This is a genomic window from Pseudoalteromonas fenneropenaei (assembly GCF_042643375.1).
GTDB lineage: Bacteria > Pseudomonadota > Gammaproteobacteria > Enterobacterales > Alteromonadaceae > Pseudoalteromonas > Pseudoalteromonas fenneropenaei.
In genome coordinates, this window is the sequence record NZ_JBHRSD010000015.1 from 1 (window position 1) to 57671 (window position 57671).

A 57671-nucleotide genomic window follows, 5' to 3' on the forward strand; every position below is an offset into this window, starting at 1 on the left:
TCGTTCATCTTTCGCTCTAAGAAGATTTTAGACATAAACACGTTAGAGACTAAGGATAGCTTTGTGCCAAACGCAGACATAGATGAAAAATGCCTTTGCATGTCCGCATTTAGTCTGAATCAGAAGTTCCTCACGATTTGTTACTTGTTCAGTAAAATACTACCCACTCTAGTCTATCCATTATGGGGGATACCGAATCTCCCAGACTCCATTACAATTAGCGTACTTACCGTACATAGGAGCAAGCAATGAATATTTCACAAAGCACTGTTTCAGAGCTCGTGGCCAAAATCCCTGGAGCGAGTGAACTATTCGATGCATATCAGATAGATTATCATTTAGCACCCGCTCTCACCTTAAAAGACCTTACTGGTGAAGGAAAAAGTCGATTGACCGAAATTATCGGTAAATTAAACACCCTTGCTAAAGAGGCGGAATTACAACAACCAAATCCATGGTTGAATGCCTCGACCTACGAGCTGATAGCCCACATTCTTGAGCACTATCACGACAAACATAAAGAGCAGTTCCCTGAATTAATTCGCCTCTGCCATAAAGTCCAGTTGTTTCACCATGATCACCCTAAGTTTCCTTCGCGTTTGGAAGCTCATCTATCTGCGATGTTTTTTGAACTACAAGAGCATATGGCAAAAGAGGAACAAATTTTATTTCCGCTCATGCTTGAAGGTCTTTTCCCTTATGGGCCCATTTCAGTCATGGAAGAAGAGCACATTGACCATGCTCGCGCGCTAGAGCAGCTTGCTGATATGACCAATAACTTTACTGCACCTTCGGATGCCTGTCAGACGTGGACCGAACTTTATGCGAAGGCCAAAATACTCCATCAAGACCTTTTTGAACATATACATCTGGAAAACAACATTCTCTTTCGGCGCAGTCAGTAAGTCTGGGTATTCACCATCTAGACACTTGATGTTTGTCTAACCGGCGACACTCTAGGCAAGTGTCGCTCTTGCGCATACTGCGTTAATCACTGCAAATCAGCGACCTTTTTATAAATACGTTCCGCTTTCTCACAAATCTTCTACTCTCAATAATGACATCATCATTTAAGTGTTTATGTGAAGCTAACGTTAAAACCCTTGTTATTGTTATGCTCACTGGTCAGTTTTCCAGTGTTCGCCAGTTGCTATTCCGTCATGGTTTACCATGGCGCAAATCCACCTTATAGCTATGAACAACAAGGTGTCTACAAAGGTATTTTCCCGGATATTTTTAATGAAATAAGTAAACGAACTGGACTGTGCTTTACATACGTGTCCGTTTCGGTGGCGCGGGGAAAAAAGCTATTTGAGCAAGGTCTAATTGATATAGAACCGGGTATGCCCCCAAGTTGGAGAGCTGACTCGGTTAGTCCAGGCTTGTACACCATTGATTTTGCGTTCTCTCGGGAAATCATTTTATCCAATCAAGCAAAGCAGCTTGACTCTGTGCGGCAACTCTATGGGCGAGTCGTAGGACGAGTAAGAGGCTATATCTATCAAGGGCTAGAAGCACATTTTAATCAGTCACCCAACGATGACAAAATCATCGTTTACGACAATACTTCTGAGCGTGAATTATTAGCCCAACTGTACCATCAACGATTCGAATACATACTTATCGGAAACACGACTTCTAACTACTATCGTTTGCTCAATCCAGAATACAAAAAATTTCACGAAGTCTATGAAGTATCAAATCTACCTGTAGGCATGCGTTTGCAAGCCTCATTCGCCAAACTCAAGGTGCAACTAGATGAAGTGCTCACTACAATGATCGCGGATGGCTCAATTGAACGAATTTACGCAAACTATGACCTTCCGCCGACCGAAAACTAATACGTCCATTGACGATTCTCGGCAAATACAAACGATACTTTTATATCTAGCCTGTTCCCTTCTAAAGTAGATTGGACGTTGAAAAAGCGCCCATATCAATACCTAAACTCAGCATTAAGTTAACCCATCACCAGTGTTTTTTTGGTTTTTTGGGTTGTGGCTGACACGCCTTCTTTTTGTAAAAAACGCGCATACTTACTGTCGCTGTGTTCGATGTGTTTTAACAACCAATCGTTGAGCTTAATGACAACTTCATCTATCTGACGTTTGTTACTAATTTCCACAGAGTCGCGGTAACCTCTTAACTCCGCAAGCAGTTTCTCGTGTTCTTTTCTATGAGCCGCTAAATCAGGGTAGCGATGACTTTCTAGATATTGCTCTTCCCATCTAAAGTGAACGGCTGTGAATTCGATTAGGTTACTTAGACGATTAGTGATCGTGCTAACACCGCGGTTTCCATGCACCACTCGGTGCACCTCATTCATAAGCTCCACCATCTTTTTATGTTGACGATCCGCTTCGTCTATTCCCAGAGCACTGCTTTCGTTCCATTTAACCAAGTTACTTGGTTCGTCGAGCCTGTGCTGTTGCTGCACGTCTAAATGGTAACTCGTAACAACTAGGTCCATTTCTTTGGACATAGCCGCCAATTACGAACCAACATCCGCAAGTTCACTGGCACTTTGAGCTGCATTGGTTGCGACATCCGAAATCAACACCACGCTTTGTGCAACCTCTTCAGCCACCACGAATTGCTGCTCCGCTGCTGTGGCGATTTGAACACTCATATCGGTGATCTGTTCAACCGACTTCATAATGCCAACCAGCGCGTTACCAGCTTCTTGCGATTTTTGCACTGCTGACTGTCCCGCATCGAGACAGCCACCGTCCCTATCCCGATTGGATAAGCTCTATCACTTCGCTAATTTCGTGGGTAGAGTGCTGGGTACGCTGAGCCAGTGTGCGGACTTCATCCGCAACCACGGCAAACCCTCTACCTTGCTCACCCGCCCTGGCGGCCTCAATGGCCGCATTCAATGCAAGTAAGTTAGTTTGCTCGGCAACACCTCGGATCACATCCAATATGCTCGAAATACTATTGCTGTTTTGTTCCAGCTTTTGCATTTGTTGTGCTGCTTTTTCGATATTCGATGCCAGTACTTCAATTGCAGCGACGGTTTGCGACACAACGTCTTGCCCGATGATTGCATTGTCTCTTGCCATTTGTGCGGCTTCCGCACCTAGTTCAGCATTTTGAGCGACCTCAGCAACGGAGGCATTCATTTGCGTGATGGCCGCAGAGGTTAACACTAATTGTTCGGATTGTTGTTCCATACCCACCGCCGAAAGCTTACTTTCATTGGCTATTTGACTGGCCGTTGCGGCGATATTCTGACTGGAATTGGAGACCTCCACCATCGAATGCGAAAGCCCGTTGATGATTTCGTTAAGCGCCACACCAATCCCTTGAAGCTCATCTTTACAATTAAGGTGACTACGCACACTCAAATCACCATCGCATACTTTAGATGATACATCTTTGATGTGCTTAAGATTGACAACAATAGCTTTATACATACCAATATAGGCATACACAAGCAGCAAAATATTGCCCACGATAAACAGTAAATACAATACCATGCGGCTATTTGCAGCTTGCGCTTCTGTATCTAACCTAAGCACTAACTCACCGCTCAGCTTAGTGTACAAGCCAAACAATTTACTGATGGTATCGGTGCCTTGCTGAAAAAAAGCATCCGAGCGAAAACTGGATGTATCGTTTTCGACCAGCTCCGCTTTAGCCAGTTGTAAATAGTGATTTAAGTCGCGCTGAACTTGTTCAAATTCCAGTTCAACTCGTGACTTCACTGCCTCATCATCGGCAAACAAATAGCGCACATCTTTTACAAAAGCGCGCAGATATTTGTCAGTGACAAGATTGCTGACCACCAACTTATTGGTCGTCGTAAATTGTTGAGCAGCTAAAATTCCCGCCCCTTTACCACGCAATTGACCCAGCGCTTCGACTTGATTTGGTAATGTATCGACCAAAATATTCACCAAATAGTCGGTTGAGGCTTGCGTGTTTTGGTTTAAACCACCTTGGCGCGCAAGTGTATCAAAGGTTTCGATTACCTCAGCAATAAGTGTCGTGTATTGCTTAAATACGAGGTCTTTTTGGCTTTCAAATGCTGTGTTATTAATCGTTTGCCAGTTTTGATTCAGCCCATTGATTGTCTGACTAAGGCCAAGCCCTTGCCCATACTCAGCATCGATGGCTTGCAACGATTTAAAACTCTCTGATGCCTTGCTACGCATCGCAAGTACCTTGTCTTTAAATCCCTCGTTGCCACTTAAATAGCCATGTGTTGTGCCTCGTGTCACTGCAATATATTCAACAAGCTCTCGCAATGGCTGAATGTAGTTCACCACATTACGTTGAGCTTCTACCCCCTGCGATACCTGATATTGTTTCGTAAATAAAATCGAGAAGAAAAACAACAGTGACAGCAAACTAAGCACAGCCAACACCGTGAATTTGATTTTAAAAGAAAAATAATTGGCGAATTGAATCGCAGGCCTGAAAAAATGCATGACGGCTTTCTCCTTAAAGACTTTTTAAGCACGAATGGGTTAGGGTCTGTGCAGTGTAGTCGAGCGGTGTCATGGTTTTAGTGCTATCTTCACTTCATTTGATGCGCATCAAAAACTCGCCATCATTTGGTAAGCGAATGGGGTAAACCTAACCACGGCCCCCCTTTTGTTCCTGTTTTATTAATAATTTGATATTCGTGATAGGCTACGTTGACTACGGTGGTAATGCCTAAGTGCATGCTCTTGTCGGCGACCTTGGCTAAACGCAGTAACTCGTTTAAGATACCCTATCACCCGCGTGGCATGGTCAATATCCTGCGAACCACAGACTTGGCAATGCAGCTGAGTCCGTTTGTCTATGTGCTCGCACTGATTACAAACCGTTAATTTGACGTTGATACAAAAGTAATTGCAGCCCGTTTTTGCCGCCACGTTAAACAAGTGCAGATATTGCTGGGCGTCCAAATGTTCATCGAGATTTAAATGCAGCGCCGAACCGCCATCTAGATATTGTGTGATGGCTTTGCCGTGCAAAATAAATTTATCTAAGTGGTTTAACGCTTCATCCTCAACTCGGTAAAAGTAACTGTTGTAGCAATCCCTTGGCACTTCGTAGCCTGCTTTGCTATCCCACTTGGCATTTTTGACCCCCAAGTTCTCGGCCGGAACAAATTCGGTATTAAACAAATACCCAGTTTCTTGCGAAGCCTTACGGTTTTCTGCATATATAACCTGTAACTGCGCTTGCACCCAATTTGTGTAATCGGAATTTACTGAAATATCCAACCCCAAAAATTCTGCTGCTTCTACTAAGCCATTAATACCAATCGTTAAAAACTGCTTTTTGAATGAGATAAACCCAGCATCATAAACCGGTAACATGCCTGCACATTGATATTCTTCCATCAGTTGTCGATAGGCGATTTGATACTTGTGCAGCTTTTGCACTTCACTCGCCAAATCTCGTCCATCCTGCACTAGCCTATTCATATTGAGCGTAATCACATTAATCGACCCAGTCGATACCCCGCCCGCCCCGAGGCTGTAAGAGAAGCTATGATCGCTAATTTCATTTCTGAGTCGGCAACACGACGCCAAAGAGTCAGGGTTTTCGGATTGATACACAAAAAACTGCCCACCCTCACTTAAGTTCTGCGCGCAAAGGTTGGCAAACCGTTTATCGACAGGCGCCCCCTCATTCACCAACATGGCAGCGGTAACCACCGGGAAGGTCAAAATTGCTTTGGTGCGCTCGTGATTAAACCAGTTTAGGAAAAAGTGTTGCAACGCGCTGACCGTTGCCCAATTAGGCGAAGTCATATCAGGAAAAACAAAGTGCCCAAACATCGCCTCAAAATATGGCTCGTCATACAAAGAAATATTCCAAAACACACTTTGATAACCGCGTGCGGCCGCCGGTTGGTTGAGCGCATACACCACATGCTGAAGATGGTTTTCTATCTGCGTTTTGCTCGTGACAAGATAGTCATCACCGTAGTCCTGACGCGCAAAATAATCGAAATACAGTAAAAACTCGACCGTGGCGACGGCTCCCGCAAATTGTGCGCTAATTGCAAAAACTAAATTAACAAAGCTACCACAAAACGACTCTAAATGTTTTGGCGCTTTAGACTCGCCACCGAGTTTGGTCAGTCCGTCCAATAAAAACGGATACATAGTAATCGAAGTACAATAGGGTTTGAGGCTGGTTTCATCGTGAACATAAATCTCATGCGCTTCAATTTGCCGAATGTACTCTTGTGCGAGCGCGTCACCAAATAACGCCTTAATCTTCTGACTGACTAAGGCGCGATTAACCTGAATAAAGTAGTCTTTCATTAATTCAGATTCGAGCGTGGCTATATTCTTACTGGTCACATTGGCATTGGCATCCATCGTCGACCCATCAGCCGGGTTAACTGCATGACAATAGTTGTTTATAAAGCTTATTTTTTGTTCAAGTTGTTGTTGTGATAGCGCAGGCATGATGTTCACCCTTTTATAAAGTAAGAATTGAGTAGTTGACCCGAAGCAACATCAATAAACTTTTGATTGGTTGAATGTTGCCCAAGGCCGCCAAGTGATTGGATATAACGGCCCGTTTTGAGATACGTCAGCTCGTTTTTAAGTTGCTCTGACACGTAGTCTAAGCCGGTGTACAAACAGGTTTTTAAACCTTGGCTTTGCGCGTAACGCAGTAGTGGTAACAGCCGATGCTCTTGCCATTCTCCCCCAAAAAACACCACGCAGGTAATTAACCCCTCATATCGGCGCAACCAACCTGCAAATACAGTTTGGGTTAAAGGCGTGCCTAAATTTGCATTCCAGCTTTGTGGGCTATGACACCCTTTGCACCCAAGTTGGCAGCCAGTACAGACAAACCCAAGCGCGATTTCGTTAGGCACTTCTTGAAAACAAACTTGGGGTTCCAATACATTAAACATAACTATATTTAGTGTTACAAAGCTCAGTAAGCACAATATATAGTATCTGTCGTTTTTTAAGCCAGTGACCAACTTGATCTAGATCAAACAATACAGCTAGCAACCAAGGTGAAAATGTGGGTAGTTATAAAGGATGAATTATCAATAAAAAGCACGACGAGTGGCCTACCAAAAGCAACTACCACTCACTACCTACTTAGAGGGAGTTTTTCCACCATGGATGTTTGTTAGACTGCCCTTTTAGCAAGCATAAAGGACAGGTATGACGACCAAAATTGGTATTTTGACGGTGAGCGATAGAGCAAGTCGCGGTCAATACGACGACCTTTCGGGCCCAGCGATTGAAGATACTTTAAAGGCTTACCTCACCTCAGACTGGCAACCCGTATATCGATTGGTTGAAGATGAGCAACCCCTTATCGAGCAAGCCTTGTGTGAACTGGCCGACAACGAGCAATGCAGCCTTATCATCACCACAGGCGGCACGGGACCTGCCAAGCGGGATGTCACCCCAGAAGCCACTGAAGCGGTGTGTGATAAAATGATGCCGGGTTTTGGGGAGCTAATGCGACAAGAGAGTTTAAAATACGTTCCAACGGCCATTCTTTCTCGGCAAACCGCAGGGCTTCGCAATAAGTCACTCATCATCAATCTGCCGGGTAAACCCAAAGCGATCCGCCAATGTCTAGATGCGGTATTCCCTGCAGTTCCCTATTGCATTGATTTATTAGAAGGGCCGTTTATTACCTGCGATGAGTCCGTGATTAAGGTATTTCGCCCAAAATCATAGTTAAGGGGCTTGAGCATTTCTTTTAAGCGAGAGTTCACTCCTCGCTTTTTAAAGAAGTACTTTGTGCCAAAAGCTGGCCTTCAGCGTAACTCGTTTCTGCCCCAAAATGAGTTAGGGTCTCAATCGAGCGAATAGCAATCTTCGCTTTGTCTATTTTTGGCTTCTTTGTTACAAGTTTCTCATATAGTCAGGAAAACGAGCGATTTGGTCGTTTTTATCCCAAAGCAATTTTAGCTTTGAAGGCATAAAGCTACTTGTAGCAATAAGTTATCCAATATGATAAAAAATCGGTAAGTAGAAACTAGAGGCGGTTAGCGGCAGAAAAACGACCGACTCGCTCGTAGATTAAGATTGTTAGCTGCTTCGCCAAGGTTGGGTTTTGCGTCTATAGTTAACATTTAAACATCAATAAAAGGGAATATTATATGAAATTGTTTACAGTAGTGACATCAGCGATAGTCTTAGTTAGTTTTTCAATGTGTACTTACGCAAAACCAAATCAGATAAATGAAATCAGCTTCTTCCAAGAAAATTTTAATTTATCTGACTTTAAGAATACAAACGAGACCACACTTTCTCAATTAATTCGTAAAGTCAATTCTGGAGAATTAGATTCTTCATCTGGTGACGATATTAAGAATTTTATAGAGTTAGGTTTTTCTGACGACTTGGATAAATCAGAATATTTTTGCACTTCATCTGGCTGTATATTGTTTTTGTCATTGAATCATGGAATAGATCGAGCATCGAAGTATCGTTCAGATAGTTATATATCAAACATCAACAACAATGACTGGTATCGCTTCAAGTCTAAGGATGTATTTGAGTCTGATAATAAATACTATCTAGTCTTACTGAGATAAGGCAGCCAACAAGCGCATTAACGCTCACTGGCGTTCGCAGGGGACAAAACTACGTAGGCTCCCTGCGCTACGCTTGGTATTTTAGCCTACGTAGTTTTGCCCGTTATGCGGGCGTTGAGGATCCGCTTTTGGCACTGAGCCGTCGGTCGGCTCTAGCTCATTAATTAGATGGTACGCCCCATCCCTTAGCTAAACTTACTAAGTTGGCTATTACAGGAGGAGACCATCATGTCACAAGTAAAAGTAATTGGTATAGATTTAGGTAAATCGACTTTTCATTTAATCGGCCACGATTTCTCTGGCCGTGAAATGTTTCGACACAAATATTCTAGATCAATGTTAATTGACTTCTTATCTATTCAAGATAAAACCATTATAGCGATGGAAGCTTGTTGCGGCGCTCATTGGCTTGCAAGGAAATGCAAAAGCTTTGGTCACGAAGTAAAACTAATACCGGCTCAATATGTTAAACCTTATGTAAAATCTCATAAGAATGATTACATTGATGCTGATGCAATCGCTGAGGCAGCAACAAGACCAAACATGCGTTTTGTGTCCGTGAAATCAGAAGAAGCTCAATTAGGTATCGTTATTCGTCGTATTCGCTCAGGCTACATCAAAGAGCGAACAGCTTGTATGAATCGAATTGGTTCTATATTGCTAGAGTTCGGCTTGAGCTTTCCTCGCGGCCATCATCAAATGAAAAACCTCTTTCAATGGATAGCTGATCAAAAAGAATTGCCACCACTTTTGCTAGGTGAATTAACCGCACAGTTTGAGTATTACAATCAGCTAAATACTTGGATAAAAGAGCAAGAAAACAAACTACTAGCTTTAAATAAAGAAAACGAAGTTGCTAAGTTATTACAGACTATCCCAGGAGTTGGGCCAATGACAGCTTCCTGTTGTATATCAGCGGTTGGTAGTCCTCAGGATTTTGATAACGGTAGAAACTTTGCGGCATGGTTAGGGTTAGTTCCTTTTCAATACTCGACTGGAGGAAAACCTAGAATGTTAGGTATATCGAAGCGAGGTAATAAGGAATTGAGAGAGCTATTTATTCATGCAGCTAGAGCCGTTATGTGGCGTGACAATACGGCAGAAAAGTTCTTTGGTACATGGCTACTAGACTTAAAATGTCGTAAGCCATTTAATGTTGCTCTTGTAGCACTCGCTAATAAGTTAGCACGAATAGCGTGGTCAGTAATGACGACAAAGAAAGCATTTGAAGTTAGAGTTTAAACCAGTTTGCATATGATAATTAATGATGACAAAACGGTTAGCCACCAGATTGAAGACCTTGTGGACAGTTCAGCAATAATAATGCTTTCTCGTTTTTGAGGACAATCTGGCGCGGATCTCATCGTAGAGCTGGGACTAATGAAAGTCTCTTTTAGACTCTGAATACATTAGCGCAAACCATCTCCGTTATTTTTGATTATTAACTTGCAAAACGGGGCGTACCATACATTCTGTCCAAAAACGAGTTCATCTGACCGACCACTTATCGCTCTTTCTTGACATGAAGATACTGCCAAAATTTAAAAGCGAGGGGTGAACTCTCGCCTACACACTAGAAGAGTAAGGGGCCAAGCCGCTTACTGCACGAGATAAGAAAACCGCTTTTTCTAACGCTTAAACGTAAAAAAGCCAGTGCATGCACTGGCTTTAGGCCTTAAGAGATTCGCTAGGCCTTGCGATGAGAAACGTCAATTAACTCTACAGTACCGTCTTCGCGTACCTCTGCTATTTGTCCGCGTGGTTCGTCCATAAAGAACAAAGTAACAAAACCAACCATAGCAGTACCTGCAATAACGTAGAAGAAAGTTGCGTAGTCAACAAACGACAACACGGTTAAGAACGTCACGGCCCCTACGTTGCCATAAGCCCCCGTCATACCTGCAATTTGGCCTGTTAAGCGGCGTTTAATCAATGGCACTACCGCAAACACCGCACCTTCACCTGATTGCACAAAGAACGAACAAGCCATCGCGGTTGCAACCGCTAACCAAAGCGGCCATTGACTATTCACCATACCCATTAAGAAATAACCACCAGCCAAACCCGCGGTCAAAATGAGCAATGTTGTTTTACGACCAAATTTGTCTGAAATCCAGCCACCCATTGGGCGCGACATGAGGTTCATAAACGCATAAGCACCCGCTACCATACCTGCCATGACAGGATCGAGCGAGAAGGTTTCGGCAAAGAACAAGGGTAACATCGACACTACAGCAAGCTCAGAGCCAAAGTTTGTGAAATAAAGGATATCGAGTACCGCCACTTGTTTAAAACTATAGCGGTGAAGCTCTGGCACTTCTTTTTCGAATACGCCTTTATTGACCGACCATACTTTTTTCACTTCAAACAAGTAAAGCAAAACAAGTGCAACGTAAATAAGATTGACCACGGTACCATCGAGCATCTTTACACCGTTTGGCGACAGTTTCCACGCCAACAATGCCAGTGCTGCGTACATTGGGATTTTCATAATCAGCAGTAAGAAGAAATCGCCTTTTGAGGTAACTTCCATCGCGCCTAAGTTTTTAGGACGAAAATACGTTGAGCCTTTCGGTGTATTGGTCACGCTAGTGTAGTAAATAAAGCCAAACACTAAGCTCATTACGCCTGTGATACCAATTGCGTAACGCCAACCTTCATCACCGCCAAACAACAGAGCGATGGTAGGAAGCGTAAACGCCGCCGCTGCTGAGCCAAAGTTACCCCAGCCGCCATAGATGCCTTCGGCTGTACCCAGCTCATGGTGCGGGAACCATTCCGACACCATACGGATCCCGATAACAAAACCAGCACCGATAAAGCCAAGTAAGAATCGTGCAATCGCAGCCTGCAGGAAGCTGTCGGCAAACGCAAACATAAAGCAAGGGATAGAGCATACGACCAGTAGGCTTGAGTACACCACGCGCGGACCATATTTATCGGTCAGCATGCCGATAATCACGCGGGCTGGAATGGTGAGTGCAACGTTTAAGATAAGTAAGGTTTTTATTTGTTCGGTTGTTAATCCCAGCGTTGTTTTTACAGCTTGCAATAGCGGGGCAAAGTTAAACCACACAACGAAGGTGATAAAGAATGCGATCCAGCTTAAGTGCAAGATTTTCATTTTTCCCTGCATGGAAAAAATGTTGAATTTTTCACTTGCCATAGTTTTCTCCAAAACAGTTTGTTCGAAACCATTTTGGGCTGTCAACGGTAAAAAGATTTGATGTAAATCAACATAATTTGGCCGCGAAATCTCAGCACAAAATCGCTCTACTCCTTTGGTTTTGCGGTGATAGGCCGCTGCAATAGAGCCCATCTAAGCGACTACCTATAAAGGTGTAGTGAGTTTGATAGATAATGGCACGTAGGGGTAATCGTGGTTAGTGTGGCGTGTGTCTAGATTTCGGGTCGTTCTCACTTACTCGGTTCAAACCACACCCATCTTTGATAAATAAAAAAGCCTCCGAAGAGGCTCCATCCATTGCAGGGAATTGAAACGTGTTACACGAATGCTTAGAATTTATGAGTTAGCATCACCCATAACTTATCAGTATCAGTTGCATGCTGCTCGGCATCATACATGGCGTATTTGACCAGCAGGTTACATTTTTCGGACACCTTATACGCTGCGGTTAGGTCGATTTCATTGCCGTAGTCGACACTGCCCGTGTCACTGTCAAATTGATGATACGTTGCCGATAACTTAATACCCGAAACCGCCCCGTTAATGCCAACATAAAAGTCTTTCACACCCGCGCCTGGTGTACCCAAGAATTTATCAGCAAAACCTTGGAATTTATGCGCCGTTGCCAGTGGAGTGCTAAACCCGACGCCATTGTCTGAGCCCAACACTTCGTAACCAACCGTCCAACCAACGGAGCTGACTTTGCCTTTGACTTCCGCTAGGAGGTAGTCGGTATCAAAAGATTTAGGATTGTCAGCATTATCTTGCTGGGTAGCGTAACTTAACGTGTAGTTGACACTGTCAAATGCTTTACCTGACAAACGCATACCAAGTGTCTGAGTCGACAACGCGGCTGCCGTATCAAAGTCGAGCAAATACGCGAAGCCTGTCAGCGAAGTTGTTTCATTCAGTTTGTAACTGACGTTGCCAAGGTACACCGCACCATGCAAATCACCTGCTGCACTCTTTTCACCGAAAATACGATTGACGTTATAGATATAGCTATAGTCCACTTTCAGCGCTTCTGAAGGGCTATACACCACGCGATAACCATCAAAAGTTTGCTCATTTTGGCGCCACGCGACACCACCGACAAAACGCTGGTCGTCTAGATTAATACGCTGTCTTCCTAGCGTAAATTGCGCTTTATCCGTGTTCAATTGTAGATGCGCTTGATTGACTTCTGTCCCTGTTGGGTCAGCAACCACGGGATAAAGCGTATTACCATTAACGGTACTATTGTAATTTTCGTCACCGATGCTCGTTACGTTGTCCATTTCAACGACTGCTTTTAAGCCATTTAATGCCCCTGTTGTATAATTAATGCGAGTTAACAACGTCGACGCATCTGCCTTTTTTTGTAGCCCTGCTTGATCAACATATTCATATCGATAACGCAACACACCACTGGCTTTACCTTGTTCGAGCATTGTTTCTACGCCGTCATGGATTGACGCATTCGCTTGATGGCTGACCCCAAGTAAAACCAAAGTTGCGATAATAGATAGTTGTGTTTTCATATTTTTTACCTTGCTACGCAGTGAAGTTAGACTTAGCGTAAAGGCAAATTTCATTTTTCTTTTGATGTAAATCAATGTCCGAAGTGCACTACCCATCCTGCGCAAAGCCACCTCTTTTGGGGTATAACATCTCACTCTCTATTGCTGTAGGCTAAACGCTAGTTACGTTTACCTTGTTATTGGTATGGATTGAGTTATGCACTTAGATGAAAAGAACACGATGCGTTATTGTCGGCACATTCTGCTTCCTGCAATTCAAGAAGACGGCCAAGAAACACTGTTGCAAAGTCATGCGCTCGTCGTTGGCGCGGGCGGCTTAGGCTGTGCGGTGCTGCCCTATTTAGCCGCCGCGGGGGTTGGCCGAATTTCACTGTTTGACGCGGATACTGTCGATATTACCAACTTGCAACGTCAGATCCTGCATACCGAGTCGCGTGTAGGAATGAACAAGGTACATTCTGCGATTGAAACTTTAAGCGCGCTTAATAGTGAAATACACCTTGCAGCGTATGAGGAACACTTCACCGAAAATCATGCAGAGTTGATTAAATCCGCCGATGTGGTGATTGATTGCAGTGACAATATCGAAACTCGTTTGTTATTGAATCGACTCTGTTGGCAGCATCAAACTCCGCTTATTTCAGGTTCGGCGATCCGCATGGAAGGCCAATTGATCCATTTCCCCATGCGTGACAATGACCCTTGTTATGCGTGTGTTGCTGCGCTGTTCACTGAGCATTCGTTAAGCTGTATGGAAGCCGGAGTTTTATCACCCGTCGTTGGTACCATTGGCACATTGCAAGCCTCTGAGGCATTAAAGGCGTTATTGCAATTACAGCCTGAGCGAGTTTCGCTATTACTTTACGATGCGCTGCAACTTGAATTTCGTCGTTTCTCGGTGCCAAAGCAGGCTAGTTGTTCAGTCTGTTCGGAACCTCGCAATACAAAGCGTTAGCGTAGTCACTAACGCCGAACACATGGAAACAACTCAACAATATTAGTCTGTTGCGAGTCGTGCTCGACTGCAAAGCGTTGGATCAACTGCTTAGAAAATGTCTGTGATAATTTTGCTGTCAGCAATACGCTGCACTGCAGTGCGTTTTGTTTCGCTTCTTGTGGCAGTGCATTAATTTCCGATGAAATGTTGATTTCGCGCGTCACGCTTATCCCAGCCTTTTGCAAACAGGTTTTTGTACACGCAAGTGCGCAACCGTCAATGGCAATCACACATTTAGCCTGCGACAAGCGATTTAGGTGCATTGGCGAGCCTGCAACGATGGGCGCAACCGACATGCGTTCTACTTTTCCTTCGCGCTTTAAAATGGCCGCAATGTCGTCTGCCAGCTCACCACCAGTACAGCAGCCAGAACAGCTTACAACCATAGGTACGTTATCGATACTCATTGTTTGATGCCTAAGGGAAATCCTACTTTGAGCTTAGTAAAGATTAAAAAAAGGCAATTGATCCACATCAACAGGGTTAAGCGATCTAGAAGGACTAAAAAGGGGTAGAGAATAACCCTTGTTGGCTATCCTCTGGATAGAAAATGGGGTTCCCGTTAACCCGGTCTGCCATCTGCTCTAGGCTGTGTTAATACCGGATAATACACATAAGCAAACAAGCCATAGGCAAAACACCAACCACCGATAGCAATGATAATAAGTTGAAAACTCATGTTCGAGAACAATACCACCCCAAACACGCGAATCAGCGCCGCGATTAACACCGCGAAAAAGGCCCAAATAATCGCGTGTTTTACTATCAACTGGCGCCCAGTGTGTCCTAAACTCACTCGACACATCATGCTTAGAATCATATTGCCCATTGCACCAACCGTTAGGCTATGAAATGCGGTAGAGACCGACAACCAATTGGTTGTATACGCCAGCGCCATCAAGAATAACCCTATTGGTATAAACCAGTAGGCCACATGTAAGCTCCACAGTAAAGGCACCGATAAGGTACTCCAAATTCGCCAGCGGAGTGCGCGTACAAGATGTGCGGATGCGCACACTGCTAACAATCCCCCCAATACCGATTTTGGCAGATAATAAACCGCTCCTGTTAAGTAAATCGCAAACACTAACCACGTTGAACCTAATACTAAATACTCAAGCCACGGCTTTGCCTCCACCTTGGGACGACCCAAACCGTTGGCAGTAAAAAATGGGATAACTCGCCCACCGAGTACCGTCATCAGCAAGGTAATCAACCAAATCGCAGACATAAAACCATGCTGATATAACTCAGGCATGGCCAAAATAACGCCTAAGTGCATTAAGAGATTGGATGCACTCATTAACACTAAAATCGGGATAAAGAACAGGTTGCGCATTTGCCCTACCGCGATAATGGGCTTTGCGAGCCAATAACCCGCCAGCGGTAAAAAGGCCAAATCTATCGCGGTCGACAACCACACAGGACTAATCGAAAACGCTAGTAACAACCGCGCACTGAGCCAAAGCCCCACTAACACCGCGAGCTTTTTACCGCGAATACTGGGAATACCAGTCCAATTTTGCACGGCCGTTAATAAAAACCCGACTACGATAGCGCTGGCAAACCCAAAGAGCATCTCATGACTGTGCCAAAACAATAAATTTCCGTAGGGCGAAAATGCCACCGAGCCACTTAACACAAAGCCCCATAACACTAAAGCGATACAACTAAAGGCACCTCCAAATAAAAAAAACGGTCGAAATGCGAGGCGCAAAATCGGAGGGATGAGCTCCTCTTTTTGACTGTCGGTAATTTGCATCATAATTCATCATCCTCCAAAAAATTGTAGCTTGCTGCTTCCTTTAACCTACGACGATAGCGTTCTGCTCGAATCGCGAAATACATCACCATCATACACACTGCCAATACTCCATATAGCAGCATAAAACTGGCGCTATAAAACCCTAGTAACTCCACCACCGCACCAAACAAAATTGGCAAGGTAAATCCACCTAACGCACCAATCGCAGCGACCATTCCGCCTACACTACCCATTTGCAACGGGTAATATTCGTGGATCATTTTAAAGACGCTGGCACGCCCAAAGCCTTGCGCCAAGCCGATGATGAAAAGCAAAATGGTAAACATCCACACATTGATAGAAATATCTAGGTGAACATCTTGTGCAATACCATGGATAGTCATGGTGGTTGGGGGATAACTTAAAAAGAACAAGCAGGTCAAACACACCCAAAACACACTCCAATTAACACTTCTGCCGCCATATTTGTCGGCAAACCAACCGCCCAACGCACGTACAACGGACGACGTTGCGACAAAAAACAGCGTAAATGCCATCGCAAGAGGCAGTGGCAATTGATAGGCTTGGGTGTAGTAATACGGCAGCCACAACAACAAGGCCAAAAACGAGCCGAATACAAAGTAGTAGTAGAGACCAAGTCGCCACACCTGACCATTAGTTAGCAAATCAAGCAAGCGAAGTGGCTTTGCATCAAGTTGAGCATTGGACTCAGGTGAGTTGGGTGCCAGCACCCAAAACAGTACGGCAACAAACAAAAGCCCTGCCGAATAGATTGGCCCAACCCAATGCCAACCATACTGGTCAATCAGCAGCGGAGCTATAACCAGTGTGATAGCGGCTCCTGCATTGCCAACGCCGAAAATCCCCATTGCCGTACCTTGCTTATCGCGGCTGAAAAAATCACACACATAACGGATCCCGATAGAGAAAGAGCTTCCACTTAAACCAAGCCAAAGCCCCACTAAGAGCACCTCAATATAGGAATTCACTACAAACAACAGCGCCAGTGCGGGTAAACACACCAGCATTTGCATCACAAACAACATTTTCGGTGAGCCTTTGTCGGCAGCCATACCCGCAGGAATACGAGAAAATGCGCCGCTTAGCATAGGTGCGGCCAACAACATCCCTACTTCAGTGACGCTCAATTGCCATAATTCAGTAATTGGAATGACCAAAACAGCATACAGCGTCCAAACTGAAAAGTTGGCAGCAAAGGCGAGTGTCGCTAAGGTGAGCGCACGCTTGGCAAGTTTATCTGATGTCATGTTTTCTACTTTATAAAAACTAAGAGCTGGACAGGCTTGAGATCTGAACTACATTTTACCCAAGTTATAACAATATGGTTTATTCCTACCACCAATACCCCATCCACCTAATTTAAAGGCAAAAATCACTTAACCAATTTTGAATTACTTATAATTTTCAATTGATTACGTTTTTCTTGATATACCCACTTTGGGGTACTTGCAGCCGAAAAGATAATTTAAAACGTTTATTTTGGATGTCTTAATGACTATTTTAAGTTCAAATAACCTATCGCAAGCTCGCGACGAGTAAATTAGGGTCGCATTTAAAAGTATCAAGCACATGCAAAACACAAACGTTCAAGCTGGTATGAGCTCATCGGCTGGTGTAAAAGAGATTAATGAAGATTACGCCGGTTTTTTAATCCCCAATGACAACTATCTCGCCCAAGTTAAAGGGATGGCGTTTTGTATTGCCGATGGCGTCAGTTCTGCAGAGGCTGGTAAAGAAGCAAGCGAAACAGCGGTCGAGCGATTTTTAACTGAATACGTTAAAACACCTGATACTTGGTCGGTCAGTCGTTCTGGTGAGCAGGTTTTATCTGCTATCAATTTAAGGCTCTATCGTAAAAGCCATGAGTTTACACAAGATAATAAAGGCTATCTAACAACCTTAAGCTGCTTGATAGTAAAAGGTATCCATGGCCATCTGTTTCATGTCGGGGATAGCCGCGTGTTTCGTTTACGTGGCGACACGTTTGAGCAGTTATCCACCGATCACATCACGCTACTGGGCCACGGGAAATCATTTTTGTCCCGTGCACTGGGCATGGACAACAATATCCATATCGATTATTGCAGTTTTGAACTCAACAAAGGCGATATTTATCTACTCAGTACCGATGGTTTACACGAGTTCGTCCCGACAGCAGAATTACTCAAGACACTCAAACAAGATGCTGACCCAGAAAGGATTGCCCAACAGCTTTGCCAACATGCCGCGGACAATGGTAGTGACGACAACATCAGTTGCGTGGTGGTAAAAATTCACCAACTACCGCACCAAGATGAAAGTGAATTTAACGCGGAGCTGATGCGCTTACCTTTCCCGCCCACTCTAGTTCCAGGAATGAAATTAGACGGTTACAAAGTCGTAGAGGAATTGTTTGCCTCTCCTCGTAGCCAATTGTATTTGGTCGAGGACGAAGAAAGTGGCCAGCGCTTCGCTATGAAAACACCGTCTATTAATTTTGAAGACGATGCGCATTACATCGACCGCTTCTTGAAGGAACAATGGATAGGAAGTCGCATCGATTCGCCTTATGTAGTCAAAATTATTCAGCATTCTCGTCCAAGAACGGCGCTTTATTATTTAATGGAAAGATTAGATGGGGTCAGTTTAGACGTTTGGATGGAGCGTAACCACCCAATTAAACCGAAGCAGGCTATCCAAATAGTTAAGAAAATTGCGTTAGGATTAAACGCTTTTCATTCTAATGACGCCATCCATCAAGACCTAAAACCTGGCAACGTGATGGTATTAAATGACGGCTCGGTCAAGCTCGTTGATTTCGGCTCAGTGTTTGTCGCAGGCGTCGCTGAACTATACCGGCCCATTGAGCATTTGGGTGCACTAGGCACGGCAAGCTACTCGGATCCCAATTATTTGGTGGGCAAAAACTCAGCGGTGCAAGGCGATGTCTATAGCCTTGCGACAATTTGCTACGAGCTTTTTACCGGTCAGTTACCCTACGGTGACAAAGTAGAAGAATGCACAACCATGTTCGACTATGACCGTCTGCGTTATCGAAGTGCTGCAAAGTACAATGCCTTAATCCCAGTTTGGTTTGATAAGGCATTGCAAAAAGGCGTTAATTTCAATTTAACGCAGCGCTATGAGACCGTCGATGCCTTGCTTGCCGATTTAACCAAACCGAACCCCGACTTTTTAAAACCAGAGCCGGAGCCGCAAGAGGCCAGCAGTTTGGTCTTTTGGAAGATTTTAAGTGGTTTTTGGTTTGTCACATTACTGCTAATGTTGTATTTGTTTAGCCAATCACAAGGTGGGAGTTAATCATCTGACGATGATTAACTTGCCACATGCATACCCGCTATGCGATGCCAAAAGCCATTGACATGCCCCTCTGGCCGAATCGAATTTTTATCGTCCATAAAGGCAGTAATCCATTGCAAATCTTGAGATTGATGTGCGCTTATCCTTGCAATAGACGCCACTTCGGACAGCGTGTTGATATCCTGACATAAGTTATAGATTTGTCCTGACATAGTTTGAATACCATTGAGTGTAAACAACTCAGTGCCATCTTGACTGTTTGCTTTGAGGCCCTCAGGATGCTGTTGGCATACCAGTTCACAGCTGTCTTTGGCCACATCATAATGCCGTGCTGTAAAGCATCGCGCGCTGACAGCCAGCGGCAAATAGCCGTAGCTGAACACTTCAAACTCCATGGGTAAATCGCAAACGGCTTGATATTCTTGCTTGATGGCTGCAAGCCAATCTCGTGACAACTCAACGGGCATAACCCAACGGATAGCGCCCAACTGAGCGAGTTTCGCCAGAGCATAGCCGTTATAGACATTGACAGCTGGGCCAATCACAAACGGACGTTTGCGTTCACTGAGAATGTGTACTGCCGCGATATCATTAGCTTCAAAGAGCAGCGATTGGTTATCACATAACCTTTTTAGTTCGCGTATTTGCAGAGGTGACTCGACTAAGGTCAAGGTCGATAGTACCACTTGCTTGCCGGCCTCGATGAGCTGGTGTGACCAAGCGAGATAATCTTCAATGCGCGATAATCGACGTTTGGCACACACGGTTTCACCCAAATACACAATATCGGCGTTCGAGTTCGCCACATCATGATAAAAAGTGTCTAGCTGCGACTTTTGCCAAAGAAATAACATTGGCCCAATTGCGACGTTCATAGTAGCCCTCTCATTCCTATTTCCACTTTCGATGATACGCACCTAAGGTCGTTTGCTGACCTTCTGATAATGCCGCAAGCGTCTTAGTCCAACCTGGGTCGATAGTAAATTGCTCTGACTTTTGCTTCGCTATATCGATGGCTTGACGCCATACTTTAGTGACTTGCTCAACATACGCAGGGCTTCGCTGGCGGCCTTCGATTTTAACCGCTGAAATATTCAATTTGAGCAATTCAGGGAGCAGTTCAAGCGTATTTAAACTGGTGGGCGCTTCGATTGCGTGATAGGTGTGATCGTTAACATTAAACCGCCCTTTGCACAACGTGGGATAGCCCGCTTGTTCTTCTGGTTGAAAGGTATCAATTAGCACTCCGTTGAGCCGTGAGCTCAGTACTCGGTCTTTTTCTTCCCAACGCACAAACTTAGCTGGCGAACACACGCCTGCGGTATTCGGCGACTCTCCGGTCATATAAGAAGATAAGTAGCAACGACCTTCTGCCATAATACACAAACTACCAAAGGCGAATAATTCGAGTTCCACCGAGGTTGTCGCTGCTAGTTTTCGTACTTGCTGGATACTCAAAACCCGCGGTAAGACCACCCGTTTTACCGCGAAGTGCTGCTGATAAAATGCAATAGCACTGTCACTGGTGGCTGACGCTTGCACACTCAAATGCACCACCTGATGAGGATGCCGCGTTGCTAGATAGTCAAGTGCAGCAATATCAGCAACGATCAACGCGTCGACACCCGCCGCCACGGCGTGATCGATAGTACGTTGCCATCGAGGAAATTGCGTGGGGTGCGCAAAGGTATTGATAGCCACATGCAATTTTCGATTTCGCTCATGGCAATACTGGACAGCCTCGATTAATTGCGTTTCGCTAAAGTTGAGTCCTTTAAAATGGCGCGCATTGGTATCATTATTTAAACCGATATAGACGGCATCTGCGCCGTACTCAATGGCCTTTTTTAACGAGGCAAGATTTCCTGCTGGACAGAGTAACTCCATACCCACTCCTGATTATTTAAACTCACCGCTAAATTTTCAATAATGGTAATGGACTTAACTTGCCGAGGTAATCTACCTATATGATTAGTTTAAATGCTATTTTTAAGCACAATGTACCTCAGTTGTTTACCCCGAAGTGGTTAAAACGACTTACTTATTTCACGCCAACCGAGACACTCAAATGGCTTGCAGAGCAGCGTCTTAATGCTCTCTTCAAGGCACAAATCCAAGCGGGAGAACTCGACTTTTTACGCCATCAAAGTGTGTGTATTGAGGTCAGTAACTTGCCGTTGTTTTTGTTTGTATCGTTGGATGGTACAACACTGCAAGTCATCGTGGTGAAATCACCCTTTGTGGCGACCAATATGATGCGCTGTGATGGTAAATTAAGCGGTGATAGCGACAGTTTTTTAGAGCTGATTGCGGGCCACTGCGATCCTGATACCTTATTTTTTAGGCGTAAACTGTCAATAGCAGGCGATACTGAGTTATGTCTCACGTTTAAAAACTGGCTCGACACGCAAGATCCTGCGGGATTAATACCAGCGAACGTGTATCAATCCATTCAGCACTATGTGGCACAACACGCATGAAAAAGGCAGCGTACGCTGCCAACAACCTACCAACAAATAACTTGGGGTTACAGTAGGATAAGGGGAAGTAAGATGAAATACCGTCTGTACTTAACTGCCAACCATTTCAACGAGGTTATCTTGTCTGTCTAACACCACGTACATCGCCGTGTTTTTGCCTGTTTGGACATCACTGACCATCGATTTCATACTGCTATCAATAATGCTGCTTTCGACGTTAGCATTGATGCTAGTTAAAAAAACCAAATCCCAATCGGCATTAATCGCATCGGCTTCTTTACATAGCGCGTCATAGTCACTGAGCTCTTGTGGGAGTTTATCAACGCACATCTGTGGCTGAATAAAGCCTTTATTTACATTGTTATTGGCACTTTCGACATCTGCTTTCGTGAACAACATCAGTAACTTAACCGGCTCAGCTTGGTAGCGTGCCATCGTCAATAATTCTTGAAACTTACTCATAATCTTTCTCTGCAATAATTAAAAAAAGAGCCATAACCTGTAGTTGATGGCTCTAGACAAGTGGAGTGGTTTACGGGTTATAAAACTCGCCGTCTTTTCTGAGGTAGAACCACCAGTTGACGAATACGCACAACGTATAGAAGACAGCAAAACCGATTAATGCGACTTCTGGTGTGGTTGCTTTAATTTGTTGACCAAACACCATTGGGATATAAAACGCGCCGTATGCAGCAACCGCAGATGTCCAACCTAATACAGGGCCTGCTTGTTCTTTTGGGAACACCATCGCGATAGTACGGAATGTTGAACCGTTACCAATACCCGTTGCAGCAAACAGGATTAAGAACAACACAAAGAATGGTACAAAGAATTCTTCTGGCGTTGGTGACTGATAAGCCGCGTGCATGTAGTAAGCCGCACCAAGCGATGAGCCAACCATGACGATAGAACAGATTTGTGTTACAAGCGCACCACCAAGTTTATCCGCAACCCAGCCACCTAGTGGACGAATTAATGCACCAATAAACGGAGCCATCCATGCGTACATCAGTGCACTTGGGCCATTAGGATTCACGGTTTTATGGGTCATCACACCATCTACCATGATGTGTTGGAAACCAAAGATAACTTTGATTGCCAGTGGAAAGGCCGCAGCAAAACCAATGAACGAACCGAAGGTCATGGTATAAATTACGCTCATTACCCACGTATGTTTGTTGTTGAAAATCTGATATTGCTTAGACAAGCTCTGACCAATTGCACCTGGTAGCATTTTTAGTAAAAACACGGTGGTTGCAACAACCAATACCAACACCAGTTCTTTTGGCACACCAAAGCCTGACCCATTTGCTGATTCTGGCAGCATGAGCCACAAACCACCTGCAGCTGTCGCAAGACCGATGGCTAGCATTACGGAAATCATCGCAAATGCGCCAAGTGGAGTGCCTAGATTTGGTGAAACCTCTGGCGTGCGAATATTGTTCATGCCAAACCAAGTAGCAAAAAACAGTGGCACCAGTAGGATTAACCACAAAAATCCGCCGTTTTGGATCCAAGTATCCGAACCCGCTGGGATTTTACCAATCAAGCTACCCGATGGACTAACAAGTGTGACTGGATCGCCACCTAATGCACCAAATACGCCGTAAGTCATAAACAGTGGGATAAGGATTTGCATGGTGGTTACACCAAAATTACCTAAACCCGCGTTTAAACCAAGCGCCAAACCCTGCTGTTTCTTAGGGAAGAAGAAGCTGATGTTCGACATCGACGAAGCAAAGTTACCGCCACCAAAACCAGATAACAAGGCCAATAACTGGTATTGCCAAAGTGGTGTATTTGGGTCTTGTAACGCAAGTCCAGTGAAGAAAGCAGGGATTAACAACAATGAGGTGGTAAAAAATATGGTGTTGCGACCACCACAAAAACGAATAAAGAAACTACTCGGGATCCGAAGCGTAGCGCCCGATAATCCGGCAATCGCGGTCAGGGTAAACAATTCTTCTGCAGAAAATTTAAATCCTGCATTCATCATTTGAACCGTTAATATTCCCCAGTAAAGCCAAACAGCGAAACCACACAGTAAGCTTGGAATTGAGATCCACAAGTTCCGTTGTGCTATTTTTTTACCTTGAGAATCCCAAAAGGCTTCATTTTCGGGTTCCCACTTATGTAGATCAGCCATATGCCGCTCCTAACGTTCGAATTACGTTCACTATGCGATTAAATTCCACATGCAACAATTCACATTGATGGGTAACGGTTTGCTCGAGAGGATTACTCTGAACTACCTACTTTTAGGTATGTATAGCTATATCCAATTGATACTTATCAATATTTTTAAGTGCAAAACAGGTCTTTTGGAGTAGCATGGTGGCTAAATAGTGAATGCGTTGTTAATTCCAGTTACTATAGTGGAAAATGAATATTCGATTTTCCAAAGAGTTAATTATGAACGACTTAGCCACCACCGTATTGTTAGTTGACGATCACCCTCTATTGCGTAAAGGGTTACAACAGCTTATCGATTTGGAAGACGAGCTTACAGTTATTGGAGAGGCTGCCAGCGGTAAAGAAGGGTTGCAGTTAGCCATCGAACACGATCCTGATCTGATTATTCTTGATCTCAACATGCAGGGCATGGACGGTTTAGAAACGCTAAAAGCGATGCGGGCCAACGATGTGACCTCTCGGATCATCATGCTGACCGTATCGGATAACGATGAAGACGTGCTAACGGCTATCAGTTATGGCGCGGATGGCTATTTGCTAAAAGACATGGATCCTGAAGATATCCTTGAGAAAATCAAACAAGCCGCGTTAGGAAAAATGGTACTCAGTGAAAAACTCACAGGGGTACTAGCTCAAGCAATTCGCAAACCCGATGTTTCGCAAAAAGCCAATATCCTAAATTCATTAACCAGTCGTGAGTTTGAAATCCTCAAATTGATTGCAAAAGGCCTATCAAACAAGCTCATTGCTCGCGAGTTGGATATTTCTGACGGCACCGTTAAAGTGCATGTCAAACATCTGTTAAAGAAGCTCAACCTACGCTCTCGAGTTGAAGCCGCGGTATGGATGATTAATCAGCAAAAAGGGGCCTAATCATGAACCAGTGCCCTCCTTCATTTTTATCCTTTAATGACGCTGTTGCGGTGCTACTCGCCGACAATAATATTGCGGTCGACACTGAACAGGTTTTGCTGCCTCAAGCAGTAAATCGTATATTAGCGACGGACATTAGCGCGCCATTTGATGTTCCGGGCTACGACAACTCAGCGATGGATGGCTATGCGTTTAGTTATAACGACTTGCAAGCCTCTGGCGAACTAGAATTAATCGGTAGCGCATTTGCAGGACATCCTTTTCAAGGTGAATGGCGCCAAGGTGGATGTATTCGAATTATGACAGGCGCCGCTGTTCCCGCCCAATGCGACACGGTTGTCATGCAAGAGCAGGCCATTCAACTTGAGCGAGATAACTGCACTTTAGTCCGTTTTGACGGTCATCTCAAACGTCATCAACATGTTCGCAAAAAAGGCGAAGACATAACCACGGGTACAATTCTGTTTAAACGCGGACAACGTCTTAAAGCCACCGACATTGGTATTCTCGCGTCAATTGGCATTGCACAATTGCCTGTATATCAGCCATTAAAAGTGGCTATTTTGTCGACCGGTGACGAACTTCGAGAGCCTGGTACCGAGAAAAGCGAAGGGGAAATTTATGATACCAATCGCTATACCACGCAGGCCATTTTACAAAATTTCGGTTTTGAGGTGATTGATTGTGGCATTGTGCCTGATGTGCCGGAGATCCTAGCAGACACATTTAAACGCGCTCTTAGTTTAGCCAATGTCGTGATTTCATCGGGTGGTGTTTCGGTTGGCGAAGCCGATCACACTAAAACCGTGTTAAATGAGCTCGGCTCGATGCAATTTTGGAAAGTCGCCATTAAACCCGGCAAACCCTTTGCCTATGGTCATTTCCACACTCAAGACACGCATGGTAACAACAAACGCTTTATGGGGTTGCCGGGCAATCCGGTGTCGAGCGTGGTGACTTTGCATCAGTTAGCCTTGCCAACACTTCGAAAAATGGCAGGGGAACACATCGAGCCACAACAACTTCAACGTCTACCATTGGCAAGTCCAATCAGCAAAAAACCAGGTCGTTTAGAGTTTATTCGAGCAAGTATCGACGTTACAGAGTCAGGCACTCGTATCCAACCATTGCAGGGCCAAGGCTCGGGGATCTTAAGTACCTTTTCGCAAAGCCAAGGCTATGTGATCTTGTCCGCAGAAGGATCAAGCTGGCAAGAAAACGAACTCGTCGACTTTTTACCGTTTGATCAAGCGTTAAGTTGAATGAATGGGCGAGCGAAAACCCGATAGAGCAACGGCCATGCGCTTGCTTATTGAGCAAGCAAAGCAGGAACTTCCGCTTTATGAACCCGATACGTTTTTTTGTGGCACCAATACCTCGTGTATTGGTTGCCCTAAAAAACTGATGGAACTGGTCGATAGCGAATTATCGTATTGGGAACATCAGTTGAATACGGGTAACACACCCAATTTCGATGATATCCGTCGCTTTGCTAAATTATGCGCAAACGTCAAGCGTGGTTTAGTACGCAATCAACTACTGTAAGTCGAACTCACCGCATCCGCTTTACTGATCAAGTACCAGTGTTGACCTTGCTTGGGCTGTAATTGATTAAACGATAAACGAGTGATCCACACTGATAATCTATCGTGTGTTTGCATGTCATCACGCTCAAGGATTTGAGTGTCGATTAACATCCCCTGCTCACCTTGCCAGCTCACAGGGCGAATATCCACTATAGTAACTGACCACTGATTGACAAAACTACTTTGCACGAGCGCGGTCTTTGCAAGCCCGACTCGATTCGCTCTTAGTATTAAGGTCGTGTGTTCATTCGGCGTCAAATGGGACTTCAATGCACTAAAACACGTTTGACCTGCCAAACTGTATTCTGTCAATCCAAGTGCTGTATGATGAGCCACTGTTTTGACTGACAACAGCGACACAAACTGACTCGCGCAGACACTATGTTCATCTAATGGTTGTGCTGATTTTCTCATTAGATTCTGAAGTTGATATTGATGAATACCGGCACCGATGGGCATTTCAATCCATTGTTTTTGTTCTCCATCATGCGACTGAACAAACGCAACATCGGCCAGAGCCAAGGCATCTTCCAGTTGATGGCATGCAATCAGCGCCACTGCTCCTTGTAGCGCTAAATAGCGTTTGATTACGGCTATCGTAGCCTGTTTATTGGCGGGATCTAGTCCTGTCAATACCTCATCAAGAAGCAGCACCGGCGTCCCTTTAATCATCGCCAACAGCAAACTCAAGCGCTGTTGTTGCCCGCCACTTAACTGCGTTGCCCGAAGCGACAGACTCTCACCCAGCTTTAACGGTTCAATCGCCCAGCTGACATCGAACGCCTGCCGTTGTTGTTTGGCAACGAGATTGATTAGCGCTCGGACTGTAACATGGCCAAATAAAACGGGTTTTTGAGTCACGTAGGCCAGTTGTCGCTGGTGTACTTTCAATCGCTGTTGCTCTTGTTGAGTTACACCCACTTTAATCGAGCCGTTGGCGTGGTGTAATCCGACAAGCGCATTAAACAGCGTGGTTTTGCCTGCCCCACTTGGCGCTAGTAATACACCAACTTCTCCGGCTCGCAGCGTACAGTTAAATTGCTGTGAAAAGGGTAAGGACAACGTCAACCTGACGTTTAACACCTTATCCTGTTGGTGATGTTGATTATGTTGTAATGGCTCACTTGCTAGGAAAGCTTGAGGCTTAGCAGCTTTTAGAAAACCTGAACTCATCACTCGATGCCTCCCCCAACGCATTTACGCGTGTCCTTGTACCAATTGCTGCGATTGCTTTTGCCACCATTGGCAAGCAAACACCACACTAAACGAAAATACCACCATCAATATGGCCAAGTGCTCGGCGGCTTCAAAATTAAAGCTCTCGACATGGTCAAAAAGCGCCAGTGACAGCACTTGTGTTTCGCCTGGAATGTTGCCGCCAATCATAAGGATTGCACCAAACTCACCAATAGTATGGGCAAAACTTAAGGTCGCTGCGGTGTAAAGCGCGGGCTTTATTGCAGGTAATACGACCAAATAAAATTGTTTCCAAGGTGAAAAACCAAGTAAGGCGGCCGAATTATGTAATTCTCTCGGGAGCTGTTCGAAAGCACTTTGCAACGGCCTAAAGGTAAACGGCAAACTGTATATCATTGACGCCAGCCAAATCCCCGTAAAGCTAAACACCAATTGAATACCTAGGGTTTCGTTTAACCAAAGCCCTAGGCCTTTCGTTGGGGAAAATAACACTAGAAAATAATAGCCCATCACGGTCGGAGGGAGCACCAAAGGTAGGGTGACTATCGTTTCGATAAACGGTTTAAAAATGTGGTGACTACGCGCTAAAAAATAAGCACTGGGTAGGCACACCAACAATAAACAGACGGTGGTCAAACTTGCCAGTTGAAGCGTTAATACGACGGCTTGCCAATCTAACTCCGACATCTGGGTTACCTATATCCTGACGCGTTTATAAGCTGCTTAGCCGCATCGCTTTGCACAAAGTCAAAAAACGCTTTCGCACTCGGATGCGGGGTTAATAATAGGGCATGCTGCTCGATGGGTTCATACCACTCGATTGGCAAAGAGATATAGGTTCCAAGGTGGTCGGCTTGCAGCAGACTCTTTGCAATTAGTCCAAATTGGGCGTGCCCGCTTTCAACAAATTGAAACGCCTGCAATACCGATGTCCCTTGCACTATTCGTTGTGGGGTGACGTTTTGTGTTTGTAGTACTTGCAACGCGGCCCTACCATAAGGGGCCAATTTCGGATTCGCTATTGCTACGGTCGCCGTTGACAAAGCTTGACGCCAATCCGAGAGTAAGTGCTCATTTTGGACGGAGGCATACAGCACCAGCTCACCTTTTGCATAAACTATCGACTCGTATCCAAGCCCGGCTTGCTTTAAACGCTGCGGTAATGCGTGATCGGCTGAGAAATACACATCAAAGGGGGCCCCATGTTGAATTTGACTTGCCAACGCTCCTGAAGACCCAGTGACCACACGTACCTCTGTCGATTTACTCATTTGTAACTGAAATAGGTTAACTAATTTATCCATCGTCGCGCTAAAGTTTGCCGCGCACGCAATAGTCAATTTTGAGGGTTGAGCCATACTCTGAGCGCAAAAAAACAGCGCAAAACTGCATAACAGTATTGAGTAAACCATTTTTGCTCGTTGCCACATCACCACATCACCTTGCGTATTTTTCGTTACATCCACTGCGCCGCTGCAATCTGATCTTTGTGATTGGCACTAACCCAACGATTTAATCCACCTTCAATGACTTCTCTTTTCCAAAACGGCGCATTGGCTTTGAGTAAGTCCATCAAATATTGCGCCGCTTCAAACGCCGCTTCACGATGCACACTAGATACCCCGACCATGACGATTTGATCTTTTAACGACAGCGGTCCAACTCGATGAATGATAGTAACCTTCTCTAATGGCCAGAGTTCAAGCGCTTGCTCTTCCAATTGAGCTAAGTACTTATTGGTCATTTCGGGGTAATGCTCTAAGTACAATTGATTGACCTGATGCCCTTGATTTAAATCCCGCACGCGACCGACAAACAACACAACGGCGCCAGAGCAGCTGTCATCTTGCATTAGCGCTTCATATTCTTCATTTAAATCAAAATCGTGTTCTTGAACTCGGATCATGATCAACCTCCTGTCACCGGTGGAAACATGGCAATTTCATCACCGTCACCAATTTTGCTGTTTGCCGTAGCCAAAGACTGATTAACAGCGACTAACACATCTTTATCGAGCAGCCATTTGTGCCAACGCTCATTGCTTTGTGCCAGTTTTTCTCGTAACTCAAACACCGTTAAACCCGTTGCATTTACCGTGATTTCAGCACAATCAAGGCGCTCTCGAAGCTGTGCAAAAAACAATACCTTATTCATGGTTGTCTCCCTTTGATGCTCGTTGGTAGGTACCGCGACGTCCACCTGATTTATGGGTTACACATAACTGCGCTACCACCATATCTTGATCCACTGCTTTGCACATATCGATGATAGTAAGCGCGGCAATCGAAGCGGCGGCGAGTGCCTCCATTTCGACCCCCGTTTGACCCGCTAATTTACAGTAACTCAATACCCAGATACGGGAATGTTCGACATCAATTTCAAAGTCAACCGACACCTTGCTCAGTGCCAGAGGATGACAAAGAGGAATTAAGTCTGAGGTTTTCTTTGCTGCTTGTATCCCTGCAATGCGAGCAACTGCTAGCACATCGCCTTTTTTCAACTGATTCTGAGTAACCAACTGAAGTGTTTCAGGCTTCATCTCGACATAAGCCTCAGCACGGGCTTCGCGAATGGTGATGGCTTTGTCCGCCACATCCACCATGGCAGCTTGACCATGGTCGTCAATATGAGTTAGTTGCATACACTATCCTCGCGTGAGCTGCATACCACAGAGTTGGTGGTGCTTAAATGTGGTACAAAGTTACAGGGACCTTGCCTTGCATCCAATTGCGCACTGATGATTTCATCCCATGCGGTTTCACAGGCTCTTGGGCTACCAGGCATGGCAACAATCAGGGTTTTATTGGCGAGCCCTGCGCTTGCGCGCGACTGTAATGTTGAGTAACCCACCTGCTTTAATGAGCAGTGGCGAAACAATTCACCAAACCCATCAACCGATTTATCAAATAGCACTTCGATGGCTTCGGGCGTCACGTCCTCATCCGTTAAACCTGTGCCACCGGAAATCAATACGACTTGGATTTCATCGTTAGCAATCCATTTGCTAACCGTTGCGCGGATCTGATATTTGTTGGCAGGCAGCACGCTGCGAGCACTGACACAATGCCCTGCATCCAAGGCTCGTGCTTGCAACAACTCTCCAGCGCTATCATCAGCAAGAGTCCTACGATTACTGACGGTTAATATCGCCACGTTCAACGGTACAAAATGTTCAAACTTTACTCGGCTCATGCTAACTCCTTATCATTTACTACTCGATTGGCGAGTAACCACTGCGCGGGGGTATTGGTATTCATTAATTCTTGCGTTTCATCGACCTCGTCGAAGCGAATTGCTTTGGCCGCAATGGCATCAAGTAAGGCGTGCAGTGAAAGCCTGTTTTGTTGCAAACGAAGTTCACACTCGGCTAGCACTGCTGGATTGACACGCACATAACAAGGCATCACCGATGCGTCGTAGTAACAACTGCTGGCAAAAACACGACCTTGGATCACTAAATTGCTGAGGCTCGCTCGGGTTAACAACGGCATATCTACAGGGATTACGAGCGCTTCACAGCTCTCACTCGCGGCCAAACACGCGTGGATCCCAGCAACTGGTCCTTTGCCTGGATAAATATCTTTAATGCAATGAGGCGCATTGCGACTAACAAATACTTCGTCGCAACCGACTTCTTGCAGCAGTTGCGTGGCATGCTCAAGTAGCGTTTTGCCTTCCCAGTTAAGTAGCGCTTTGTCCTCGCCCATGCGACGTGATTGACCACCAGCCAAAACTATTCCTAACAACATACTAGCCTCCTAACATCGCCAGATGCTGAGTTAAACCAACGTTGCCTTGTTTGAGCTGATGTCCCTGCCATTTGTTTAGCACTTGCTGGGTTAAATGCAGCGCCAAACCTTTCGCATCGCCGTAATTTAACCAAGGAGTCAAATCCTCGTTGGCTTCACCGAACAGGCACAAATGTAATTTGCCTTCTGCTGACACCCGTAAGCGATTGCAGCTAGCGCAGAAATCCTTACTGTAAGGCATGATAAGACCTATTTGACCCAAATAATCGGGATGACAAAACTCCAAAGCGGGGCCTGCATCGGTGCGTTTGGGTAATAGCTGCCAACCAGACTTTTCTAAATCCATGCGAATACCACTGCCCGCAAGATGCTGGGCACTAAAATAATCTGTATTGTCTTGTGTACGCATTAGCTCTATAAAACGAAAAGTAACAGGCTTGTCTTTGATAAAATTAAGAAACTGTTGGAGCTGTGGACCATTGTATTGTTTTAGTAAAACCGCATTTAATTTTACTTTTTTTAGTCCAAGCGCTAGCGCTAAATCGATACATTCAAGGACCTCGTGAAGGCTGTCACTACCCGTGATCTGTGAAAAGGTATAAGGATTTAAACTATCTGCGCTTAGGTTCAACGCAGACAGCCCAGCTTCAATCAAGGTGGGGAGCTTTTTCTTGAGGTGATAGCCATTCGATGTCATGGCGATCGACTCTATGCCAGCAGTCGCTTTGCAAAGGGCGACGATGTCGGGTAACTCTTTACGCAAGGTTGGCTCACCACCAGTCAAGCGTACTTTTTGTGTCCCCACCATGGCAAAGGCTGCAAGCAAAGTACGTGTCTGTGCAAGACTCAGCGGACGTGCGCGAGTTTGGCAATCGTAGCCATCGGGCAAACAGTAGTTGCATTTAAAATTACAGACTTCCGTTACCGATAAACGCAAATAGTTAAACTTTCGATTAAACGAATCTTGTAGCATGTGAGCCTTTCCAAATCGGGAGGCCTGCGCATTTCTGCCCAAACCCGGTGGTAAACCACGGTACACCCTCCATGCCAGTTATTGGTTTAGGAGTGTGTACTTCGGCGTATGGTGCAAGAATAGTAATTTTCGTTTCGCGTCACCATACAAAAGAGGGGGCAGCCGAGCTACCCCTTAGTAGGTAAATAGCTAAGTGATTGGCTCACTTCTTGCCATATTTTGTTTGGCAGTCAACACCTTCGCAAAATGAGCAAGACTTGGAGTCATGCATCCTTTTGGTATTTGCACGTCGATAAGATAAAACTGACTGGAGTCTTCAAACGCTTGGCACAAAGCCTGCTCAAGTGCCTCAGGCGATGATACTCGTATCCCAACCCCACCAAAATGCTGCGCCATGTCCGCAAATGGCCAAAGCCCTAAATCAGCCGCCTGACTATCGGGCGCAAAGGCACGGATCATTTCCCAACCCTGATTATTTAAAAGTACAACAATCGGTGTAAAGCCGTAACGTCGGCAATGTCCAAGCTCCATCCCTGTCATTTGGAAAGCGCCATCACCCACTAACACAACAGGACGGCGACCTGTCGTCGCTTGAATACCAAATCCGGCAGGCACGCCAAACCCCATCGAGGCGTAATAGCCAGGCGCGACCACCGAGGTGCCTTTTAAACCTTGACTGACAAACAAACAATCGCCCACATCACTGGCCACAGGTAAACGACCGTATTTGTCAAAGCTGCGATTCAATGCCTCGGCAATCATCATTGGCGCGATAGCCCCTTGTGTTGCCAGTGTGTCGTCACTGTCATTGTTCGCATGCGGCAGATGAAATGCCCATGTTTTGGGCGTGGCGAACGCTTCGAGTTGAGACAAGATGGTTTTTAATGCAATCCCATGGTAACTGTAGTGCCCTAAGTTTACTTCGCGGTGTTCAATAAACACGGCTTGCCGTCCTGCTAATGTCTCGGCACTGATGGCAAAATTGCTGTCTGATAAAATAGCGCCAACAAAAATCACCAAATCTGCCTGCTGCACGATTGCTGCAACTCTCGGGTCGCCGGCTTCACCGAGGTATGTCCCTTGCACGGGACTATCTTCAAACTCTTCTGCGATCCCTTTCCCCATCAGCGTAGTAAAGCAAGGTACGTCAAGCTCAGAGACCCACCGACAAAATTGCGCTTCGACGTCATAGCGCTTGACTTCAACACCCGCCAGCACGATGGGTCGCTGCGCCTTAGCTATGATATGCAACAAGTCTTTCACACATTTTTCTGTAGATGCGCACACTGACTCTTCAATGGGTCTATTTATGATCAACTCACTAAAGTGTTCCGATGCCATGTTACGGGGTATTTCGATCAGGACTGGACGTGATTGCTCTTTACATTGCTTTAAGGCACGAGCGATTTTTTCTGCAGCATGGTCTAGATTATCTAATCTTACCTGTGCGCAAGTAATCTCTTTAAAGATTTGCACTTGGCTATCGATTGATTTCACTTGGTGGTGTAGCTGTAATCCTAACTCCATTTCGCTTTGCGAGGGCATGCCAGCCAGTACCACTAACGGCGAACGTTCGGCATAGGCTTGTGCAACCGCATTAACGCTGTTAAGTGCACCAGCCCCATAGGTCACGGCTAGAACACCTATCCCCTCATGAAGTCGTCCACTAGCGTCAGCCGCAAAGGCCACGCTAGGTTCATGGCTTAAGGAGTACACGGGTAAAATCTGACTTTGTTCCATTTCACGAAAAAACGGCAGAATAAAATCCCCAGGGATCCCCCAGACTTGTTTCGCACCAAAGCTTTTTAGCGATTGCAATAAAACACGAGCTAACGTCATACCTACCTCTGAAAGTTGTCTATCGATGTCACCTTGCCTGAGGCCAGTCGCCCATTTATTGATTTAGCGCAAACTTAATTAGGTGATTATCTTCACTACCCACAATGAGATTTATACGTCGTGTTTTCTACCTATGGAGTGAGAGGGTAGCGATGATTGGTCTTCCTAAAAACAGGTAACCAATCATCTTCACATTGATTTATTAGCGATTGGAGCGCAGAGCCTGAGATTGTTGTTCATCGCCAAAAGCCAGTAACCATGGATCATTGAGTTGCTGAGTTTTGAAATCCTCTTTGCAGCTTAACCCTCGCCAACCCGCTGCGATAATGGCTTGGATCACCGCACTGGCAAGTGCATTGCCTGGTCCTAGCAAAATGATCCGCTCGGGGCAAAACTCTTTAACCGCCACTTGCACCGCTACCGAGAAATCAAAACACTCCACCACTTGTTTATCTAGCGTGTACTCTCTGAGCCGCTCTACCTCAGTACAGTTGGGCGTCCAGATCCGCCCCGTACCATCCACCAAAGGTAGAGAAGGCGTTCGAAAGTCGCTGCTGGTAAACATCTCTAACGCTCGCTCTGCTGCACCCTGCATAAACGGCGAGTGAAATGCAGCATGACCGTTTAACAGCAAAGGGAAACGCTCATCAATGGGCGGTAGTTCTTCGTGCAGTTGTAAGATCCGCCTGCTGTTTCCCGCTATTACCGCGTAGCCTCCATAACGTATAGAATGGAAAATTTCGCTTGGATACTGATTAAGATACTGTTCAATCTGTTGTTTTCGTTCTTTTACTAACTGCCACTTTGCATCCACCAAAGGGTAGATCAATTGCATTCCGCAATCGTCATCACGTTGACTACTATTAGTTAGTGCAGCCATCGTCGTTGCAATCGTCACCGCTTTATCAGGTTGCCAACCCCCACTGCAGGCGAGTGCGGTATACCAGCCCATCGAATTACCTGTCATCGCAACCACATCGTATTGATTCTGGTCTAGACTGTGATAATCCAAAAGCCCAGCCCCCAAAATCAGACTCGCTGCATGCTCAGCTTTGCCATGTAAACGTGCGGAAAAATGCGCGGCACCATCCAGTTCATCTAGACCCGGTAGCTGCTGCTTACACAGTGCATCATTGATTTGTTTGAACAGCGTTTCGGTGCACGAGGAATGCTGCAAAATACGTTGGATATAGCCTAATTCTGGACGGTTATAACTTCCCCTACCGGGACAAATAACTAAACTGCGATATCCCATAACTTGGTATCCTTGGTTGGTTGCTTAGCCTCAAGTAATGAAAGCGCTGCTGCAATAATATCGGCTTTACTGGGCAATAACTGATAGGCCGCGGCGCCTAGGGGAATAAAGCAATCCACGCCACACACTCGGCCAATCGAGAAAAATCGATCTCGTGATTCGTGCAATAAGGTAAATAACTCCTCACTTAATGAGCCCCGTTGCCGACATTCATCCACGATCAAAACTCGTTTACAAGGGCCGAGCGCCGAGACGATCTGATCGCACTGTAACGGCACAAGGTAACGCAAATCGAGTACTCGAACGCGGTATCCTTGTTGTTCAAGTTCGAGCTGTGCCTGCAAACTAAGATACGTACCATTGGCATAGGAAATAATCGCTAACTCATCCCCATCGCCTGTAACGTTTGGCTCACCGAATTGCGGTAATCGGCTCTGGGCTGACGGATACAAAGAGAGCCATCGATTATCACCGGCTTGGTGCAAATCTCGGGTATTGTAAAGCGCGATAGGCTCAAGGAAGATCACCACTCGCCGTTCTTCATACGCGAGTTTTACAGCCTGCCGGAACAATAATACCGCATCAGCAGGGTTACTCGGGCACAGCACAATGAGACCTGGAATATCACGAAATACCGCCAGTGAGTTGTCATTATGAAAATGACCACCAAAGCCTTTTTGGTAACCAAGCCCGGCAATTCGGATCACCATAGGGTTGGCAAATTGTCCATTTGAGAAAAAACTCAAAGTCGCCGCTTCGCCGCGAATTTGATCTTCGGCGTTATGCACATAAGCCAAAAACTGAATTTCCGCTACGGGCACGAACCCTTGCTGCGATAACCCAATAGCGAGTCCTAAAATAGACTGTTCATCAAGCAACGTATTGAACACGCGATGCACTCCAAACTCTTTTTGCAAGTGCTGGGTTATGCCGTATACGCCTCCTTTTTTAGCAACGTCTTCACCAAAGACCACCAGCTCAGGGTACTGCAATAACTGTTCATGCAATACCCAGTTGAGTAACTTCCCCATATGCTGGGGCATAGTCAACCGCCCTGCACTGCGTGAAATACTTTGCTCAAATGCAATATCGGATAACGCGTCTTTGGCGGCTTTGTAATGACACGAACTTACTGTGAGGCTTGCTGCAATACTATCAACCGAGGTCAATTTTGGTGTGTTAATCACTTCATTGGCGATACCCGCGATACGCTTATCGAGTTCACTCGCGTACTGGATCAGTTCTGCTGGTGTCGCAAAACCATAGCTAATAAGTGACTGTGCGGTTGCGCGCAGTGGATCGTGCTCAACTTGCGCTGCAATCTGGGTCGCCGAAAGGTACGCGGTTTGCGCGTCCGCACCGGCATGACCAAATAGACGTACCATTTTCAGATGCAAAAAAGCGGGTTTACGTGTGATCCGCACATAATCAATGGCCGCTTGCACGGTAAAAAAGCAACCTTCTAAATCGCAAGCATCAGTGCTGAAATAACGCAGTTGTGGGTGTTGAGCGGCAAATTGCGCCACCCAACCAGCAGGCGTTGGCGTTGAGATCCCAAGTCCGTTGTCCTCACATACAAATAAGATCGGCATAACGAGGTGTTGGTAGCTTGTCCAAGCTGCGCTATTAAACGCACACTGTGCCGAAGCGTGGTTAAGTGACGCATCGCCAAAGCTTGCCATCACGATATCGTCATTGCTCTGTCCTTGCCGCTGCTTGAGTCCAAGCGCAAACGCCGCGCCAACCGCTTTAGGTAAATGCGATGCGATGGTGCTGGTCTGCGGTGGAATATTTAGGGCTTTACTGCCTAGCACCTTATGACGTCCCCCCGATATTGAGCATTCACGACTCGCGACAAACGACGCGAGCAGATCGTACAGTGGCGTTTGCCCTGCTAAATGCCGACTCCGTTCGATGAACAACGCGCCACTACGATAATGCAAAAACACCATATCTTGCAGTGACAACAGGCGCCCGAGGACGACGTTGCCTTCATGTCCTGCGCTGCCTATGGTATAAAAACTCTCGCCTTGCGCTTGTAACAGGCGAGAGCGTAAATCGAGCAAACGACTACTCAGTTGGCTTTCAAATAATTGCCACCACACGGCGCGAGTTAGTCGACTCGTTTTTTTGGGTGAGGCAACAGCACTATGGCTTTTTATCTCATCGATAAAGCCAATCAGCCAGACTGGCATTTCATAAGGTAAGCTTTTTCGCATAACGGTTAGCCTGCAAACGCACATAGCCCAGTTTGAGCTCGCCCTAAAATTAAGGCATGAATATCATGTGTACCTTCATAAGTGTTGACCGCTTCTAGATTTAACACATGACGGATCACGTGAAATTCGTCAGCAATCCCGTTACCGCCATGCATATCCCGCGCATGACGAGCTATCTCCAGCGCCTTACCACACGAATTACGTTTTATTAATGAAATGGTTTCGGGTGCAAGCGCGCCCGAGTCCATTAATCGCCCAGCTTGCAAGCAACCGAGTAAACCAAGTTGAATCTCGGTTTGCATATCGGCTAATTTCTTTTGGATCAACTGATTGGCGGCAAGAGGACGGCCAAACTGGTGGCGCTCCATCGTATATTGACGCGCAGCATGCCAGCAGAACTCTGCGGCACCTAATGCCCCCCATGCGATGCCGAAACGGGCTTTATTTAAACACCCAAATGGTCCTTTAATCCCTGAAACATGAGGTAAAATCGCACTACTTGGCACCACGACATTGTCCATGACGATTTCCCCTGTGATGGACGCTCGCAAAGAAAATTTGCCTTCGATCTTGGGAGCCGACAATCCAGTCATGCCCTTTTCCAAAATAAACCCTCGGATCTCGCCGTCTAATTTGGCCCAAACAACAAATACGTCCGCAATCGGCGCATTCGTGATCCACATTTTTGTGCCGTTTAAAATATAACCCTCTGCACAAGGTTTTGCAGTCGTGCGCATACTCGCAGGATCCGAGCCTGAATCGGGTTCTGTTAAGCCAAAACAGCCCACCCACTGACCTGATGCAAGCTTTGGTAGGTAGTACTGTTTTTGTTCTTCGCTGCCATAAGCATGAATTGGATGCATAACCAATGACGATTGCACACTCATGGCACTGCGATAACCACTGTCTACTCGTTCAACCTCACGCGCAACCAGACCATAACAAACATAATTGACACCGGCACAGCCGTAGGTTTCTGGCAGTGTTGCGCCAAGCAAACCGAGTTCACCAAGCTCATTCATGATTTCTCGGTCAAAACGCTCTTCGCGATTTGCAGATAAAATACGAGTTTGTAAGCGCTCTTGACAATATTGCCTTGCGCTATCGCGTACCAAACGTTCTTCTTCGCTCAATAACGAATCAATTAAAAAGGGGTCTTGCCAATTGAATGGAACTTTCATTGTTTTATCTCACCTATCTTTGTGGGTATAGCTAGACTAGGCGAGACTTTGCTAGAGTAAAAATAGGTATATATTTCATCATCTATAGGTTTTAACTATGGACTTTCGCCATCTCAGCCACTTTATTGCGGTCTATGAATCGGGCTCATTAAGCGCAGGAGCGCGTCAATTGGGGATTAGCCAACCATCTTTATCGCAATCAATCCTAACGCTCGAAGCCAGTTTAAAAACGACGTTGTTTGTTCGTATCCCTAAAGGAGTAACCCCAACGACAGAGGGCGAAAAACTGTATTTACACGCTTGTAATTTAATTGGTCAGTTGCAGGCTGTGCGCTCTAGTTTCGTGCAACGACCTAAAAAATCGAAGTTTAAGCTTGGTTTGATCCATGCCTTAGGTACGGACAGAATGGCGTGGCTTTTAAAAGAATTTCAAAATTTATGTGCCGTTAATCAATTAGAGCTCGAACTGGTGTTGGTTGCACCAGATAGCGAATGTGATGCACGGATCATCACCACCAAACAGCTAAAATCCGGTGAGTTATTTACGCCTATTTGGCAAGATAACTACGTCATTGCCCTTAATAGCCATTCTCCATTGTCTCTAAAAACGCAATTATCAGCTCAGGATTTTGCAGATCTCCCCTTAATCAAACGCTTACCTTGTGAAGCGTGGCGACATTTAGAAGCGGTATTATTAAAAGCGAAAGTAAAACCAGACATCCGTGCAGATATTCAAACCATAGAATATGCACTGGCACTGGTATCAACAGGGATTGGAGCTGCCTTAGTACCTGATTTTACGCAGCTTAAGTCTAGACCCGACCTCTGTTTAAAAGAACTTGGGGATTTTTCGGTGCAACGTGAAATTGGTCTCGCACATCGCCGAGATGGACATCATCCTTTAATGCCCTTTCTACAAGCAGCGTGTTTGAGTGCCAAAACGGCTTACTTGTAACGAGTAAGCCGTTTTGCTACTTAAAATAGAGCATGCAACAAAACACAACGCACTAATGATAACTTTGGCTACCGCCTACAGGTCGAAATATCAATTTCACTTCGGTGCCTTTCAGTTCCCTTGGTGAGATAAATAACTCACCTTGCAGGTGCTTGGCACGCTCTTGCATGATAGCCATACCATAATGGTTAAGCTTTTCGCTGCCATTGACCATACCAACGCCATCATCACTGACCGTCAACTGCAATTGATTATTTTCGGTTACCGCAAGGTCAACCCAAACATTCTCTCCTTTACTGTGATGCACTGTGTTTTGACACGCTTCGCGGGCGATTTGCAGCAAGTGAATTTCTTCCATTGGCGAAAGTGGGACTTGTTTGACAGCAAAGTTAAGATGGAACTGCATATTGGACTGCTCAGAGAGTTGTTCAATGGTTTTTTCAAGCGCCGCTTCTAATCCTTCGCTCACCATCTTTAAGCGGAATGTCGTCAATAACTCGCGCAATTGACGATAAGCCGAATCTAGCCCTGTTTTCAATTCATCAATGATTGGCGGCTGTAGATCAAACTTCTGCTTTTCTTGGGTTTTAGTCAAACGGGTTACTTGTATTTTCAAATACGATAGAGCCTGTGCAAGGGAGTCATGTAACTCTCTGGCAATTACCGTACGCTCATGCAACAGCGCAATACGTCTAGCTTGATCATTTTGTGCTGCCAAATTAAGCGATAATGCGATTTGATCAGCAACCGATTGTACTAATTGCATTTGCCATGACCCTGCCGCAAATCCCTCTTTACTACGCACAACTAATACACCGTAATTATTAGTTCCATAGACCAAAGGAAAGCGCGTAAACGTCGGCTGCTCCAAAGACATAAACGCGGCATTACCATCACAATTGTCACAATTCTTAGCTTCGCACAGTCCTTGTTTATCGGTTTCCGGTTTCATTTGCATATAGGGTTTGTCACCGCTTGCCGTCATTAAACACAATTCGATGTCTTGTACTTCGATTAAACTCGAGAGCTCATCAAGGATTTGTTGTAAATCCAATTTGCTCTCTTGCGCTTCGAGTAACAACCTTGCGGTTTTAAACAAAAAGGTCAGCGCCTGATTATTCACCTCAAGCTCTTCAGTCTGCTCTTTCACTCGTGTTTCAAGTTGCCCGTACATCGAGGCAATCGCTTTACAGGTATGGTTAAACGTAGCGCCTAGTAAGGCAAGCTCGTCGTCACCTTTTAAGTTTACGTGATGAGTGAAATTACCTTTACCTATCGCATAAGCCGCATGAGTGAGTTCAACCAAAGGTTTTTCGACACGTAAACTAATCAAATGAAGGGTAAAAATCCCAACCAAAAGGGTAATAAATAAAGCCGCCAGTTGAATGGAACGAAGTAGTCTGATTTTACTTTCTGCATGCGTTTGTACTGCAAATACGAGCTTATCGGCGTTACTGGCAAGTTCGCTCACTTGCTGGTTAAATTTATTTCTGTCAGTAATGGGTAAATTCAATAAAGCGGGTTTGAGCTCTCGTTGCCAATGATCGATCACCTCAGTCCAGAGTGTATTTAAAGCCACATCACTTTTTAATTTTTGGAAAATCGGATCATCAAGTTTGGCTTCAAAGTCTGCAATGCGTGATTGGATCTCTCCACTGTGCCCTTCGACACCGTACATCCCAAGTTGATAGGATTCCATGCGCAAAGAGCCGCTTAGGTTAATGGCTTTAGCATCTAAGTCGGCAAGTTCAGTAATCCAATAAGACGCGAACAAGGTACATATCGCCAAACTGATCACACCTATAATGGAACCTTTGATATAGACCGTTACCGAGCCATTAAAGCGACTTTTTAGTTCTCCAAACCGAATACCCACAATAATTACCCACCTATTTTAAACGACTAAACAATATCGCTTGAATGTTATCAACACCAGTATTTTCGCCTTAAATCACCCTAAATAGCACTACCACCTTGTAGGTATATCTCTATTTTTCATTAAGTTACAGATATTGAGTTCTTGACCGTCATCAAGTTAATTTACGCCCACATCACTATATTTGATGAGCAATGTAGCTGCCTGCCAATTCAATGTGCCACTTGGCAGCGCGCATAAATTGAGCAGGATAGGAGAGTAAATATATGAGCCATTTCTTAAACAAAATGCGCTTTTTTAAGACCAACAAGCAAAGTTTCGCAGGTGGTCACGGTGTAACAACTGATGAAAATCGCGATTGGGAAGACGGCTATCGCCGTCGTTGGCAACATGACAAAATCGTGCGCTCAACGCACGGTGTTAACTGTACCGGCTCATGTAGCTGGAAAATTTACGTAAAAGATGGATTAGTGACGTGGGAAACACAACAAACAGACTACCCTCGAACCCGTCCTGATTTACCAAATCACGAACCGCGCGGTTGTCCTCGTGGCGCAAGCTATTCATGGTATATCTACAGTGCTAACCGTCTTAAGCATCCAAAAGTAAGACAAGCCTTACTCAAACTATGGCGTGAAGCCAAACAAAGCTTTACCGATCCAGTCAAAGCCTGGGAATCCATCATTACCAACCCAGAAAAAGCGAAAAGCTATAAGTCAAAGCGTGGTTTGGGTGGATTTGTCCGTGCCGATTGGGACGAAGTCAACGAAATCATTGCTGCATCAAACGTGTATACGGCAAAAACTTACGGCCCAGACCGTATTATGGGATTCTCACCCATTCCAGCGATGAGTATGGTCAGCTATGCTGCGGGTTCACGTTATTTGTCACTTATTGGTGGTAACTGTTTAAGCTTCTACGATTGGTACTGTGACTTACCGCCTGCATCACCACAAATCTGGGGTGAGCAAACGGATGTACCGGAATCTGCAGATTGGTACAACTCTAACTACATCATCGCTTGGGGCTCAAACGTGCCTCAAACACGTACTCCAGATGCGCATTTCTTTACCGAAGTGCGTTATAAAGGCACGAAAACCGTCGTAATTACTTCAGATTACTCTGAGTGTTCTAAGTTGTCTGACATCTGGTTAGCACCAAAACAAGGTACGGATGCGGCGCTTGCTATGGCATTTGGCCACGTCATCCTTAAAGAATTCCATATAGACAAACCCAGTGAATATTTTACCGACTACGTGCGTCGCTATACCGACATGCCTATGCTGGTCGTCTTAGACAAAACCGAAAAAGGTTTCACCCAAGGCGCGTTTTTACGGGCGTCCGACTTAGCGGATAACTTAGGTCAAGATAACAATCCGAAATGGAAAACCATTGGTATCGACGAAGCTTCAGGTTCTCTCATTTCACCAACGGGTGCTATCGGCTACCGCTGGGGTGAAAAAGGGAAATGGAACATTGAGCAGCGTGACGGCAAAACCGGTGAAGAGATTAAACTTGCCCTTAGCCTGAAACAACATGCTGATAAAGTGGAATCCGTTTTATTCCCGTATTTTGGCGGTCAAGCACACGAATTGGGTTACTTCCAACATACTGATCACGACGAAGTACAAGTACGCAAAGTGCCCGTTAAAACCATCACGTTAAAAGATGGTAGTGAAGCGCTTGTTGCGACGGTATTCGACTTAATGATAGCGCACTATGGCGTAGATAATGGGCTTGATGACGCTGCTGTTGCAAAAACGCTCTATGACGATGTGCCTTACACTCCGGGTTGGCAAGAGAAAATCACGGGCGTAAAAGCGGATCACGTTATCCAAGTGGCACGTGAGTTTGCCGACAATGCCGATAAAACGCGTGGTCGCAGCATGGTGATCGTTGGGGCGGCACTCAACCACTGGTACAACATGGACATGAACTATCGCGGCCTCATCAACATGTTGATGCTGTGTGGCTGTGTTGGACAATCAGGTGGCGGTTGGGCGCACTACGTCGGTCAAGAAAAACTGCGTCCACAGTGCGGCTGGTTGCCGCTGGCATTTGGCTTGGATTGGCAACGTCCACCGCGTCAAATGAATGGTACTTCATTCTTCTACAATCATTCCGATCAATGGCGCTACGAAAAGCTAGAGATGACAGAGGTATTGTCACCACTGGCAGATAAGAGCAAGTGGACTGGTTCGATTATCGATTACAACACTCGTGCAGAGCGCATGGGCTGGCTACCTTCAGCACCGCAATTGGGCATGAACCCATTACAACTTTGTAAAGATGCTGAAAAAGCAGGTATGTCAGCGAAAGACTATGCTGTTCAACAACTTAAATCTGGTGCATTGAAGTTTGCCTGTGAAGACCCTGATAACCCACAAAACTTCCCGCATAACATGTTTATTTGGCGTTCAAACCTGCTTGGTTCATCGGGTAAAGGCCATGAATACATGCTACGCCATTTCCTCGGAACTAAACATGGTTTACAGGGTAAAGATCTTGGTGAAAGCGGTGACAAAAAACCAGAAGACGTGGTTTGGCATGACAACGCTCCTGAGGGCAAAGTAGACCTATGGGTCACGCTTGACTTCCGTATGTCAACAACCTGCTTGTACTCCGATATCGTGTTACCAACCGCTACTTGGTATGAAAAAGACGATATGAATACCTCGGACATGCACCCGTTTATTCACCCACTGTCAAAAGCGGTTGATCCGGTGTGGGAATCTCGCTCTGACTGGGACATTTTCAAAGGTATCGCGAAGAAATTCTCTGAACTGTGTGATGGCCACTTAGGCGTTGAACAGGATTTAGTTACGTCGCCACTTATGCATGACACCCCTGCTGAGCTTGCTCAACCAGATGGCGTAAAAATGTGGTGGAAAGGCGAATGTGATCTAGTTCCAGGCGTCACTGCGCCAAACATGATAGTGGTCGAGCGTGATTATCCGAATACGTATAACCGCTTTACATCACTTGGTCCGCTTTTGGACAAGTTAGGTAACGGTGGTAAAGGCATTAATTGGAATACGCAAAAAGAAGTCGATTTTCTTGGTGAGTTGAACTACCGACACACGTCTGAAGGTCCTCAAAAAGGTCGTCCAAAAATTGAAACGGCCATTGATGCGGCTGAGGTTATCTTGAGTCTCGCGCCAGAAACAAACGGTCAAGTTGCAGTAAAAGCGTGGGAAGCACTAGGTGAATTTACAGGTCGCGACCATACACATTTAGCCAAACCTAAAGAGGAAGAAAAAATCCGCTTTAGAGACATTCAAGCACAACCGAGAAAGATCATCAGTTCACCAACTTGGTCTGGCCTTGAAGACGAGCATGTGTCGTACAACGCGGGTTACACCAACGTGCACGAACTCATTCCATGGCGCACAGTAACTGGTCGTCAACAGTTCTATCAAGACCATCAATGGATGCGCGATTTTGGTGAAACGATGGTGTCATACAAGCCACCAATCAACCTAAAAACCACGCAGCCAATGTTAGGTAAAAAACCAAATGGTAATAAAGAGCTGACGTTGAACTGGATCACGCCACACCAAAAATGGGGTATTCACTCAACCTACTCTGACAACTTGCTGATGCTTACGCTTAGCCGTGGTGGACCGATTGTTTGGCTCAGTGAAATCGATGCCAAAGAGGGTGGTATTAAAGACAACGATTGGATTGAAGTGTTCAACGTCAATGGTGCCATTGCCGCTCGTGCTGTTGTTTCACAGCGTGTACCACAAGGGATGAGCATGATGTACCACGCTCAAGAGCGTATCGTAAATACACCTGGCTCTGAAGTTTCAGGCACACGTGGTGGTATTCATAACTCAGTAACCCGTGCGGTCATGAAGCCAACCCATATGATTGGTGGTTATGCACAACAAGCTTACGGATTCAACTATTACGGTACGGTAGGTTGTAACCGCGATGAGTTTGTAATCGTCCGTAAGATGGACAAAGTTGATTGGTTAGATAACGAGTAGCCGAGGAAAAAATTATGAAAGTACGTGCACAAATAGGCATGGTCTTAAACCTAGACAAATGTATCGGCTGCCATACCTGTTCTATTACCTGTAAGAACGTTTGGACAAGCCGCGAAGGGGTTGAATACGCGTGGTTTAATAACGTCGAAACCAAACCAGGGATCGGCTATCCGAAAGAATGGGAAAACCAAGAAAAATGGAACGGCGGCTGGAAACGCAATAGCAGCGGCAATTTAGAGCCTCGCCAAGGTAATAAACGTCGCTTGCTCGCAAACATCTTTGCAAACCCAGATCTGCCAGAAATTGACGATTACTACGAGCCATTTGATTTTGACTACCAACACTTGCACAACGCGCCAGACAGCAAGCACCAACCCGTTGCTCGCCCGCGCTCGTTGATCACAGGTCAACGTATGGAGAAAATCAATTGGGGTCCAAACTGGGAAGAAATTCTTGGGACTGAATTCTCTGAGCGTAAAAAAGATAAAAACTTTGACGACGTCGTCCAAAAAGACATTTACGGTCAATTTGAAAAGACCTTTATGATGTATTTACCTCGTCTTTGTGAGCACTGTATTAACCCAGCTTGCGTAGCAAGCTGCCCATCAGGTGCGATTTACAAGCGTGAGGAAGATGGCATCGTATTGATTGACCAAGACAAATGTCGCGGTTGGCGGATGTGTGTTTCTGGCTGTCCGTACAAAAAAATCTACTACAACTGGAAAACAGGCAAATCTGAAAAATGTATTTTCTGCTTCCCCCGTATTGAAGCAGGTCAGCCGACAGTATGTTCAGAAACGTGCGTGGGTCGTATTCGTTACTTAGGTGTACTTTTGTACGATGCAGACAAAGTCCAAGAAGTTGCGAGTGTGCCAAACGAGCAGGACTTGTACCCTGCACAACTGAGTATGTTCCTAGATCCGCATGATCCTAAGGTAATTGCAGCAGCGAAAGCAGAAGGTATTCCTGAAAGCTGGTTAGACGCAGCGCGTCATTCACCAGTCTATAAAATGGCAATGGATTGGAAAGTCGCATTACCGCTACACCCAGAATACAGAACATTACCTATGGTTTGGTACATTCCGCCGCTTTCACCTATTCAAACCGCGGTACAAGCAGGCCACGTAGGCATGGCTGGCGTGATCCCAGATCTTAAATCGCTGCGCATTCCACTGCGCTACCTAGCTAACCTGCTCACGGCAGGTGATGAAAAGCCGGTAGTAAGAGCGCTAGAGCGCATGATTGCAATGCGTGCCTTTAAGCGTGCCCAGCAAGTTGAAGGGCAAGAAGATTTGGAAGTGTTAAAACAAGTCGGACTTACCGCACACCAAGTTGAAGATATGTATCGCTATATGGCTATCGCGAATTACGAAGATCGTTTCGTCATTCCAACCAGTCACAAAGCGTATGCAGAAAATGCCTACGACATGAAGAGTGGCTGCGGCTTTAGCTTTGGCAACGGCTGTAGCGATGGCAACAACGGCGTAAGCTTGTTTGGTGGTAAAAAACAAACCGTTAAACAAATCATTCCTGTTGAGATTAAGGAGTAAATCGGATGCAAGTTCTCAGTGTACTATCTCATTTACTAGACTATCCAACGGCCGAGCTTGTTGCTGCAAAAGCGGACCTACAAGCGATTGTTGAACAAAGCGCATTAAGTGCTAACAAAAAGGCCACCTTGTCACGCTTTATTGATACTCAATGCAATAAAGACTTGATGGATTGGCAATCGGAATACGATGGTTTGTTCGAGCGTGGTCGCGCACTAGGACTTTGGTTATTTGAACACGTTCACGGCGAAAGCCGTGACCGTGGTCAAGCCATGGTTGACTTAATCGAGCAATACAAACAGGCCGGTCTTGAGCTCTCTCAGAATGAACTCCCTGACTACATTCCTCTGTTTCTAGAGTTTTTATCTACCCAAGGTGAAGACAATGCTAAACATTGGCTGGGTGAGGTGGAGCACATTTTAGCGTTATTACTGTGCCGCCTAGAAAAGCGCGAAAGCGACTATTCGGTAGTGTTTTCAGTATTGCTTGAGATTGCGGATAGTCAGGTTGACCTCGACGCACTGCGCACACAAATCAATGGTGAAAAACGTGACGACACAAAACAAGCCATTGACAAAGAATGGGAAGAGGAAGCGGTCACCTTTGGTGCGCCAGATGCTAATAGCTGCCCAAGCTCAGTCAATCGCCCAAGTGAATCGCAACGCAAAGATCAATACGTTCCAGTAACCTGGACTGACTTTAATCAGCAGGCCAGCTAAGGAGTACCTCATGACTTATTTAAATACATTATTGTTTGGGATTTACCCCTATATTGCACTGGCCATCTTTGTGATCGCGTCAATTATTCGCTATGACCGAGAGCAATACACGTGGAAAACAGGAAGTAGCCAATTACTTGAAAGTAAAGAGCTAAAACGTGGTAGTCGTGCGTTCCACATTGGCGTGATTATGGTGTTAATGGGTCACTTTGTCGGCCTGTTGACCCCTGCTGAGGTATGGCATCTAGTCGGCATTGAAGCTAGCCACAAACAGCTGATCGCAATGGGATTAGGTGGTGTGTTTGGCGTCATCTGCTTCTATGGTTTAACCATTTTGCTTAAACGTCGCCTGTTTAACCCACGCATTCGTGCAACCAGCAGCACGATGGATATCACCATATTGTTACTGCTTTACGTACAATTGATCTTAGGTTTACTGTCGATTTTTGTCTCAGCTGGTCATATGGATGGCGCTGAAATGCTAAAACTAATGAGCTGGGCGCAAAACATGGTGACATTTAATGGTACCGCAGCGGCTGCGGCGATTGCGGACGTGCATTGGATCTACAAACTACACGTATTTTTAGGTATGACGTTGTTTGTCGTATTCCCATTTAGCCGTCTGGTCCATATTGCTAGTGTTCCACTGCAATATTTAAGTCGCAACTACCAAGTTGTTCGCAGTAAATAATCCATCAAGCCCTGCTTTGCAGGGCTTAAGCTGAGGCACCTATGATCACCGTTAATCAATCTACCATCAGTGAAGCTCAGATATTACAAGAAATGCAGTATCATCCCGCAAAAGATCATCGCTCTGCGATGATCGATGCAGCTGAGAGTCTCATCATTGGGGAGTTGTTTAATCAACGCGCCCAAGAATTAGGACTTAGTCTGAGCGACACTGACATCACTTTGCAAAGCGAAGAGCAAAAACAAAACTCTCTGTTAAATCGGTTAATTGAAACCGAAGTTTCAATCCCTACCGCGTCAGACCAAGAATGTGAGCTGTATTATTCGCAAAACTTACACAAATTTTGCACTTCACCGCTTATCGCTGCAAGACACATATTGATCCCTGCCCCCGTCGAAGATGAAAGCGCACGCGCTAATGCTCTTGAAACCGCGGAATTAATATTAAACTCACTGAATCAAGGGGAGTCCTTTAGCGAGCTGGCGGCTCAGTACTCTAAATGTGACTCTGCCAAATTAGGTGGCCAGCTCGGTCAGCTGTCTAAAGGGCAAACCGTCGCAGAGTTTGAACGTCAGGTTTTTAGTGCAGCTGAAGGATTAATTCCACATGTAGTAGAAAGTCGTTTTGGATTCCATATTGTCTATGTGGACTTTAAACAACCCGGCAATCAGCTGCCTTTTAGTGCAGTTAAAACTCGGATCCAAGACTATTTAAATAAAAAAGTTGAGCGCAAAGCCATCGCTCAGTATATCGAGCAATTAATTGCCAATGCTGATATTGAAGGCTTTGATTTTAACGTTAGCAGTAGTCCACTTGTACAATAAATAGAGGTAACGAATATGGGATGTTGTGGTGCATGTGGCGGTCAAGATAAAGCACCGGCCAAAACACAAAATCAAGACAACGCGCAATCGTCTGCAAAACCAGATGCGCAGCCATTACCTGCTGTAAATCAATTTGTGCCCGAGCCAATTGAAAAGAAATAATAACCAACTTGAAGCGCTCTATTGTTACTGTCCCCAAAGCAATAGAGCGCTTTCTAACTAAAGATTACGATCCTTTCTGTGCTATTTCCGTTCATTTTCTTAAAGTTGGTTTGACCGGTCCTACTTACATCGAAGTATGCAATGGAACACAAGATTTCAAGCCAATCGAGTTTTTATCAATATAAATGTCTGTAATAAATTAAAAGCTGACTGTCACATATGAATAAAATTTGGCTTTTCTACGTCTTCTATTCGCTCTTACCCGTCATTCCAACCCAAATATACCCCACAATAGCCGCACTTTCGTACGGCTTTTATTTCGCTTATTGGCAACCCAGATTAATCTGCTTTAACAATAACGTTAAAATACTATCCCGCTTTAAACCTAATCCAATGTATGATTCATATAATGGACGCAAGATTTTAAGTTGTCGGTTTCTACCTTTTCTTCCTCTTCAGGGAGTTTAATTAACGGTAATTGCTCGTCTGCGGGGATATCTTCAATGCGGCGTAAGGTATTAACCTGAATATGTGGCCATTGGGTGGTGCCGCCGTCGGAGCCGAACATAAATTCAAAATCGACGATTTGCTCGTATTGTAATTGGTCAATGACTTTGGTTTTGCCGCTTTTATCGGTGACTTCGATTTCTTCTAACCACATACGGTGGCGCATGCGTGTAACACGGCAATAGCGCTCTATCATCACGTTATTGACGGTTGCACCTTGCAGTCCAGTGTCTTGGCGTGAGTCTAATTCAATCAAGTCAAAACGCTTAAAAGTTAAGCCTTTATTGGCGTCAATCAGCTTTAGATTCGGCTGCACTGTGTACGGAAACTTAGCACCGAATTTGTTGTAGTTAAAAATGCTTTCAAAGTATGCGCGGCCGCTGTTTAAACCGCCACCTTCTTGCTCTTCACGGGGTAATTTGGTCCATTTGGGTTTTTTACGCGAGCCCGCAATTAAGTCTTGCTGCGGGTTTATGCCCATCGTAGGAGAAACCGCTAAATATTGTTGCTCCCACAGATCAGCAATATGCGGGGCGGTGTCGAGTACGTTGTTTTGTGTCACTTTACCCATCAAATGTATGGTGGTGCCATGAGGTATTACCCCAGAGCGAGAGATGGAGTATGGCGGCACATATTGTGGCCCAAGCTCTTTTGGCCCTATGACTGGGTCACCGCCGTCTTTTTCAACCGATGCTTTACTTGAGGTGTGCTTAAACATGGTACGTGGGTTTTGATAAGGGCTGTCCGCGCGCCACGGCATGGTGTTATCACCTAGCCACAAATACATGCCGTTTTCAAAATGCTGTAAGTCGTCATTGTTATCAATAATGGCGGTTTCGTATTTTACGACACCATTAAATTGCTCGTTAGAACCTGCTCGGTTGCGCACGGGGGCATTCACTTGGGTGAATGTCAGCTGCTCGCGATACTCTTGAGATTTAAAATGAAAAACACCAAAAATGGTTTCAGACGATGTGCCGGGCGACGGCATACAAGTTGTGTGTAACCCTTTTGGGCCGTCTTTCCAATTAACCCAAGTGCCATTGAGTTTAGATAATAGGCCAAATTGTGGGCCGGTAGGTTGGTTTTTGCGCCACTCTGGGTAGGGCTTAACGGATGATTTTTGTGGTGCTTTGGCCATGTTGCTTTCCTTAATCTCAAACCTTTGGGTTTTGCTGCTCACGAGCGGCTTACCTGCTTTTACATACTGTATTACTTTGTCACTGAGCTGCGGATGACGGTTAGCGCAGCAAAGCACGGTAGTGTGGAATTTATTTAATATAGTTTAAGCATAAGAATTAGATAGAAAATGCAACATTTCAATTACATGACATTACACATGCTAGCGGGTTTTATGAATTGGAACTGCGGCGACGTTCTTTCGGATTGGGTTTTATAAATTAATTCAATGTGTTGGGTTTATTTCACCAAGCGTAAAAACTACATAACACAGTGCTGTAAATTAGAGATTTGCACTTATTCGGGCTTAAAGCATACAGATCAGGTGGTAAACGTCACCTGATCTGTATGTCTTTAAAACAGGCTCACGACTTTGCTTCACCAATTGGCAATACAGTACGGCCAAACTGCTCATTAAGAATAGTCGCCATAGCTAAGTAGATTGCAAGGCTTCCGACCGCAATACCTTCATAGGCGGCTATCAAACCAATTAGCTCATTGCCGGTGAAATCACGGATGGCCAACAACACAAACAACAGAGTTAAACTGGCAAAAATCAATTGCTTCACTTTGTTGTATTGCAGCGTGCCTAAAGTCATAAATAAGGTAAAAATACCCCACATCAGCAAGTAGCAGCCCATATATCCCATTGGTGTTGGCTCGGCAAGTCCCATTTTAGGCAGTATTAACGTCAGCACTAAACTCCACCAAAATAGCCCATAAGATAAGAACGCAGTCATGCCAAAGGTGTTGCCACGGCGGTATTCCATAATACCGGCAATAATTTGTGCAAGGCCGCCATAACATAGGCCCATGGCCAAAATCATGGCACTGATTGGGAAAAAACCGGCGTTATGAATATTTAATAAAACGGTAGTCATACCAAAACCCATTAATCCTAAGGGGGCTGGGTTGGCAAAAGCGGGATTCACAATAAAACTCCAAGATAAGACCCCAACTTCAGGGGCGCGGCATTGTAGAGCTGGCTAATGAGCACTGCAATAGTCAGCAAAATGCAATTTTTTCACCTTGTTGGGTACTGTGTAAAATGACAGCACTAGACTGTGCCGTCAAACGTGTTGCTATACACACGTAAATGCGGCTTAGGTTAGATTTACACTTTTAGGTATTACGTCTACTTAAGCGAAGAGATAACAGCGGCTGGCCGTATTAGCCAAAAGGGCATTGCGCCCTTTAATTAAACACCTGTTGTAAATGTGCTTTATATTTGCCCAGCAGCAGTTGCCTTTCTTCATCTGTTAAACGCTGCACACCATGGGCAATGAAAGGCGGTAAGGTTTCCCAACCCAAAAAGCCAAATACATCCTCGTACAAAGCGTTTATCTTACTTTGGTAGTAGTCTAAGTCTTCTTGGCTGTCAGCACCGCCAGTGGTGATAGAGTACATGACCTTTTTTGCCGGTAAGGTGTTTTCTTTACCGTAGGCAAAACCGGACGATAACACTCTGTCTATCCAACCTTTTAGGATGGCAGGAAAGGACCACCACCAGAGCGGAAACTGTAAGATCACGGCATCACACTCTACCAATTTACTCTGTTCTTCAACAATATCAGCACTAAAAGCAGCGTTATTGCTCGCCCATCTCTGAGCTGCCGCCAAAGCAAAATGCTCTTGCGGATAACCGTGCATATCTAAGGGGCCTGCAACAGGGTTAAAGCCAGCGTAGTATAAATTTGAAACGCTCACGCCAATCTTGTTTTGCGTTAGCATATCAACAGCGGTTTGGTGTAGAGCTGAATTAAACGAAAACGGCTCAGGATGAGCTAAAACTAAATGAATTTTCACAGCAATCCTTGTATTACCAATTAACTTTTCATGGCGCGATTTGGTCAAATATCTGCCAAAATCACACTCGCCTTTTTGCAACAACTTCTAGTTCAACATACCTTAAGTACCCATGCGGGTTGACTAAGTCAAATTCCACCACGGCCAAAAGGCTAATATGGATTAGTCTGCAAGCTGACAACCTCCAGCCTGATAACAACTTGGCTTACGTGGGCAACTGGCGCCACGGGTGCAAATCACCCTTACATCACTTTCCAACCCGCGTTCAATCCAGTGAATATTGAGAATTTTTGCCACGCTGCGTAACTGTTTTTGCAGCGCATACGGCACTTGGCTGCTACCACCGTGCAAAATACACAATTGTTGCAGCTCCCCAACTACCGTTTCAGCATCAAGTCCTTGCGCGCTAATTGCTGGGTTAAGGTCAATCCCCGCACAAAGTACGTGCGGTTGCTCGGCTAAGTCTTGAATTGCCACCGACTCGCAACAGTATAGATGGGGTTTGTTGTTGACATTTAAAACAGATAATTGTGCAGTGGGTGCACCATTACTGCTGGCAAACTTTCTAAATACCGCCCAGTGCTGACAAGGATCGGGCACTTCTCGCATATTGCCCCACGGCAGCGGAATACCATTACCACGATACACAGCTTTAAGTTTGCCCGGTTGGTAGGCATCAAAATAATGCCAATGCGGATAAGGCGACACCACGGTCATACGCCGCATTGCAACGGAAGCTGAAATGCCAAGCTGCTGATGTACATCAAGTTCATAGCCGTGGCGTTCTAACACTTGGCGATAAGGTACTTTTGGGCACAACAAGGCGCCAGCAAAAAAGCTTGATTCAAAGTCGCGCCAAGCATTTAAAATATCCTGCGCGTTTGGTTCTACAGGTTCTTCACGCTCGGCTTCCATACCAAGCCCGCCGGTAGTCAATACGCATTGCACACCGTCGCTATGATGTAGTACGCCATGGCCAATATGCACCGCTAAATCATACTTTAGCCGACTCGGGTTTAACTTAAGCAGTTTATTGACATACACAGTTGCTGGCGGCACAAAATAGGAAGTTACTACACTGCCAACCCGCAGCCGAGCATTGTCCAGTCCCAGCATATTCCGTTCGTCAAACCAACGCAGTTGAAACCCTTGTTTTTGCAGTAACGTAATTAAATCTTCAACCGACAAATAGAGGTTTTTGCCGCCGACTTCTTCCGCAGCACGCTCTAAATCAGGAAAATGGTTTTGATGATGTTCTTGGTGCGCCCTGATCAGCAAATGAGCAAATTGGCGACCACTGATCCCAGCTTGCGACAACATTTCTGGGATGGCGATTTGCAAAATATCTTTTGAAAATAAAAAGTTAGGTTCAAGTGCCATGCCATTTAGGCCGCCGGATGTGGTTTTACTTGGGGTGATCTCAACACTTGCTTGTTCGTTATCTAAAAACCACTCCACCGGCTTTTGAAATACCGTTGCCAAGTTTTCCAGCATATCTAAACTCGGGGTGCGCTTGCCCCGCTCAATCATCGAAAGATAAGACACCGAAGGCGCACTAGCGGCATCAACCCGAATACAACGAGCAGAGAGATCTTCCAAGGTCAAATGATTACGCTTACGTAAATTACGCACTTTGGTGCCAAGAAAGTGCGATTTACGCATTAGACTGGGTTCTTTTTTCATCTTTTCGCCGCACCATTAACACGAGTAAAAATTCGACAGATTTGTAAAATTTACACTGTAAAATTCTTTTTGTGAAATTATTTGCACATTTAAACTACAATGAAGTCATCAAATAAAATCTGCCAACGGGAAGACCATGATGACAACACCAGCGCACACTCAAACTCAAACGATTACCACACCGCAAATACCGCCATGTGCTCAATTACAATTGGCCAAACAATATCTTGATGAGCATTGCCCACTTGAATTTGGTTCGCACCAACAAGTGACTCATTACGTAGTGTACTACCGCCATTTGCTCGCTTTTTTTGCTGATGGCCAGCACTGTGGCTTAGCCAACAGCAGTCAATTTGTTGCGCTATGTGGCCACAAAGAAACGCCAGAAACGCTGTTACTAAAAAAAGCCGACGGTCTGCATATTGAACTTAGCATCAACCGCAAAGGGCAATTTGGTGAAACCGATTTAGCCCACCTAGACGATGTGCAAGTCGAAACGCCACTTTCCAGCGTAAATGGTGAAACTAAACAGCGTATTTGGCTAAGTTTTATTAGCGGCGCACAAACCTTACAACCGCGCTGCAACGACTGTAAATGTTTTACCGCCAAAGATGGTAGTGACTATGTGCTGTAAGGCCGCCAAATCAGTTTAAGCGAGGCAGTGCAACCCTCGCTTAAAACCCTGTGCAACTCTCTTCATTATTTGTGCAAAATATTTTGCCAAGCTAAAGGTACTCAGGTTAGTTTAGAACCACACGTTTTTAAACTGTAGAACTCTTTCTCCACTCGCCTTTGGCAAGGATCTTTATGACTACTTTGTTGACTTCCACCTCTTGCGTTGATTTTGCTGCGCTCAACGCCATTGCCCATATGCCAACGAAAAGCTTAGCGGCTTTGCTCGCTCGAGATTTTTCACAAAAACTGCAAGACGCAGACTTTATGCGCATCGCCGTGTTATTGGCGCAAAAAAGCTACGATGAGGGTGGCTGCCCAATTGGCGCGGTGATTGTCGATAACCATACAGGGCAAATCGTTGGCAAAGGCCACAACACCTTAGTGCAAGAAAGCCACCCGTATAATCACGGCGAAACCTCCGCCATTCGCGACGCGGGGCGTATTGATTTCAGTCAAACCACTTTATACACCAGCTTAAGCCCGTGCGATGTTTGTGCAACGCTACTCTATATGCGCGGTTTTAACCGTGTGGTAGTGGGCGATGTCACCAACGCCAGTGGTAATGAAGCGTTACTGCGCGAAAAAGGCATAACCGTAGACATCTTAGAAGATGCGATGGGCATTGCCTTATATGGACAATTTCGTAAAGAGAAGCCAGAGCAAGATTTAGAAGATTGGCGCGGCAAGGCAGCAGTTAGTTGTCAGCAATGTGGGGAATAATATTTAATGCAAAATCAATATGTTATTTCGACTGACAAATCCTTGCTTAATGTCACGGCCATTCACGACTTTCTCAGCAATCGTTCCTATTGGGCAAAAGGCCGCAGCCGTGCCACAGTACAAACCGCCATTGACCATTCTTTGTGTTTTGGACTATATCTAAATGGTGAACAGCTGGCGTTTACTCGAGTGGTAACTGATTGCGCGGTGTTTGCTTATTTGATGGATGTGGTGGTCTTTGAACCCTATCGCGGACAAGGCCTAGGTAAGTTGCTGTTGGCTGAGGTACTAGCACATCCACAATTACAAAGCGTAAATTGGCTATTACGAACACTCGATGCACAAAGTCTGTATGAGCACTTTGGTTTTAAGCCCGCCCCCACCGACATGGCCTATATGAGCAAAGCAGCGCTGGCTTAGGTGCTTATGGGGCTGAGGTGATGTGCGGTGTAAGTTTGCAAATTTAGGTTTAGGTATCAAGGGTCAAGCACACATTTTTCGCAGCCACTTTTATTTAGCTTCCGAGGTCATAATGACAACACCGAAAAAACAACCAAGAAAAGCAGGTACTGGCATTGGCGTAGGTATCGCCATTGGCGTAGCACTTGGGGCGGCATTTGGTGCCTCGTCGGGCAATATGGGAAAAAGTTTAGCCATGGGCGTAGCCCTCGGTCTCGCCATCGGCGCCATTATTGATATGCTAAGTGGGACTGGAACTCAGCATAAAGGCGCTCGTAAGAAATAAGTCGACTAATTACGCACCACTCCTATGAGTGCTGCATCTTCTTTTAAGCAGTGTTTACGTTGTGATTTTTCGCCGCATAACCGGCTCGTTTCGAGTCACTGCTGTAGGCTCTTGCGGCTTGAGTAGCTCCTTATTCATTGCGTCTTCAGCTACAATCTGTATATTGCCAGCCTTTTTCTTGTTAGCACTTGGTCATGAATTTTTGGTCGTATTTTAAAAACATCAATTGGATGCTGTGGTCGCTTATCTTGGGCATTGCGGCAGGGCTGTTACTGGGTGAACGAGTTGCGTTTTTGCAGCCCATAGGTAATGGCTTTGTAAAGCTCATGCAGATCACCATTTTTCCATATATTGTGGTGAGCCTTATCGTTGGTTTGGGCAAATTCAACCCTGAGCAAGTCAAAAGTGTGCTTGGCAAAGCTGCTTTAATGATGTTGCTGCTGTGGATACTCGGTCTAGTCGCGATTTGGTGTTTTACTTTGACCTTGCCACAGCACGACGCTGGGACATTCTTCTCACCGGCACTGATTGCTGAAGCCCCCAAAATCGACTTTATCAGCCAATATATTCCCGCCAATCCATTTGCCTCCATGGCTGAAGGCAACGTACCTGCGCTGGTGATTTTCTGCATTGCGTTGGGGATGTCGCTTATCTCCAATAAAAGTAAAAATACTCTGTTGGATGTATTAGATGTCGTCGGCCAAGGCTTGACTGTGATG

General features: G+C 45.3%; 55 protein-coding genes and 1 riboswitch (1 of these 56 running past the window's edge). Of the genes, 23 read left to right on the forward strand and 32 right to left on the reverse strand.

Annotated elements, in window-relative coordinates; all coding sequences use genetic code 11:
- The first annotated feature begins 248 nt into the window (after positions 1-248).
- Together ACFOEE_RS09780 and ACFOEE_RS09785 are read left to right on the forward strand one after the other, a co-directional pair.
- Positions 249-905 (forward strand): hemerythrin domain-containing protein, encoded by a 657-nt coding sequence (locus ACFOEE_RS09780; RefSeq protein WP_377123686.1) that lies wholly within the window; start codon positions 249-251, stop codon positions 903-905.
- Between the two features lie 177 nt (positions 906-1082).
- Positions 1083-1841: a substrate-binding periplasmic protein gene (locus ACFOEE_RS09785; protein ID WP_377123688.1), complete on the forward strand. Its 759-nt coding sequence runs from the start codon at positions 1083-1085 to the stop codon at positions 1839-1841.
- A 119-nt stretch (positions 1842-1960) separates the two neighbouring features.
- Here the strand turns inward: ACFOEE_RS09785 and ACFOEE_RS09790 are convergent, their stop codons facing one another.
- The 5 genes from ACFOEE_RS09790 to nrdG form a co-directional block, all read right to left on the reverse strand.
- Positions 1961-2482: a bacteriohemerythrin gene (locus ACFOEE_RS09790; RefSeq protein ID WP_377123690.1), complete on the reverse strand. Its 522-nt coding sequence runs from the start codon at positions 2480-2482 to the stop codon at positions 1961-1963.
- Positions 2483-2491: 9 nt separating this feature from the next.
- Positions 2492-2698: a hypothetical protein gene (locus ACFOEE_RS09795; RefSeq protein ID WP_377123692.1), complete on the reverse strand. Its 207-nt coding sequence runs from the start codon at positions 2696-2698 to the stop codon at positions 2492-2494.
- 34 nt (positions 2699-2732) lie between these two features.
- Complete coding sequence (locus ACFOEE_RS09800; RefSeq protein WP_377123694.1) at positions 2733-4436, reverse strand: methyl-accepting chemotaxis protein; 1704 nt, start codon at positions 4434-4436, stop codon at positions 2733-2735.
- 180 nt (positions 4437-4616) lie between these two features.
- Complete coding sequence (gene nrdD / locus ACFOEE_RS09805) at positions 4617-6422, reverse strand: anaerobic ribonucleoside-triphosphate reductase (RefSeq protein WP_377123696.1); 1806 nt, start codon at positions 6420-6422, stop codon at positions 4617-4619.
- 5 nt (positions 6423-6427) lie between these two features.
- On the reverse strand, positions 6428-6880 hold the full coding sequence (gene nrdG / locus ACFOEE_RS09810) for an anaerobic ribonucleoside-triphosphate reductase activating protein (RefSeq protein WP_377123698.1): 453 nt from the start codon (positions 6878-6880) through the stop codon (positions 6428-6430).
- Between the two features lie 262 nt (positions 6881-7142).
- Here nrdG and mog point away from each other — a divergent pair, with 262 nt between their 5' ends.
- The 3 genes from mog (at position 7143) to ACFOEE_RS09825 (ending at position 9775) form a co-directional block, all read left to right on the forward strand.
- Complete coding sequence (gene mog / locus ACFOEE_RS09815) at positions 7143-7670, forward strand: molybdopterin adenylyltransferase (RefSeq protein WP_377123700.1); 528 nt, start codon at positions 7143-7145, stop codon at positions 7668-7670.
- Positions 7671-8095: 425 nt separating this feature from the next.
- On the forward strand, positions 8096-8533 hold the full coding sequence (locus tag ACFOEE_RS09820; RefSeq protein WP_377123702.1) for a hypothetical protein: 438 nt from the start codon (positions 8096-8098) through the stop codon (positions 8531-8533).
- A gap of 228 nt (positions 8534-8761) precedes the next feature.
- Entirely contained in the window at positions 8762-9775 is a 1014-nt protein-coding gene (locus ACFOEE_RS09825) for an IS110 family transposase (RefSeq protein WP_377123704.1), read from the forward strand.
- Positions 9776-10220: 445 nt separating this feature from the next.
- Here the strand turns inward: ACFOEE_RS09825 and ACFOEE_RS09830 are convergent, their stop codons facing one another.
- Complete coding sequence (locus ACFOEE_RS09830; protein WP_377123706.1) at positions 10221-11699, reverse strand: NarK family nitrate/nitrite MFS transporter; 1479 nt, start codon at positions 11697-11699, stop codon at positions 10221-10223.
- A 350-nt stretch (positions 11700-12049) separates the two neighbouring features.
- Complete coding sequence (locus ACFOEE_RS09835) at positions 12050-13240, reverse strand: alginate export family protein (RefSeq protein WP_377123708.1); 1191 nt, start codon at positions 13238-13240, stop codon at positions 12050-12052.
- A 196-nt stretch (positions 13241-13436) separates the two neighbouring features.
- Here ACFOEE_RS09835 and ACFOEE_RS09840 point away from each other — a divergent pair, with 196 nt between their 5' ends.
- A complete protein-coding gene (locus ACFOEE_RS09840) occupies positions 13437-14195 on the forward strand; it encodes a HesA/MoeB/ThiF family protein (RefSeq protein ID WP_377123710.1) in 759 nt (252 codons plus the stop codon).
- An 8-nt stretch (positions 14196-14203) separates the two neighbouring features.
- Here ACFOEE_RS09840 and ACFOEE_RS09845 read toward each other — a convergent pair whose 3' ends face one another.
- The 3 genes from ACFOEE_RS09845 to ACFOEE_RS09855 form a co-directional block, all read right to left on the reverse strand.
- Entirely contained in the window at positions 14204-14644 is a 441-nt protein-coding gene (locus ACFOEE_RS09845; RefSeq protein ID WP_377123712.1) for a putative zinc-binding protein, read from the reverse strand.
- A 155-nt stretch (positions 14645-14799) separates the two neighbouring features.
- On the reverse strand, positions 14800-16002 hold the full coding sequence (locus ACFOEE_RS09850; RefSeq protein WP_377123714.1) for an NnrS family protein: 1203 nt from the start codon (positions 16000-16002) through the stop codon (positions 14800-14802).
- Positions 15999-17270 carry an MFS transporter gene (locus tag ACFOEE_RS09855; RefSeq protein ID WP_377123716.1) on the reverse strand — a complete coding sequence of 424 codons (1272 nt, stop codon included), beginning with the start codon at positions 17268-17270 and terminating at the stop codon, positions 15999-16001. The genes ACFOEE_RS09850 and ACFOEE_RS09855 overlap by 4 nt, the downstream gene beginning before the upstream one ends.
- 322 nt (positions 17271-17592) lie before the next feature.
- Here ACFOEE_RS09855 and ACFOEE_RS09860 point away from each other — a divergent pair, with 322 nt between their 5' ends.
- Positions 17593-19323 carry a protein kinase domain-containing protein gene (locus ACFOEE_RS09860; protein WP_377123718.1) on the forward strand — a complete coding sequence of 577 codons (1731 nt, stop codon included), beginning with the start codon at positions 17593-17595 and terminating at the stop codon, positions 19321-19323.
- 14 nt (positions 19324-19337) lie between these two features.
- On the opposite strand, the gene ACFOEE_RS09865 is transcribed toward ACFOEE_RS09860, so the two are convergent.
- Both ACFOEE_RS09865 and ubiU read right to left on the reverse strand, forming a co-directional pair.
- The gene (locus tag ACFOEE_RS09865; RefSeq protein WP_377123720.1) at positions 19338-20198 is read right to left on the reverse strand and encodes a U32 family peptidase; all 861 of its coding nucleotides are present in this window, start codon (positions 20196-20198) and stop codon (positions 19338-19340) included.
- 16 nt (positions 20199-20214) lie between these two features.
- Entirely contained in the window at positions 20215-21210 is a 996-nt protein-coding gene (ubiU, locus tag ACFOEE_RS09870; RefSeq protein ID WP_377123722.1) for a ubiquinone anaerobic biosynthesis protein UbiU, read from the reverse strand.
- Positions 21211-21290: 80 nt separating this feature from the next.
- Here ubiU and ubiT point away from each other — a divergent pair, with 80 nt between their 5' ends.
- Positions 21291-21803 (forward strand): ubiquinone anaerobic biosynthesis accessory factor UbiT, encoded by a 513-nt coding sequence (ubiT, locus tag ACFOEE_RS09875; RefSeq protein ID WP_377123724.1) that lies wholly within the window; start codon positions 21291-21293, stop codon positions 21801-21803.
- Between the two features lie 90 nt (positions 21804-21893).
- On the opposite strand, the gene ACFOEE_RS09880 is transcribed toward ubiT, so the two are convergent.
- Together ACFOEE_RS09880 and ACFOEE_RS09885 are read right to left on the reverse strand one after the other, a co-directional pair.
- Positions 21894-22265, reverse strand: a complete 372-nt coding sequence (locus tag ACFOEE_RS09880) for a ribonucleotide reductase subunit alpha (RefSeq protein WP_377123726.1) — start codon at positions 22263-22265, stop codon at positions 21894-21896.
- 70 nt (positions 22266-22335) lie between these two features.
- Positions 22336-23949: an MFS transporter gene (locus ACFOEE_RS09885; RefSeq protein WP_377098443.1), complete on the reverse strand. Its 1614-nt coding sequence runs from the start codon at positions 23947-23949 to the stop codon at positions 22336-22338.
- 266 nt (positions 23950-24215) lie between these two features.
- Here ACFOEE_RS09885 and narL point away from each other — a divergent pair, with 266 nt between their 5' ends.
- The 3 genes from narL to ACFOEE_RS09900 are packed head-to-tail and all read left to right on the forward strand — an operon-like array spanning position 24216 to position 26414.
- A complete protein-coding gene (gene narL / locus ACFOEE_RS09890) occupies positions 24216-24869 on the forward strand; it encodes a two-component system response regulator NarL (protein ID WP_377098445.1) in 654 nt (217 codons plus the stop codon).
- 2 nt (positions 24870-24871) lie between these two features.
- Entirely contained in the window at positions 24872-26131 is a 1260-nt protein-coding gene (moeA, locus tag ACFOEE_RS09895; RefSeq protein WP_377123728.1) for a molybdopterin molybdotransferase MoeA, read from the forward strand.
- A gap of 4 nt (positions 26132-26135) precedes the next feature.
- Positions 26136-26414, forward strand: a complete 279-nt coding sequence (locus ACFOEE_RS09900; protein WP_377123730.1) for a hypothetical protein — start codon at positions 26136-26138, stop codon at positions 26412-26414.
- On the opposite strand, the gene ACFOEE_RS09905 is transcribed toward ACFOEE_RS09900, so the two are convergent.
- The 13 genes from ACFOEE_RS09905 to ACFOEE_RS09965 all read right to left on the reverse strand — a co-directional run bounded on the left by ACFOEE_RS09905 (position 26402) and on the right by ACFOEE_RS09965 (position 38868).
- Positions 26402-27628, reverse strand: coding sequence for an ATP-binding cassette domain-containing protein (locus ACFOEE_RS09905; protein ID WP_377123732.1), 1227 nt, complete (start codon positions 27626-27628; stop codon positions 26402-26404). The genes ACFOEE_RS09900 and ACFOEE_RS09905 overlap by 13 nt on opposite strands.
- 24 nt (positions 27629-27652) lie before the next feature.
- Complete coding sequence (gene modB, locus ACFOEE_RS09910; protein ID WP_377123734.1) at positions 27653-28339, reverse strand: molybdate ABC transporter permease subunit; 687 nt, start codon at positions 28337-28339, stop codon at positions 27653-27655.
- Positions 28340-28344: 5 nt separating this feature from the next.
- The gene (modA, locus tag ACFOEE_RS09915) at positions 28345-29082 is read right to left on the reverse strand and encodes a molybdate ABC transporter substrate-binding protein (protein WP_377123823.1); all 738 of its coding nucleotides are present in this window, start codon (positions 29080-29082) and stop codon (positions 28345-28347) included.
- Between the two features lie 26 nt (positions 29083-29108).
- Positions 29109-29558, reverse strand: a complete 450-nt coding sequence (locus ACFOEE_RS09920; protein WP_377098457.1) for a molybdenum cofactor biosynthesis protein MoaE — start codon at positions 29556-29558, stop codon at positions 29109-29111.
- 2 nt (positions 29559-29560) lie between these two features.
- A complete protein-coding gene (locus ACFOEE_RS09925; protein ID WP_377098459.1) occupies positions 29561-29806 on the reverse strand; it encodes a MoaD/ThiS family protein in 246 nt (81 codons plus the stop codon).
- Positions 29799-30293, reverse strand: coding sequence for a cyclic pyranopterin monophosphate synthase MoaC (moaC, locus tag ACFOEE_RS09930; RefSeq protein ID WP_377123736.1), 495 nt, complete (start codon positions 30291-30293; stop codon positions 29799-29801). The genes ACFOEE_RS09925 and moaC overlap by 8 nt, the downstream gene beginning before the upstream one ends.
- The gene (gene moaB / locus ACFOEE_RS09935; protein WP_377123738.1) at positions 30284-30844 is read right to left on the reverse strand and encodes a molybdenum cofactor biosynthesis protein B; all 561 of its coding nucleotides are present in this window, start codon (positions 30842-30844) and stop codon (positions 30284-30286) included. Before moaB ends, moaC begins: the two co-directional genes overlap by 10 nt.
- A complete protein-coding gene (gene mobA, locus ACFOEE_RS09940; RefSeq protein WP_377123740.1) occupies positions 30841-31401 on the reverse strand; it encodes a molybdenum cofactor guanylyltransferase in 561 nt (186 codons plus the stop codon). Before mobA ends, moaB begins: the two co-directional genes overlap by 4 nt.
- 1 nt (position 31402) lies before the next feature.
- The gene (gene moaA / locus ACFOEE_RS09945; RefSeq protein ID WP_377123742.1) at positions 31403-32374 is read right to left on the reverse strand and encodes a GTP 3',8-cyclase MoaA; all 972 of its coding nucleotides are present in this window, start codon (positions 32372-32374) and stop codon (positions 31403-31405) included.
- Positions 32363-32493: riboswitch (molybdenum cofactor riboswitch) on the reverse strand. It overlaps the preceding gene by 12 nt.
- Positions 32494-32563: 70 nt before the next feature.
- Positions 32564-34213 (reverse strand): indolepyruvate/phenylpyruvate decarboxylase, encoded by a 1650-nt coding sequence (gene ipdC, locus ACFOEE_RS09950; protein ID WP_377123744.1) that lies wholly within the window; start codon positions 34211-34213, stop codon positions 32564-32566.
- A 202-nt stretch (positions 34214-34415) separates the two neighbouring features.
- Positions 34416-35468, reverse strand: a complete 1053-nt coding sequence (locus tag ACFOEE_RS09955; protein ID WP_377123746.1) for a malonyl CoA-ACP transacylase — start codon at positions 35466-35468, stop codon at positions 34416-34418.
- Entirely contained in the window at positions 35450-37687 is a 2238-nt protein-coding gene (locus ACFOEE_RS09960; protein WP_377123748.1) for a thiamine pyrophosphate-dependent enzyme, read from the reverse strand. The genes ACFOEE_RS09955 and ACFOEE_RS09960 overlap by 19 nt, the downstream gene beginning before the upstream one ends.
- A 5-nt stretch (positions 37688-37692) precedes the next feature.
- Complete coding sequence (locus tag ACFOEE_RS09965; RefSeq protein ID WP_377123750.1) at positions 37693-38868, reverse strand: acyl-CoA dehydrogenase; 1176 nt, start codon at positions 38866-38868, stop codon at positions 37693-37695.
- 97 nt (positions 38869-38965) lie between these two features.
- Between ACFOEE_RS09965 and ACFOEE_RS09970 the strand changes: the two genes are divergently transcribed.
- Positions 38966-39823, forward strand: coding sequence for a LysR family transcriptional regulator (locus tag ACFOEE_RS09970; protein WP_377098477.1), 858 nt, complete (start codon positions 38966-38968; stop codon positions 39821-39823).
- A gap of 52 nt (positions 39824-39875) precedes the next feature.
- Here ACFOEE_RS09970 and ACFOEE_RS09975 read toward each other — a convergent pair whose 3' ends face one another.
- Positions 39876-41699 carry a histidine kinase gene (locus tag ACFOEE_RS09975; RefSeq protein ID WP_377123752.1) on the reverse strand — a complete coding sequence of 608 codons (1824 nt, stop codon included), beginning with the start codon at positions 41697-41699 and terminating at the stop codon, positions 39876-39878.
- 266 nt (positions 41700-41965) lie between these two features.
- Here ACFOEE_RS09975 and ACFOEE_RS09980 point away from each other — a divergent pair, with 266 nt between their 5' ends.
- Genes ACFOEE_RS09980 through ACFOEE_RS10005 form a run of 6 tightly spaced genes read left to right on the forward strand, consistent with a single transcriptional unit; the run spans position 41966 to position 49637 of the window.
- Positions 41966-45691 (forward strand): nitrate reductase subunit alpha, encoded by a 3726-nt coding sequence (locus ACFOEE_RS09980; protein WP_377098481.1) that lies wholly within the window; start codon positions 41966-41968, stop codon positions 45689-45691.
- Positions 45692-45705: 14 nt separating this feature from the next.
- Positions 45706-47241 carry a nitrate reductase subunit beta gene (gene narH, locus ACFOEE_RS09985; RefSeq protein ID WP_377098483.1) on the forward strand — a complete coding sequence of 512 codons (1536 nt, stop codon included), beginning with the start codon at positions 45706-45708 and terminating at the stop codon, positions 47239-47241.
- Between the two features lie 5 nt (positions 47242-47246).
- Positions 47247-47960, forward strand: a complete 714-nt coding sequence (narJ, locus tag ACFOEE_RS09990; protein ID WP_377098485.1) for a nitrate reductase molybdenum cofactor assembly chaperone — start codon at positions 47247-47249, stop codon at positions 47958-47960.
- 10 nt (positions 47961-47970) lie between these two features.
- The gene (gene narI, locus ACFOEE_RS09995) at positions 47971-48651 is read left to right on the forward strand and encodes a respiratory nitrate reductase subunit gamma (protein WP_377098487.1); all 681 of its coding nucleotides are present in this window, start codon (positions 47971-47973) and stop codon (positions 48649-48651) included.
- Between the two features lie 41 nt (positions 48652-48692).
- Positions 48693-49475, forward strand: coding sequence for a peptidylprolyl isomerase (locus ACFOEE_RS10000; protein WP_377123754.1), 783 nt, complete (start codon positions 48693-48695; stop codon positions 49473-49475).
- Between the two features lie 15 nt (positions 49476-49490).
- A complete protein-coding gene (locus ACFOEE_RS10005; RefSeq protein WP_377123756.1) occupies positions 49491-49637 on the forward strand; it encodes a hypothetical protein in 147 nt (48 codons plus the stop codon).
- A gap of 385 nt (positions 49638-50022) precedes the next feature.
- Here the strand turns inward: ACFOEE_RS10005 and ACFOEE_RS10010 are convergent, their stop codons facing one another.
- From ACFOEE_RS10010 to ACFOEE_RS10025, 4 genes are all read right to left on the reverse strand, one after another.
- Entirely contained in the window at positions 50023-51285 is a 1263-nt protein-coding gene (locus tag ACFOEE_RS10010) for a peroxidase, FMP-type (RefSeq protein ID WP_377123758.1), read from the reverse strand.
- 403 nt (positions 51286-51688) lie between these two features.
- Positions 51689-52255 carry an acetate uptake transporter gene (locus tag ACFOEE_RS10015; RefSeq protein WP_377123760.1) on the reverse strand — a complete coding sequence of 189 codons (567 nt, stop codon included), beginning with the start codon at positions 52253-52255 and terminating at the stop codon, positions 51689-51691.
- Between the two features lie 262 nt (positions 52256-52517).
- Positions 52518-53129 carry an NAD(P)H-dependent oxidoreductase gene (locus ACFOEE_RS10020; protein ID WP_377123762.1) on the reverse strand — a complete coding sequence of 204 codons (612 nt, stop codon included), beginning with the start codon at positions 53127-53129 and terminating at the stop codon, positions 52518-52520.
- 162 nt (positions 53130-53291) lie between these two features.
- Complete coding sequence (locus tag ACFOEE_RS10025) at positions 53292-54812, reverse strand: DUF3612 domain-containing protein (protein ID WP_377123764.1); 1521 nt, start codon at positions 54810-54812, stop codon at positions 53292-53294.
- 136 nt (positions 54813-54948) lie between these two features.
- Between ACFOEE_RS10025 and ACFOEE_RS10030 the strand changes: the two genes are divergently transcribed.
- From ACFOEE_RS10030 to ACFOEE_RS10050, 5 genes are all read left to right on the forward strand, one after another.
- Positions 54949-55446 carry a malate synthase gene (locus ACFOEE_RS10030; RefSeq protein WP_377123766.1) on the forward strand — a complete coding sequence of 166 codons (498 nt, stop codon included), beginning with the start codon at positions 54949-54951 and terminating at the stop codon, positions 55444-55446.
- Between the two features lie 173 nt (positions 55447-55619).
- A complete protein-coding gene (locus tag ACFOEE_RS10035) occupies positions 55620-56207 on the forward strand; it encodes a nucleoside deaminase (RefSeq protein WP_377123768.1) in 588 nt (195 codons plus the stop codon).
- A 6-nt stretch (positions 56208-56213) separates the two neighbouring features.
- A complete protein-coding gene (locus tag ACFOEE_RS10040; protein WP_377123770.1) occupies positions 56214-56627 on the forward strand; it encodes a GNAT family N-acetyltransferase in 414 nt (137 codons plus the stop codon).
- A gap of 112 nt (positions 56628-56739) precedes the next feature.
- On the forward strand, positions 56740-56952 hold the full coding sequence (locus ACFOEE_RS10045) for a hypothetical protein (RefSeq protein ID WP_377123772.1): 213 nt from the start codon (positions 56740-56742) through the stop codon (positions 56950-56952).
- 230 nt (positions 56953-57182) lie between these two features.
- On the forward strand, positions 57183-57671 hold the beginning of the coding sequence (locus ACFOEE_RS10050) for a cation:dicarboxylate symporter family transporter (protein WP_377123825.1). The gene runs 1626 nt beyond the window's last position; 489 of the gene's 2115 nt are visible here — the first part of the coding sequence; its start codon is at positions 57183-57185; the stop codon falls past the right edge of the window.

What these genes read in the sequence shown, in the direction of transcription:
- ACFOEE_RS09780 (WP_377123686.1), top strand. Translation starts at nt 249, where the DNA reads ATGAATATTTCACAAAGCACTGTTTCAGAGCTCGTGGCCAAAATCCCT.
- ACFOEE_RS09790 (WP_377123690.1), bottom strand. Translation starts at nt 2,482, where the DNA reads ATGTCCAAAGAAATGGACCTAGTTGTTACGAGTTACCATTTAGACGTG.
- ACFOEE_RS09800 (WP_377123694.1), bottom strand. Translation starts at nt 4,436, where the DNA reads ATGCATTTTTTCAGGCCTGCGATTCAATTCGCCAATTATTTTTCTTTT.
- nrdD (WP_377123696.1), bottom strand. Translation starts at nt 6,422, where the DNA reads ATGCCTGCGCTATCACAACAACAACTTGAACAAAAAATAAGCTTTATA.
- nrdG (WP_377123698.1), bottom strand. Translation starts at nt 6,880, where the DNA reads ATGTTTAATGTATTGGAACCCCAAGTTTGTTTTCAAGAAGTGCCTAAC.
- mog (WP_377123700.1), top strand. Translation starts at nt 7,143, where the DNA reads ATGACGACCAAAATTGGTATTTTGACGGTGAGCGATAGAGCAAGTCGC.
- ACFOEE_RS09820 (WP_377123702.1), top strand. Translation starts at nt 8,096, where the DNA reads ATGAAATTGTTTACAGTAGTGACATCAGCGATAGTCTTAGTTAGTTTT.
- ACFOEE_RS09825 (WP_377123704.1), top strand. Translation starts at nt 8,762, where the DNA reads ATGTCACAAGTAAAAGTAATTGGTATAGATTTAGGTAAATCGACTTTT.
- ACFOEE_RS09830 (WP_377123706.1), bottom strand. Translation starts at nt 11,699, where the DNA reads ATGGCAAGTGAAAAATTCAACATTTTTTCCATGCAGGGAAAAATGAAA.
- ACFOEE_RS09835 (WP_377123708.1), bottom strand. Translation starts at nt 13,240, where the DNA reads ATGAAAACACAACTATCTATTATCGCAACTTTGGTTTTACTTGGGGTC.
- ACFOEE_RS09840 (WP_377123710.1), top strand. Translation starts at nt 13,437, where the DNA reads ATGCACTTAGATGAAAAGAACACGATGCGTTATTGTCGGCACATTCTG.
- ACFOEE_RS09845 (WP_377123712.1), bottom strand. Translation starts at nt 14,644, where the DNA reads ATGAGTATCGATAACGTACCTATGGTTGTAAGCTGTTCTGGCTGCTGT.
- ACFOEE_RS09850 (WP_377123714.1), bottom strand. Translation starts at nt 16,002, where the DNA reads ATGATGCAAATTACCGACAGTCAAAAAGAGGAGCTCATCCCTCCGATT.
- ACFOEE_RS09855 (WP_377123716.1), bottom strand. Translation starts at nt 17,270, where the DNA reads ATGACATCAGATAAACTTGCCAAGCGTGCGCTCACCTTAGCGACACTC.
- ACFOEE_RS09860 (WP_377123718.1), top strand. Translation starts at nt 17,593, where the DNA reads ATGCAAAACACAAACGTTCAAGCTGGTATGAGCTCATCGGCTGGTGTA.
- ACFOEE_RS09865 (WP_377123720.1), bottom strand. Translation starts at nt 20,198, where the DNA reads ATGAACGTCGCAATTGGGCCAATGTTATTTCTTTGGCAAAAGTCGCAG.
- ubiU (WP_377123722.1), bottom strand. Translation starts at nt 21,210, where the DNA reads ATGGAGTTACTCTGTCCAGCAGGAAATCTTGCCTCGTTAAAAAAGGCC.
- ubiT (WP_377123724.1), top strand. Translation starts at nt 21,291, where the DNA reads ATGATTAGTTTAAATGCTATTTTTAAGCACAATGTACCTCAGTTGTTT.
- ACFOEE_RS09880 (WP_377123726.1), bottom strand. Translation starts at nt 22,265, where the DNA reads ATGAGTAAGTTTCAAGAATTATTGACGATGGCACGCTACCAAGCTGAG.
- ACFOEE_RS09885 (WP_377098443.1), bottom strand. Translation starts at nt 23,949, where the DNA reads ATGGCTGATCTACATAAGTGGGAACCCGAAAATGAAGCCTTTTGGGAT.
- narL (WP_377098445.1), top strand. Translation starts at nt 24,216, where the DNA reads ATGAACGACTTAGCCACCACCGTATTGTTAGTTGACGATCACCCTCTA.
- moeA (WP_377123728.1), top strand. Translation starts at nt 24,872, where the DNA reads ATGAACCAGTGCCCTCCTTCATTTTTATCCTTTAATGACGCTGTTGCG.
- ACFOEE_RS09900 (WP_377123730.1), top strand. Translation starts at nt 26,136, where the DNA reads ATGGGCGAGCGAAAACCCGATAGAGCAACGGCCATGCGCTTGCTTATT.
- ACFOEE_RS09905 (WP_377123732.1), bottom strand. Translation starts at nt 27,628, where the DNA reads ATGAGTTCAGGTTTTCTAAAAGCTGCTAAGCCTCAAGCTTTCCTAGCA.
- modB (WP_377123734.1), bottom strand. Translation starts at nt 28,339, where the DNA reads ATGTCGGAGTTAGATTGGCAAGCCGTCGTATTAACGCTTCAACTGGCA.
- modA (WP_377123823.1), bottom strand. Translation starts at nt 29,082, where the DNA reads ATGTGGCAACGAGCAAAAATGGTTTACTCAATACTGTTATGCAGTTTT.
- ACFOEE_RS09920 (WP_377098457.1), bottom strand. Translation starts at nt 29,558, where the DNA reads ATGATCCGAGTTCAAGAACACGATTTTGATTTAAATGAAGAATATGAA.
- ACFOEE_RS09925 (WP_377098459.1), bottom strand. Translation starts at nt 29,806, where the DNA reads ATGAATAAGGTATTGTTTTTTGCACAGCTTCGAGAGCGCCTTGATTGT.
- moaC (WP_377123736.1), bottom strand. Translation starts at nt 30,293, where the DNA reads ATGCAACTAACTCATATTGACGACCATGGTCAAGCTGCCATGGTGGAT.
- moaB (WP_377123738.1), bottom strand. Translation starts at nt 30,844, where the DNA reads ATGAGCCGAGTAAAGTTTGAACATTTTGTACCGTTGAACGTGGCGATA.
- mobA (WP_377123740.1), bottom strand. Translation starts at nt 31,401, where the DNA reads ATGTTGTTAGGAATAGTTTTGGCTGGTGGTCAATCACGTCGCATGGGC.
- moaA (WP_377123742.1), bottom strand. Translation starts at nt 32,374, where the DNA reads ATGCTACAAGATTCGTTTAATCGAAAGTTTAACTATTTGCGTTTATCG.
- ipdC (WP_377123744.1), bottom strand. Translation starts at nt 34,213, where the DNA reads ATGACGTTAGCTCGTGTTTTATTGCAATCGCTAAAAAGCTTTGGTGCG.
- ACFOEE_RS09955 (WP_377123746.1), bottom strand. Translation starts at nt 35,468, where the DNA reads ATGGGATATCGCAGTTTAGTTATTTGTCCCGGTAGGGGAAGTTATAAC.
- ACFOEE_RS09960 (WP_377123748.1), bottom strand. Translation starts at nt 37,687, where the DNA reads ATGCGAAAAAGCTTACCTTATGAAATGCCAGTCTGGCTGATTGGCTTT.
- ACFOEE_RS09965 (WP_377123750.1), bottom strand. Translation starts at nt 38,868, where the DNA reads ATGAAAGTTCCATTCAATTGGCAAGACCCCTTTTTAATTGATTCGTTA.
- ACFOEE_RS09970 (WP_377098477.1), top strand. Translation starts at nt 38,966, where the DNA reads ATGGACTTTCGCCATCTCAGCCACTTTATTGCGGTCTATGAATCGGGC.
- ACFOEE_RS09980 (WP_377098481.1), top strand. Translation starts at nt 41,966, where the DNA reads ATGAGCCATTTCTTAAACAAAATGCGCTTTTTTAAGACCAACAAGCAA.
- narH (WP_377098483.1), top strand. Translation starts at nt 45,706, where the DNA reads ATGAAAGTACGTGCACAAATAGGCATGGTCTTAAACCTAGACAAATGT.
- narJ (WP_377098485.1), top strand. Translation starts at nt 47,247, where the DNA reads ATGCAAGTTCTCAGTGTACTATCTCATTTACTAGACTATCCAACGGCC.
- narI (WP_377098487.1), top strand. Translation starts at nt 47,971, where the DNA reads ATGACTTATTTAAATACATTATTGTTTGGGATTTACCCCTATATTGCA.
- ACFOEE_RS10000 (WP_377123754.1), top strand. Translation starts at nt 48,693, where the DNA reads ATGATCACCGTTAATCAATCTACCATCAGTGAAGCTCAGATATTACAA.
- ACFOEE_RS10005 (WP_377123756.1), top strand. Translation starts at nt 49,491, where the DNA reads ATGGGATGTTGTGGTGCATGTGGCGGTCAAGATAAAGCACCGGCCAAA.
- ACFOEE_RS10010 (WP_377123758.1), bottom strand. Translation starts at nt 51,285, where the DNA reads ATGGCCAAAGCACCACAAAAATCATCCGTTAAGCCCTACCCAGAGTGG.
- ACFOEE_RS10025 (WP_377123764.1), bottom strand. Translation starts at nt 54,812, where the DNA reads ATGAAAAAAGAACCCAGTCTAATGCGTAAATCGCACTTTCTTGGCACC.
- ACFOEE_RS10030 (WP_377123766.1), top strand. Translation starts at nt 54,949, where the DNA reads ATGATGACAACACCAGCGCACACTCAAACTCAAACGATTACCACACCG.
- ACFOEE_RS10035 (WP_377123768.1), top strand. Translation starts at nt 55,620, where the DNA reads ATGACTACTTTGTTGACTTCCACCTCTTGCGTTGATTTTGCTGCGCTC.
- ACFOEE_RS10040 (WP_377123770.1), top strand. Translation starts at nt 56,214, where the DNA reads ATGCAAAATCAATATGTTATTTCGACTGACAAATCCTTGCTTAATGTC.
- ACFOEE_RS10045 (WP_377123772.1), top strand. Translation starts at nt 56,740, where the DNA reads ATGACAACACCGAAAAAACAACCAAGAAAAGCAGGTACTGGCATTGGC.